The organism is Nostoc sp. (genome assembly GCF_036917815.1).
Classification (GTDB): Bacteria; Cyanobacteriota; Cyanobacteriia; order Cyanobacteriales; family Nostocaceae; genus Nostoc.
This window is the reverse complement of sequence record NZ_JBALEK010000025.1, coordinates 1-54,822: the sequence shown is the minus strand read 5'-3', so window position 1 is coordinate 54,822 and position 54,822 is coordinate 1. Positions and strand designations below refer to the sequence as shown.

The following is a 54,822-nucleotide window of genomic DNA, read 5'->3' as shown; positions in this document are numbered from 1 at the left end:
AAATCCTTTGAGTAAGATACTGGCATTTATTCATACAATATTATCTCTTCATTCTAACTTAGTTTGTGGTTCAATTACCTGAAAATTGCTGTAAACAAAATCCAGCAGGATACTTTAAACTTGTTTAATTTCTGTGACAAACTCAAACACAACTTTATACACCGATATTATACATCTCAAACCTTACACAAGACTTAATATCAAGCAGATATCAAGTCATTGGTCATTGGTCATTGGTCATTGGAACTGCCGAGGTTCTGTTGTTTGATGGATTGTAATAAGTTTTTGGTGGACTTTTCCACATAACGTGAAAAGTCAGTTCAGATGGAAAGATAGCAATCAGAAACTTCATAATTTCTCCCTATTTCTAAACCGTCACACCCTCCAACTCTTCATCTGTCAACTCATACAACTGACGCAACTTATCTAACTTATCACCATCAGCTTCCCAGAAACCCCGCCCATGTGCCTCCAACATTCTGCCTAAAATATTGCGAAAAGCTTCAGGATTTGCCTTGCGTAATTTATCCGCCATCTCTGCATCTAAGGCATAAGTATCAGCCGCTTGATCGTAAACCCAATCATCGGTAAAATCGGCAGTACCACCCCAACCAATCAACGCCGTCATCCGTTGGGAAATTTCAAAAGCACCACCAGAACCTTGATTCGCCATTGCTTGCGCCCATTTAGGATTTACCAACTTAGTGCGGTACTCCATCCGCAGCAAATCATCTAAATTGCGGGGTGTAGTATCCTTCGAGAAACTTTCCACAAAGCTAGTTGTCACCTTCTTCCCGCCTTGTTTTTCTGCTGCCCTTTTCAAACCGCCAGTATTAGCGTAGTATTCTTGAATATCAGTTAAACCATATTCTACCGAATCGATTTCTTGAACAATGCGATCGCTAGTTTTTAACAAAGTATTTAAAACTTCCGGTCTAGCTTGACCTTTATCTTCTCTCCCATAGCTGAATACATTGCGGCTTTGCCAAGTATTCCCCAACTCCTCACCAGATTCCCAATTACCATCAACCACCCTATCGTTCACCAAAGAACCAAAATCACCCGCCGGATTAGAAAACAATCTCGCCGATACATTCTCTACACCTTGGGCTTTCAAAGCCAAAGCATGTCTTCTAATAAAATTCTGATCTTCTGATTCATCAGCATCAGCCGCCCGTTGAAATAAATCATCCAACAATTCGATGATATTGACAAAACTATCTCGGAAAATCCCAGATAAATTAGCCAAAACATCAATGCGGGGATGTCCAACCTCCGCCAACGGCTTCAATTCATAACGAACAACCCTACCAGTTCCTTCCTTAACAGGTTCAGCCCCCACCAATTCCAACAAAATCCCCAAAGATTCACCCTTAGTTTTAATCGCATCCAATCCCCATAACATCACCGCCACCGTCTCAGGATATTTCCCACATTCATCCAAATGCTGGGCGATAATTTTTTGAGCAATTTCTCGTCCTCGTTGGTATGCCGCAGGTGAAGGCATCCGATAAGGATCTAAAGCATGAATATTCCTCCCAGTCGGCAAAACCCCAGCCCCATCCCTTAACAAATCCCCCCCCGGCGCAGGCGGAATATACTCCCCATTCAACCCCCTTAACAAATTCGTCAACTCATCCGTAGATTGCATCAACAAATCTGTAATTTGCTTTTCTTCCTCTTGGCGTCCTTGGCGTCTTCTCTCCGAGACGCTGCGCGAAGGCGGTTCGTCTCCAAAATAAGCCTCCAAATACCCCTCCAACTCCTCCTCATTCGGTGCTTCCCCCAAAGTATGTAACCCAGAAGAAAACAACCGATTTTCTAAAACCTGTAAATATCCATACAACTCCACCAAATAATCATCAAAAGCATGATTACTAAACATCCGCACATTTTCAGGAGTAAAGGCAATCCCCAACTTCTTCGCCTCTGTAAACGGACAATCTGCATCCAACCCAGAATCCACAATTTTTTTACAAATCCCTTCCTTCAAAACATAATTCTTTTGGGGATCTTCCCGATACTCCGAAATCAAATCCCGCAACCCCACCAACTCCTTATACAAACCTGCACGACCATAAGGCGGGACATTATGAGAAATCAACACACCATAACCGCGACGTTTTGCCAACATGGATTCTGAAGGATTATTCGCCGCATATATATATAGATTAGGCAAATTTCCTAACAGAATATCCGACCAAGAATAACCCGTATTACCCAAAGGAGAACCAGGCAACCATTCCACCGTTCCATGCATGCCAAAATGAACTAAAGCATCAGCTTGAAACTCATTTTGTAACCATTTATAATAAGCAGCATATTGGGGATGGGGCGTTAAATCTCGTTCAAACATTAACCGCATCGGGTCGCCTTGTATGCCCAAAGGTGGCTGTACACCTATCCAGACATTGCCTAATTGCACACCACCAATTTGGAATTCATCGCCATAAGTTTTAATACCAGTCCCCGTGAGAGATTTCCATTGTTTTTCGATGCGGGATGTTTGCAGATATCCTAGCCATTTTTCTAGGGTACGGGCGTTGACAGTACTTATGTGCTGGGCAACATTATCTACGGGCAGGCGAGACGACTGCCCCACAAGAGGATTAGCTTCATCTGCTTCTTTCACCCAGCGAATCAATTCTTCTCCATCATCAGGCAAATCCCCGACAGTATAACCTTGTTCTTGAAGTGCGTGGAGAAACTTCAGCAAACTACGCGGGACATTTAATAATGCAGCTGTCCCCACAGCACCATAACCGGGAGGAAACCCATATAAAATAATCGCAATCTTGCGTTCCGATGCAGGTTTTTGCCGCAAAGCCACCCAACTTTTTACCCTACCAATTAATCGCTGCACTCGTTCGGGAACCAGATAAATATTTTCGCCCACCAAACCACCGAGAGGAACGGTATCAATAGCCCCATCCAACTCTGGTAAAGCGTACAATACTACACTTTGCAATCCGCCGATACCTTGGCGCGTCCACGAGGAAATATCTTGAATTAATAGTGGTGCGGCAATAATATAAGGTACATTCTTGGCAGTGAGAATGCGTTTTGCTACTTCCACCTGACGCCCAGCTTCCATTGAACCAGCCGGGCCACCCACCAGAGGAAAGCCAATTGTGGAAACGATCGCATCGACTTTAACTGCTTCACTAGATAGTGAGGGAGTCTCGATATTACCTAATTGTCGTTGCTGAATTTCATAGTCGGTTGTCATTAAATCTCGTACCGCTACGTGTCCTTCCACGCCGTTGATGAAAATGGGTAAAGGAGTTAACCCGGCTTTTTCAAAACTGCGAATTAGTTGGGGAATGTAGGGTTGTTTGGTGATGACGTGTTTTCGGTAGAGGAGAATTCCGACAACTGGGGAGACGCGATTTGGGGAGACGCGATTTGGGGAGACGCGATTAGGGAAGAAGACGCGATTAGGGAAGAAGACGCGATGAATCGCGTCTCTACAATGGGTTTTATGCCATTCTAAATATTCGCGGGGCGATTCAAAAAACCCTGGATAGTCGGGATGGAGTAATCCGATATTGGGGGTTTCGACTAGGGGGGGAATGTCGCCGACTTTTAAACCCAAGTATTTTTCTGCTAGTGTCCAGAATAATGAAGCGACGTTTTCTGAACCGCCAGCATTCCAGTAACCATAGATAATTAACCAGTTGCGTAAGTCTTGGACTTTCTGCACTGGGACATATTTCAGTAGTTTGGGGCCAATTTTTAAGAAGCTGATGTAACCAGCGAGTTTGTCTTCTTCTCGTCCGTTGCTAAATTTGTCGAGGATGAATTTAACTGGTTTGGGCATTCCTTTGGGATTGTCGCCAATGGCAAAAATACCTAGCTTGGTTAAACTCATCAATTCTAAGGCTGACTCAAACACCAAACGGATGGGAATTTGGGCAATGCGATCGCGCAGCCACACAACTTGGTCATAATCAAATAGTAGGCTACCGAAAAACACATCAGCGTCATCAAGTGCTGCTTCTACCTCGGTGCGTTTATTGGTAAGATCGCGATCGCTAAATACCCGAATATCCAACTCAGGACAGCGAGAGTTAGCCAAAAAAGCTGCTTTTCTATACAAGTCCGCGTTGAACGATTCAAACCCAGCAACTAAGACGATGCGTTTCATGCCTGTAAGCTACGAAATATTTCTTTACTTAAATTTTAAACGTGCTTCCAGGCTAATTGTTAAATATCTAAAAGCTTACATGGGCTTGGCTTCGTTAACTGACTTTTTACGGTATCTGGAAAACCTCTCTCCTACAAGGAGCTACGGTGTACACACATCTTTATGCTAAGTGCAAAATGTGGCTTGATCCCCCTAAATCCCCCGTTAAATAAATGAGTAATGAGTAATAAGTAATACCCATTACTCATTACTCATTACTTCCAAATTAAAGACAGTTGGAGTCCTGACTTTTCACGTTATGTGGAAAAGCCCACGAAAAACCTAACCCCCTAACCCCCTTCCCGCGACGGGAAGGGGGAAAATTCAAAGTCTCTCTCCTTTTAGGAGAGAGATTTAGAGAGAGGTTTTCCACATACCGTGAAAAGTCGGGTTGGAGTCGGGGATTTAAACCCCAACTCAACTGATACTACGTGTAATGGTTGGGGTCTTAAAACCTTGAATTTACGATAAATTGGGAGACTTTGATTCTTTTCCCCCCAATTTATCGGGGAGCCAGCGCGGTCTTCTCCCTTGGCGCTAGCCTCTCCCTTTGGGAGAAGGGGAGACGCTAAAAGCGATGGGGTCTCCCCAAGTAGAGCGACTGGCGTGGGTTAGGGGGGATCAAAACGTTGTGGGGCTAGGTTATAAGACTTGTGTGTACACCCTAGCCTACAAGGAGGAGCCACTGCGTTGGGCGGCGAGCCACTCTTGTTGCACGTGGCGTCAGAGACTTGGAATTTTCCCCTCTACGATTCTCTTCCCGATGCCCAGGTATCACGCCATTTAACGGTACCTTCTTTGGCAATCACCCAACGGCGAGTTACCAGATTTTCGCGCAGAGGCGATTGCCCTTCTCGCCACATTGCATACTTATAAGTAATCAGCTTACCAGCACTTTCATCAAAAGGAATCTCGGCAGACCAGGTATTGGAGTTGATGTACTCTAAAGGATAGGCTTTGCTGATATCCCAGTTACCCAACTCTGGGCAATCTCCTGTCACCACAATGATTTCACCGGGTTGGGTATCCACGCCATTTAGTTGGACGCGGACAATTGTCTGTCCTTTGATTCGTTCCCCAACGTGGCTGAAAACCAGCACTCCCCGTTCTTCTAATACCAGATTATAAATTTTGCCGTCTTTGACTTCATATTTATTGCGAGTCACCACGCAAGTATGTTCGCCATCGGGTAATTCTGTTTCTACTTCTGGGAGAGTAACTTCTCCTCCCCGGTTTAAAGCGACAAAACACAAAGAGTCACGATAGCGGCGGACATAGCAGTAAATATCGGATGTTAAGTATTTTTGCCAGTGGCTACCCATTGAGACAGCTGGATTCAGTCGCCGTAAGCCAGACAGCAGCCGGATGCAGCGATAAATCTCACTCTCACTATCCCAATTTTCCATCATTGGGCGGTTGTATGGGTCGTTACCGCCGTCGGTATCGTTGTGCAGATATTGTTCTGTGCCGTAATAGATGCAGGGAATGCCGCGAGATGTCATAATTAGAGCGATCGCTACTTTCAACATCGCTGGATCGGGGTTCAGCGATTGGAAGCGGCACATATCGTGGTTATCGATGAAGGTAACTAGCTCTGTTGAGCCGTTATAGCGATAATCCTGATCAAAAATGTATTGAATTGTTTGGAATCCCATTTCTGAACCTTGCGCTAGTGCGGCTCGAATTGCCACGCACAACCCAAAGTCTAGAAGTGTCATGCCTGAGTGATTGGCAAATTCTACCGAGCGATCGTCACTAGGATTACTGTAAATCCATTCACCAAAAATAAACACATCTGGTTTGTGATTCGTCATCTCGCCAGTGAATTCTTGCCAAAACCAGATGGGCATGTGCTTGACAGTATCCACCCGCAGTGCATCCACACCCCGATCTAGCCATTGTTTAATTGCTGACTTAATATATTCTCGATATTCGGTGTTGTTTTCATTGAAGGTTGCTAAACCGGCTAGTTCACAATTCTGTACTTGCCAATCGTCTTCCCAATTTTGCACTTCGCCATAATGGTGATACCAATTATTCACATCATCATTGAAGTCAGCAATTTTCACCCCATCATCAAACAATTCGCCTTTGCTACCACTGGTATCAGGGCTGCTATGGTTGCAGACAATATCCAGCACCAGTTTCATATTCCGCTTGTGCAGTTCTGTAATTAACCGATCAAAGGTCGTATTTTTTTCTTCTTGAGTAGCATTTAAAGAAGGATTTTCTCCGTCAGCAATGTAGCGAGGATTAATCCGCTTAAAGTCTTTTGTCCAATAGCCATGCATCGCCGCATTGCTAATAAATAACTCTTCTACCTGCTCGAATAGTGGAGTTAGCCAAAGGGCAGTAACTCCCATGTTTTTAAGATAGTCTAACTTATCGATGACACCTTGCAAGTCGCCACCCCAGTACTTACCCCACTCTTGTCTAGTTGGATCGTATAATTCTGAGTTTGCACCTTCACTGTTATCTGGATCGCCATCATAAAAGCGATCGACTACCAGAAAATAAATGGTTTCTTGACGAAATTCAATATCTCTGGTGTAAAGAAACTCTAAGTCAATCTCAGTTTCCGATGGTGGGGTTTCTATGATAGCGTCTACTTTTTCTTGTGCAGAATCAACTTTGTATTGATCTGGTGAAAACTGGGATGGAGGGGTTGTTACCATAAAAAAACTCAAAATTTCATGTAATGTCACATTTGTAGAACTAACAGTACAACATTTCGACTATTGCGTGTCGCTACAAACTTCGGTATTGTGACATCCGGCCCACGGCGTAAGTATCTATCGCTAGCTAGTTTATAATTCTATCCATAGATATAATTCATCTGCTAGAGGGTAAAAACAACGGAATATACCAGTTATTAACGATAATTGCTCCATCACCAAAATTTACCAAAGCGAAAACTGGAAACAGCTACCCCACCCCTAAATGCATCCTCATGATAAACGCGATCGCCCGGCTCTGTTTCTGCCGCACCAACAGCCACTAAGAGCGGGATTAAATGATCCTCCCTGGGATGGGCTAGGCGAGCTGAGGGCGCGTTGCTCCAGTTGAGTAATTTCAGGTTTCTTTCCTCCGAATTCAATCCGCAAACAGCATCAGTCAGCCACTCGTCAAACTCATGGGAGGGGACACTTGCCTGTGGTCCCATCTGTCTCAAGTTGTGATAGCTAAGTCCACTGCCGACGATCAGCACTCCCTCCTTTCTTAGAGGAGCAAGTGCCCTACCAGCTGCCAGATGAGCTGCTGGATCATAGTCTCTGCGAAGCGATAGCTGAAGCACTGGGACATTTGCTTCTGGGTAAGCTACTACCAGAGGGGCAAAGACACCATGATCAAACCCACGGGAGTTGTCGGAACGCGTCTGAAATCCCGCTTTCTCTAACAATTCTTGCACTTGGTGGGCTATTTGCGGCGACCCTGGTGCAGAATATTTGATGTGATATGTGTGTTCGGGGAATCCAGAGTAGTCGTAGAGCATCCCAGGGGCAGCACTCGTCATCACTGTGAAGTCACGTTCTGACCAATGACCAGAGATCATGAGGATTGCCTTGGGGGTTATGCCGATCTCCCTCGACATTTCTTGCAAAGACGCTTCCAGTTGCTCAAATCCCGGCATCTCCGGCTTTAACCACGGCCAGGGACCGCCCCCGTGGGAAATAAAGTAAGTTGGGAGGGAAATTTCATGGTGAGTTTTGTTTGTCGTCATGAGTACTTGTCTTTAACTTCTTGAGTTCTCAATTTCTTTTTGATTGTATGACTTTAGGACTTACGCATTGACAGAAAAACCGAAATAGCAGATATGCTTTTCAAGGTTTTTAACCAGATTTTTCAACTATCTTTTTGCGATCGCTGTGTGCAGTCATTGAGCATGGCGGTTTAACCCGTGCAGCTCAACTACTTGGGGAGTCTAAAGGATCGGTGAGCCGTCGCATTACTCGCTTAGAACAGCAGTTAGGGGTGAAACTGCTTAACCGTTCGTCGCGGGCTGTTTCACCTACCCAAGAAGGGATGGCGTTCTATCGGCGGAGTGTTCAAGCTTTGGCTTTATTGGATGAAGGGGCTACAGAACTGCGGGATGCGCGGCTAGAACTATCAGGGCTGTTACGAGTGACGATGCCTGTGGATTTAGGGTTATCTGTATTTCCGCCCTTGATCGCGGAATTTTCAGAGCGATACCCTAACATCAGTGTGGAAATTTTGCTGACTGAGACGTTACTTGATTTAACAACGCATCAAATTGATATCGCTTTTCGAGCCACAAAAACACTTTCAGACTCAACATATATCCTGCATCGATTAATCAACAATGTATCAGTGCAATTATTTGCCAGTCCTCAGTATCTCAAGCAACGAGAAACTATTGACACAGTGACGGATCTGATTCATCACCGCATACTCTTGCATCAGCGATTGTTTGGTGCTAAACCCATCAGGTTTCATCAGGGCAATACCAGTCGTCAAGTTAATTTGAGTGCCAACATCATGGCGAACGACTTTGCTTTTCTCAAACAAATGGCTCTCTTCGGGGCTGGTATTGCGATTCTTCCCACTCTCTTATGTGAATCAGACTGTAAATCAGGACAATTGGTGAAAGTTTTGCCCCAATGGTCTATCGGGGAGCAAGCTTCTGTTTATCTTCTCCATGAGGGACGGCGACTATTGCCAGCCAAGGTGACGTGCTTTCGTGATTTTATGTGCGATCGCTTTGCTACAATCAGTTCCGAAGTTTGATCGCAACATTGCTTCTCAATTTTTAACGTATTAACCAACTTTTTCTCTAGAAGATTCGCTCCATTGGTAAACTGACCATTGTCACCTTCAATCTGTTATTAGTATCAAGGAATTAAATTTAGGTAGCAATTATGACTAAATATGACAAGGTTTTTAACTCACCAAAGACATCAGAAGAATCACTAAGTCCAGAAGAAGCGGTGGCGGCGATCGCAACTGTCACTGCGATCGCTGATTCATTGATTGAAGATGTAGATGCAGAAAGTTTGGCGGGTATCCTCTGGGAATTCGAGGTTTTCGAGGAATACTCAGAAGATGAAATCACCGAAATAGTTGATCGACTGATCTTGATTGCAGAACAAGAGGGAATTGGGCCTCTGTTTAATGTCGCTAAAGTATCTCTCTCAGATGAGTTAGTACTGGATGGTTTTGCTGCTGGGGTAATAGTGCTTTTAGACGATGATCTTGCCATCCCCAAATCAAAACAAATCTACCTTAAAAAACTACAAGCAGCTTTAGAACTGGAGGATGAAGAAGCAGAGGAAATTATTAAGGAGGTAATTGCAGCCTTTAAAGAAGCAGAGAATGAAGAATATACAGACGACGAAGATGAAGATGAAACCGTAATCATAGAAGATTTTACAGAACAGACATATCAATCTCCCTTAAATAATTTTTCAGTGCCGATTCCGGTTGATCCGCAGCAGGGCGGTAGAATTCAGAGTCAGGAAGGAGTAGTTGGCTTTTCTGATGACATCGGTACTTTGCTGAGAATCGATTATTATCCTTTCCCCTTAGAACAGTTAGAAGAATTAGAATCTATTGGACAGGAAGAATATTTACAAACAATCTTAGTAGACAAGTATATACCCCAAGCGATTTTTGCCAATGTCCCAGAGGCTTCTGTAGAGTATACCGAATATCTGGAAAATACTTTGCGAGGCGCTTACTACGTGTTAATCGATATGCCCAAAGGTTCCACGATTTCTAAACAAGAAAATAATGGAACTGCAATCAGATTAGATGCCTATCGGGGGCTGCTCACCTTTATAAGTGGTGAATTTTTGTATATAGTTAGTAGTCAGCACAGCTTTCTTGACGGCGAAACTCCCGATTCTGTTGCAGAAGAAGCCGAAGATATCAAGGAGAGTATTTTAGAGTTTGTTGAGACTATAGAGTTCACTTAAGTAAGTTAAGTAATGTAAAAAATCTTGAGATTAGTTCGTAGTGTACCCCTTCGGGGATCTTGCTACACGTAGCGTCTCGTAGAGAGGATTTTAGTCCTCAAGCAAAGACTGGAGCCACTCACTACAAACCTTTAATTATTTACTATCGGAATCCGGTTTGATTTCTGAAAAAAATTAAGTATTTGTAGGGTGCGTTATGACTTTAGTCTAACGCACCAAACCCTTGAAAATGGTGCCGTACTCTCGGCGATAACACACCCTACGTGTTGTTCAAAAATCAAATAGTAATCCTATAGGACTAGCCCTTTCAAGGTGACTACTAAAATCTGTTTTTTCTCTCTGTGTTGCGCCAGTTGCTTCAAGTCGGGGAACCCGCCCAACGCACTGGCTTCTCTGTGCCTCTGCGGTTAAAAAGTAATTTATTTAACCTTATTAGGTGCAGAGAACACAGAGTAAAGAGATTAAAGAGGAATTTTGTGACCAAAATTTTTACCCACCTTGAAAGGGCTAGTCCTATTTATGCCGCTCTACTTAGTACAACTTTGCATTAATCTCGTAGCGAATTAAATTTGGCAAGTCAATGCATCGTTAATGCTACCCTTTTACGCAAATGTCACCGCAAAAAAAGGATCGGAAATAAAAAACACCTGAGTTCACATTATCTTGTTATAAAAAACATTACTTCTTCATATTAAGTAAACCTAAAAAGCTATATATCTAGATTTGGAAAAAAATTACTGAAAGAAAGAACAAAAAAATAAAATTCACGTAGGAATTATTGTAGATAAAGTGACTCAAACTAACACAACGAACCTTCAAGAGGAAACAGATTTAGGGACTTTTATCGCTCAGGCTACTACCACAGACAAATGGGAAGTATTGCCGTACCAAGCCCCAATCCTACCTATACATGCTGCTCTATTTCATACTGGTAAAATACTATTTTTCTGCGGCTCAGGTAATGATCCCAGTCGCTTAAATACTCCCTATGACAGTGTGGTTTGGGATGTAAACAAGGGAACCTTTTCCCATCAAGCGCCTCCATTGGATAGTAATAATCAACCTATTGACCTTTTTTGCGCTGGTCACTCCTTCACCCCTGATGGGATGTTAATGGTTGCGGGTGGAACTCTGCGCTACGATCCATTCTATGGTACACCCTTTGCTCTAATGTTTGATCCCATTAACGAGAAATGGATCAACAAGCCATCAATGAATAATGGCCGCTGGTATCCGACTGTATTAACACTAAGCAATGGTCGGATATTAGCAGTGTCTGGGTATGATATACATGGCAAGCTCAACATACAACCAGAAATTTATTCTTCTACATTTGCAAATGGTTGGAATGCTTTTCCAGCAACTAGTGCCTTACTGTCATACCCACAATTGTTTCTACTAAGTAATGGAAACATCTTTTATTCAGGTGCCCAAATGGGCAGTGGACTGAGTGCGCCGAGGATATTAACCCTGCCAGGGACATTTACACAATCCATTACAGAAAAAATGGTACCAGGGTTGCAAAACCCAGATTTCGGTAATCAAGGTGCCAGTGTGCTTTTACCACCTGCACAAGACCAAGTAGTAATGATTATGGGTGGGGGTAATGCTACTACGGCAACAAACAGGGTGAATCTTGTAAATCTAAAAGCTACTAACCCAACTTACGTACCATCAAGGTATCTCAAATATTCTCGGATGCATCTGAGTGCAGTTTTGTTACCCGATCGCACAGTGTTTGTTTGCAATGGTAGCAAAATGAATGAGGACATAACACAATCAATGCTGCCAGCAGAAATCTTCAATCCACCCACATATACTTGGACACCAGTAGCTAAACAAAGTGTCCCCCGTGTATATCACTCCATAGCTTTACTTCTGCCAGATGGTAGGGTAGTTACAGCTGGGGGTAATCCTCAACGGACTGTCGATGAACTGCGATTAGAAATCTACAGTCCCGCCTATATGTCGCGGTCACGGCCAATTATTCAGAGCGCTCCTCAAACATTGAGCTACGGGCTGCAATTTACGATTCAGACACCCCAAGCTGGAAATATTAAATGGGTTAGTCTGATTAAACCAATGGCAACCACCCACTCCTGCGATACAGAACAAAGGTTAGTGGATGTACCAATTAATTTTAGGAACGCTACTTCTCTCAATGTCACGGTAACAACCAATCGAAACATCGCACCACCAGGCTGGTACATGCTTTTTATTAGTGACAACAATGGGACACCCTCAGTAGCAACCTGGACACAAATATCTTAGCCTTATCCGTTTATGTTCAATACACTGCTACTTAATAAAAGTCATTAATTCTAGGAGTAGAAATATGAGTTACAATCTCTCACGTCGGAAATTTGGCCAGTTGGTACTTGCTGGAAGTGTAGTATCTGGGCTTAGTTATGTAACCAACAAAGCTTTAGGGCAAACACCAAGTTTAAATATTGTCGGTATCGGTTCTAGCCCTATCATCACCACTGACGAAAAGGTTATTCCAGAGGGAAACACCACTGAGTTTAATAGCACAGCCTCAAAGAGTGTACCCAGAGATATTAAGCCTCTAGGACTTGTTTTGCAATCCTTAATGACAGGAAAGGCTCAGGTACTTATGGATAAAAGTACACCTTTAGTAGAGCCTAATGAGATATTGAGTGGCTTTACTTCTTTAAGCGATGGCACACTTGTTGTAGCCATTACTCCTGTTAGTATTAGCAGCAGAGAAGTGACACCTACTCGCATTACATTTTTGGGTACGCCTGTAAAAACTTTGATAGTCTCAGGACTTAAAGATAATCAACAGCTTGGGAGCTTGCTAGGCACTAATGATGGGCGACTTATCGCTCTAGTAGGTAACAAGAACGGTACACCACCGATCAGATTGGTAGATATTAACCTTCAAACAGGAGAGATAAGTTCTATTAGTAAGGTTAAATTCCCGAACGATGAGCGGGTTAGCAATCTAGCTGAGTGCCCAGATGGAAAACTCTATACCTCTTTACTTGGATTCAATGGTGATACAACTCTGGTGCAGCTAGATTCAAATCAAAAAAAGCCAATCAGACTGGCACAATTGAAATTTGATGGTAAAGCATGGAATAATGGCTTACAAAGCTTAGTTTGCTCTGCAACAGGTCAACTCCTCGCCTTTGGAGCGATGAGATATGAGACACCTAATGCTGTGTATAGCGTAGATAAGAACAGTGGAAACATGACTCGGCTACAAGACTTTGACACTGCTCAGATTACCGTTGTTCGTGGCTAGAAGGAATTGACTTACATGGCGAAATCTGGGACAAAGCCTACTTCAAATGCGGAGTAGGCTTTGTCCCAGAACAAATGCAGGTATGGTTTTGGGACGAGAGTGATTTCAGTTTACAAGCTAGCCGGTAAGCGTAGAGCTTCAGTGTCTTTAATTCATCAACTAACTGATCTGATGTACATTTGAAAAGGGCGATGTCTGACGACAAGCCCAGAGAAGAGAGGAAATTTCCGGCTCCACACTGGGTCGTTTATAATTTGTCATGACAATAACCCTACTGAACAATCGCTATCAAGTTATCCAGGTAATTGGCGCTGGTGGGTTTGGCGAAACCTTTCTCGCAGAAGATGTCCATCTGCCTTCTCGCCGTCGCTGTGTGATCAAGCAACTCAAACCGATAACCAGTAATGCTCCGCAAACTTACCAACTTATCCAACAGCGCTTTGAACGAGAAGCAGCAACCTTAGAGTATTTGGGTGAAAGTTGTAACCAAATTCCTAAACTTTACGCCTACTTTTCTGAGAATGGGCAATTTTACCTCGTCCAAGAATGGATTCACGGCCAAACCCTGACCAAAATTGTTGAAGCCAAAGGATTTGAGAGTGAAACTGCTGTTCGGCAAATTCTCTTGAGTTTGCTTTCAGTCTTAGATTATGTTCACAGCAAAGGGATTATTCACCGCGATATCAAGGCAGATAACATCATTCTCCGTTCTGCTGATGGTAAGCCTGTTTTGATTGATTTTGGTGCAGTCAAAGAAACAATCCGTTCGGTGGTGAGTTCTCCAGGATACCCGACGCGATCGCTCGTTATTGGTACGCCTGGATATATGCCTAGCGAACAAGCTGTTGGCCGCCCAGTTTACGCCACTGATATCTACAGCTTAGGTTTAACAGCGATTTATCTGTTAACTGGCAAACACCCCCAAGAATTGCAAACTGATCTGAAAACTGGGGAAATACTTTGGCAAGATCACGCGCCTCATGTCTCTTCCCAATTAGCTTTGGTACTTAATCAGGCAATTAAGCCTCACGCTGGCGATCGCTACAGCACTGCTAGTAAAATGCTGTATGCCTTGCAGTCTGCTAATCATATACCTCCTGAGTCAACTGCAAATACTTCTACAGTCAGCTTTTCTCCCACCGTTACACCGACTCGACAAACCCAGCCATTATATTCACCGCAAAAAAACTCTGTAATTCCAGGGTATTCCTCTGGTGGAAATTGGCAAAAACCTGCTGTGATTGTTGGTAGTTTGCTTATAGGCGGCTTGATTGGTGCAGTAGCACTTTCTAGCATGACTCGTCAGCAACAACCAGAAACAACTATTGCCACAAGTCCCGCCCCATCGCCCGAATCTTTGCCTTCCACTCCTCCATCTCCCGAACCGCCTGTTTCTTCCCAAACTTCTCCAGTTTCAGTTATACCGATATCGCCACCACAACAGCCAGTAATTGCCGATCCTTTGCCCACCTATAAGCCCCCAGTTATATCGATCCCACAGCCAAAAAAAGAGCCTGTAATTTTAGATACTCCATCGCCAGAAGCAGTTCCTACACCACAGCCAGAACCAAAGAATGAGGCAAGGGCAGTTCCTACACCACAGCCAGAACCAAAGAATGAGGCAAGGGCAGTTCCCACACCAGAAGCGCGTTCCACACCACAAAACAAGCCCCGCAGTAAATTGGCTGCCACTACTAGCAGAGAAAGCGTTCCCGCATTTCCTACAGGTACAGGAAGAAACATCGTAGAAGCTACTCTCGGCAAACCAAATCAAGATTTGCGAGGCGCATGGGGTAAGACTCGGGCTGTGGTTTACAAACTTGTGCCAAACAAAATTGACCTTGGCTATTTATTTGATCGTAACTCCAAAGTGCTGCGTCAAACTGAGGTATCTTTTGCCCAATCGGTAGACCCGCAGGTAATGGAGACTACCTTAGATGGAATGTTAAATGGGCAAGCCACTGAAGAAATTAAGCAGGGACTTAAACAGGTGCAACAGCGTCAGTCTGATAATTTTAGTTTTGAGAATGGCTCAGTCAAGGGTCAGATTATCCGCCAACAATGTGATTTTATTTACATCAGCATTTGGGATGTAGATTTACATGATTTTGTGAGTCCATCTACAGCCAAGCAGTGTTAATTTCCTGGAAAACATTGTTTTCAAAAGTTAAATTTTTGTATCCTATAAGACAGATTCGGTATCCGATATAGTGATTAAAAAACTGTTTTGATTGGGCTACAATCAAGATAATTTCAGTCTTCCCAAACACAAAAACCCAGTTTTTAGAATTAGTGCATTTGTTTTCTAGGTTTTGTAACTAAACCCATGAAAACCTGTCTTTCCCATTCCCCATTCCCATTCCCCAATCCCCTAATTCAATTCTTAATCTTCATAAAGTTATAAATAGCATTATTAAGTTTTTAATAATACTTGTCTCAGCTTCTACATTTATGTCGTAAATTGCGATCGCAATTGTGTAATCTAAAGACAGCAAAGCTAAATTATTCAATTGAGGTCTAATGACTCCTACAATCATGCGTCAGCTTTGGTCAGTGGTTGAAACCGCTCAAGCCAAGCTCCTCTTACAACTGGATGATGCTAGTTTAGTGCAGTGGTTAGTGAAACAAACCGAAACGCAAGTCTTGTTAGATTCTAACGAAACTGATTATCTCTGCCACTACATTCAATCTCGGCTAGCCCTTATACGCGATCTTGCCCATGAACGTCAGTGTTCATGATCGCTAAATTCAGAATTCAGAATCCTTCTCGTTATTGACTATTGGCTTTTTGGGGAAAATAACCTTCCACTAAGCAGTCAGAGCCGACTAAACGCCAACGAACACGTTCTAAAGACAACGCCTCAGTCATGGTAGTCAAACCTAAATCGCCCACTGGTGTGGGAGCAATGCTACCACCAATGATTTTCGGGGCAATAAATGCTAGAATTTTTTGTACTGCTCCTTGAGCGATCGCACTAGCAGCTAAGGTACCACCACATTCCCATAACACGCTGCAAAACCCCCGTTCATATAAGTACGCCATCGCCTTATCTGGTGTCAGTGATGTTAATTCCACCACCTCCACACCAAGTTTTCGCAACAGTTCTTGAAAATCGGGGTTAGCACCTTTCTGTGTCAACACCAAAGTTGGAGCATCGGCAGTTTGCCACAGATGGGCACTTTCCGGTAAGTTGAGATGGCGACTCATCACCACCCGCAGGGGATTATGTGCCCCCACTTGATGGCTAGTTAAGTAAGGATTATCTTGTCGGACTGTATTACCGCCGACAATTATGGCATCACAAGCCGCCCGCAGTTGATGTACTTCCTTGCGGGCATCTTGGCTTGTTACCCAAGCGCTATTACCAGAGGTAGTAGCGATTTTGCCATCTAAAGTCATGGCATATTTTAAAATTCCCAAAGGTCGTTTGTAGAGAATGCGATGCACAAAAGCTTCATTTAGCTGATAACAAGCTGCTTCTTCTACTCCAACTAGCACTTCGATCCCCGCCGCCCGTAAACGAGCAATACCATTTCCAGCTACCAATGGATTGGGATCAACCATACCCACTACGACTTTTGCCACCCCTGCTTCAATCAATCCTTCCGAACAAGGGGGAGTACGCCCGTAGTGATTGCAAGGTTCAAGTGACACATAGATTGTTGCACCACGAGAATGATCCCCTGCTGCTTTCAAAGCAAACACTTCTGCATGAGGCTCACCTGCACGAGGATGAAACCCAACGCCTACAATTTCGCCATCCTTGACAATCACCGCTCCCACTAGGGGATTTGGCGAAGTCCGTCCTAAAGCGCGGCGAGCAAGTTCTAAACACCGTAACATCATGCGAGAGTCAAAGTCAGTTCCTACCTTTTCCTTTGGTAGTGAATTCGAGCCAACTAAGGATGCGTCTGCTTGAGCGAACACTGGGGAATTATCCATAATTTTAGGCAATGTAAATATTCTGCACGCGATCGCGCCGCCTCTCCACAAGAGAATCGCGCTTTCATCCTGATAATTAAACAGTAATATTTACATTACAGTTCAGGGTAACTGAAACTTTAGCAGATTTCAAAATTGATAATTGATCTAAATAGAATTCAGGAGTCAGTTGTCAGAGGTTTTTTGAAAAGTGGTTGGCTGTAATTTTAGGCACTTACTGATCCCCCCTAATATCATGTCCGCATAAATAGTTATGATTCCCACAGTCATTACACCCCACCCCCAACCCCTCCCCGCAAGCGGCTATCCATTACCCGGATCTTTCTTAACATGGCTGAAAAGCAGACAAGATAAAGGTTATAGAAAATGATCTGGTGGTGTGGCTTGACAAAATAAAATAATTATGCAGATGGGGATAAATTCCGAGAAGTGCGATCGCGTAGCGTGCCGGAGGCAATCGTTAACTGTAGACAATTGTGGATTCCGGTTCGTGGAACACTTGGTCTAGTTTTGACTGCAAAGCAACGTGGCAAAATAACAGCAGCACGACCGATTTTAGAGAATTTGCGCTCTTTGGGGAATGTATCTCTCTGACCGTGTAATCAATCAAGCACTGGCGTTGGTGGGGGAATGATGTGCGATCGCTTTTACTGGTGTTACTGTAAATTGGTTCTCATAGCGATCGGCTAACATCATCAAATCTACTAGCGAACCCCAACGAAACCAGCTTGCTCAATTGCTCTTTGCCCTTGGTCAGTTAATAAAAGATTGGCATAAGCATTTCCAATCTGCTGTTCTCGACCTTTATTCTGCTTAATAATCACAAACAAATTCGCAATCATGGGATAGCTGCCATTTTTGATTGCCTGAGTATTTAGCTGGTTGCGCTGACGTGGACACTGCTCAGGTGATACCATTGGTTCGCGGTAGGGGGGAATTAGTTGACCAGAAGTGTTACCCAATAGCAAAGCCTTCACACTACATTGAAAGACTACTGAACGGGCAGAAGCATAATACACACCACCAGGGGTTTTACTGAGTTGGCGCACTGCGTCTGTAGTAGAGTAGACATACTGCACATTAGAGCCAAGTGCTTGCCCCTTGAAGTTGCTGTTCCTCGTGAATATGACGGTATCTGCGTCCTCCGGTCGTTGGGAAAAAGCTGTGATGGGTAGGTTTGGACCACCGACTTGATTCCAGTTAGTAATTTGTCCCAAATAAATTTGCTGCAATTGTTCAACACTTAAACCCGACACCTTGAGTGATGGATTGACTACCACTGCTACCCCATCCATACCTACCTGACGTTGCTCAAGGGTGAAGCCTCGCTCTTTTGCCATAGCTTGTTCTTCATCTGTGAGAGGGTGGGAGGACTGAGCAAAGTCTAGTTTCCCATCAAGTAACATCCGAATACCTGAGCTAGAACCAGGGCTACCAGTAATCGGGTCTAGGTAGCGTAATTGTAGTTCCGGGCGAGCGCTCTGGATCTGAGAATCTACTAATTGTCGGATAGAGGCCCAAGCTGTACTACCTCCGTAGTTGAATGAGGCAGGGGGGACATCAGCAACGGTCTGAAAATTTGATGTATTATTAGAGACAGCGTTAGCATTTTGATTAGAGGAATCAGCACTGTTGCGGGACAATAAATTCGGCTTCAGTAACCACCAAAGCAACCCGCCAATAACCATAAGTGTCAGCACTTTACCAATAATCAAACCTCTGAGAAAGAGGGCGATTTCGCTGTTAATTAAAGCTTTTCTTTGATTTGTATTGTCCATATCTTTAAATATTGTTTATTGTATTTATCTTACAGGAATACCTAAGTATTTATTCCACAGTAATCTTTAAATATTTAGATTCAAAGTAAATCTTTCATAGCTAGTTAATAGCCAGTTTTAAAAGTGCTTGGCTGTAGTTTTAGGCACTTGTTGATCCCCCCTTCAAAACCGGGAAGAATCAAAGTCCCCCCTTTTGAAGGGGATTTAGCGGGGAGATAAAACGTTTTGCTAACGATCAGAGGACTTTTAAAACATCCTCTAATAGCTAGTTTTATGATTGCTACTAGATGATTAACTTTTTCTAATGTACTGAAATCAAATTTGCTCTTTGGTAGTCTTTGTAATGGTGCAATTGCTTTGACAGACTCCCATGTTAGCTGCTGATTTGGCTACTAGGCTATTGGTATTAGTTAACCGTGACTCAACAAACTTCTCTAGAAACCTCTTTAGTTGAGTAGGTTGGTTCGGAAGCGATGTTCCCGTATTAATAAATGTATATATTAAAACTATTACTATCAAACTAGTGGTGGCACCAAGACCTATGCCCAGCAGCAAAATAAAATTTCTATAAGTTAGCAAATAAGTATCATCAGCGTTTTGATTGATATCAGCAGATTGTGAGGACTGTGACAACGCCAGATATGAATTAAGGGCTTGCAAAGCTTCTGTGGCAGAATAATAACGCTGGTTGTAGCGATCGCTAACCATTGTATCTAAAATATTTGCCAGAGCGTCACTTACCTGTACCCGATCGCGCCAGATGACTTCTCCAGTATTGGGATCTTCTGGTAGTTGCTCAGGTATTAAACCTGTCAAGGCTTGAATGCAAATCATCCCTACTGCATAGATATCACTGCAAAGTTTTGGCTTTCCCTTAGCCTGTTCGCTTGGCATATAGCCAGGAGTCCCAACAGTAATTGTTAAACCTGCTCCCAAAACACCAATCCTCTTAATACTCCCAAAGTCAATTAGCACAATCTTCTGATCGGAGTACCGCCGCATTAAATTTTGAGGCTTAATATCTCGGTGAATAATTTTGTTTTCGTGGACGAAGGCCAGTACTTCGAGGATCTCTTTTAATAAATTTAAGACTGCATTCTCGCTTAGATGCTGACCTGGTATAATTTCTTGAGTTAAGGAATGACCGTCAATAAATTCCTGGACTAAATAAAAATCTCCATCTTCATCAAAATGGGCAAACAGTCTCGGAATTTGATCGTGGTCGTTGCCTAGCTGGTATAAAACTTCCGCTTCTCGGCCAAATAGGTTTTTAGCGATCGCTACAACTTCAGGATTGGGATCTTTCGGGTGGAAATGTTTGACCACACAATGGGGTTGTCCGGGTAAATCCAAGTCTCTGGCTAAGTAGGTATCACCAGATCCTCCGCTTCCTAAGTGTTTGACAATCTCAAAGCGATTGCGAAGTGTTTTTCTGGGGATAGAGGATTGATGGTTGTTATCTATAGCACCTTCTAACAAGTAAGTATTATCAGCTCCCTCGCTTTTTGGCAGTTTGACAGTCCCAAAGCGACTTCGGAGTGTTTTTCGCACTAGAGGGTTCTGGCTCATCCGGCGTATACTACTTCTTAATTTACTGACCATTCCGAGCTTAGGTGAGGTTATGAATCCCTGCCGCTAGATTTGTTGGTATCTGAGCTAGTCAGCTTCTCAGGCTTCATGGGCGTGTTGTTGTTATGAAGTTGTTGTAATAATTCTAGCAATATAACCATATATTAAGTAAATTTTACACTAGTTCACACGATCATCTAGCTTCATGGATAGGGCTAAAAAACAGATATTGGATTCATTAGGGACTTCTAAAAAAAATACTCAACTACTTCTTGTGGGGTGGGCGACACGAGAGCCCGTATACAAAGGCGCTCATGTTTCCCACCCCACAAGATTGGAGAATTTATTTGTTGTCAGTCCCTTATGCATATAGTCACGAAAAAAGCCCCCTACTGGGGGCTGATTAAGTTGTTCGCGTGGAATGAACAACTAAATAATTAATACTCAGAGTAAATACAGTAATCCGAACAAAATAATCCAAATCACGTCAACGAAGTGCCAGTAGATTTCGGCTGCTTCAATACCAAAGTGCTTTTCGTTACTGTAGTGACCCGGAACGCGCGATCGCCACAACACAGAAACAATTGCCAAAACGCCGATAGTTACGTGCAATCCGTGGAAACCAGTCAAAACGTAAAATGAACTAGCAAATAAATTGGTAGTTAAACCAAATTCTAAATGGGTATATTCATATACTTGACCTACCAAAAAAGTAGCACCCATCAGAGCGGTAATTGCTAACCAGATTCGCGCACCCCGTGTATCGTTCTTTTTGATCGCAGTGTCAGCATTGTGGATGATAAAACTACTAGAAATTAGATTGATGGTGTTGACTCCAGGTAGCAATAGTTCTAATTCTGGGGTACCTGCTGGCGGCCACACGGGCAAGGTAGCACGGAAAGCTAAGTAGGCTCCGAACAGTCCCATAAAAATCATCCCTTCAGCAATCAGGAAGACATATAGCCCAAACAGGCGATGATCTGGATGTTCTTCATGATGACCAACTGCTGCTTCTGCCGCGTGGTGATGATTTAGTTCGGTTTTAGCTGGGTCAATAGTTTGACTTTGCATGAATTTTGATTAAGTGGGGAATTGGGAATTGGGCATTGGGCATGGGGCATTGGGCATTGGGGGCATTGGGGAGAGAATTAATTAACCAGTCCCTAGTCCCTAGTCCCCAGTCCCCTGTTTATTTTCGGTCTTCGGGATTGGCAGCAACTGCTGGGTCTGGTTCTGCTCTTAATACTGAATTTGGCCCAGCAGATAAAAATGGATTGGGATCAGATAAAGGTACACCTTCATCAGCCTTTTCTAAACCATAGTCGTAGGGTCCCGTAGCCAGGACTGGGGTTTGATCAAAATTTTCGATCGCAGGTGGTGAGGTAGTCATCCACTCTAAGGTAAGCGCCCTCCAGGGATTATTACCAGCTTTCTCGCCGTACAACCAACTCCAAATGGCATTGATAATGAAGGGGAATGTCGAAATTGCCAGTATATAAGAGCCATAGGTGCAGATTTCGTTCAGTGTGGTGAATTTGGGGTCATATTGGGCGATCCGGCGATTCATGCCCATTAAACCCAGCTTATGCATGGGTAAAAAGGTCATGTTTAAACCGACAATTGTTAAGGCAAAGTGAACCTTACCCCAAAATTCGTTTACCATCCGTCCCGTCATTTTCGGGAACCAGTGGTAAATGGCAGCAAAAATCCCTAACACACTACCGCCAAATAAAACGTAGTGCAGGTGGGCAACTACAAAATAAGTGTCGTGAACGTGAATATCAAAGGGCACTGCTGCCAACATCACGCCACTAATCCCGCCAATGACGAAGGTGCCAACAAAGCCAATGGCAAATAGCATGGCACTGTTAAGCTGGATTTTTCCACCCCATAGAGTTGCTAACCAGCTAAATATTTTAATTCCTGTGGGTACGGCGATGATCATGGTGGTGATCATAAAAAACATCCGCAACCAACCGGGAACACCACTGGTAAACATGTGGTGCGCCCAAACAATTAGCCCCAAAAAGCTAATGGCAAGGGAGGAATAAGCGATCGCTTTATAGCCAAAAATCGGCTTGCGGGAATGAATGGGGATAATTTCTGAAATTGCGCCAAAGAAGGGCAAAATCATGATGTAAACTGCTGGGTGGGAGTAAAACCAGAACATGTGCTGGTATACTACTGGGTCGCCACCGCCAGTTGGGTTAAAAAATGTTGTCCCGGCAATTAAGTCAAAGGAAAGCAGAATCAAACCTGCTGCTAAGACTGGGGTTGATACCAAAACCAGTGAGGAAGTGGCGAACATCGCCCAGCAAAATAAGGGCATTTTGTGTATGTCCATGCTGGGGATACGCATCTTGATCAATGTCACCAGGAAATTTATCGACCCCAAAATTGAGGATGTACCCAGCAGCAAGACACTCATAATCCAAATGCCTTCACCCACTTGTCCTGTTACCAAACTCAGGGGAGGGTAGGAAGTCCAACCGGCATCTGGTGCATCGCCCACCACTAAACTGGCGATTAGCAACACACCCGCAGGGGGAATCATCCAAAAGGCAACAGCATTCAGCCGAGGAAATGCCATATCTTTTGCCCCAATCATCAGGGGAATTAGATAGTTAGCAAATCCTGCCCCGGCTGGCACGATCCACAAGAAAATCATGATCGTGGCGTGCAGCGTAAACAAACTATTGTAGACTTCCGGGGTAACAAAATCTACCTCTGGAGTTCGTAGTTCAGTACGAACCAAGTCAGCCATTACGCCGCCAATGCAGTAGAAAATAAACGACGTGACGAGGTATTGAATCCCAATCACCTTATGGTCGGTTTGAAAGCCAAAGAAGTCTTGCCATTTTCTGATCCCCGGTTCTTCAAGAAGGGCGGGGATATTGGCAGTTTCTTGCAACTGAGCTTGTGTCATAGTGATTAGTCATTGGTCACTTGTACTGAGCGGAGCCGAAGTATTAGTCATTAGTTATTAGTCATTGGATTTTGACTGAATAACATATTGACTAATGGTGAACTTGATGGAGGATTTCTGGCTGAATTCCCATGTCCTTGGTGTAAGGCGCGAGAAATTCATTTGGGGATAGATCGGCAGGGTTAACAGCGATCGCTTGATTTAGCGTTTCTTTGCTAGCAACTAGCTGTTCTTGTACCCATTTATCAAAGGCTTCTTGTGGCTCAACAACTACTGGCGCTCTCATCGCACCGTGGTAGGGGCCACAAAGTTCAGCACAGATGAGGACATAATCTCCTACTTTTTTGGGGGTGAAGCTAATCTCGCTTTGTCTACCGGGGATCGCATCTTGTTTGATGCGGAATTCTGGCACCCAGAAGGCGTGGATGACATCGTTGGCTGTCATATTGATTTGCACTTTTCGCCCAATGGGGACGTGCATTTCACCTGTAGTGATCCCAGTTTCAGGATAGGTGAAAATCCAGGCATATTGTAAACCAGTGACGTTTACCTGTAATTCTGCTGGTTTGCTTGCTTGATTGGGACTATCTCCAATTGTTGGGGCAACAATACCGACACCTGGGGCATTCCGCAGTTGGGGGATTTGGTCAGCATTGCGGACTTCTGCGGTAGCTGGGTCTTCCATTGCCTCATCAGATTTTTCTTGATTGAGGTTGGGTACGATGCCAGGAGGTGTATCGCTTAAAGTTGCGGCCATAGCACTTCCATGCACTGGCATTTTCATCGACTCCTGATTCATCGGTGCTTCATGGATGGAATGGGGATCAAAGCCACCCATTTCGTTGTAGACATCAAAGCTGTAAACAGAAATACCGATAACGATAATTGCTGGGATCGCCGTCCAAAGAATTTCTAGAGGTACATTGCCCTCAACTGGTGGGCCGTCTTCATTGTCACCTGCACGCCGACGATATCTAAATGCAGAGTAAATTAAAATACCTTCAACGAGCAAGAATATACCTGTAGAAACGATCATCATCGCGTTGAACAGACCATCCACCAAAACGGCTTCATCCGTGGCTGCTGCTGGCAACAGACCGTGATTTTGACCGTACCAAAGGCTGGCTAGCGTTAGCACGATGCCAATGAGTAATGTCCAGATTGAACTTGGAATCTTCACGGCTTACTTAAATTGAATTTACTACGTTATCTTAAAGCTGCCCACTTACTAAGGTAGTCTAGGCTGTAAGAGATGGAGTCCAAAGGTCTGAAATTTTTATTAATTTTTTTGACTATTTTACTAATCTTGAGTAAGAGTCTAATATCATCTAACGCCAAAAATAGATGTAAATCAATCTAAAAATTTAATAAAAAATTTAGAATGTTTAAATTAATTGCCATTAATCAATTGCTCACATCTTGAAAAATACCTAAAGCTTCAGGGAAAACTTTGCTGGAGTGATTCAAAGTATAAGTGAGTGCTAATCTATAAACCTTTAGCCTATACGCTAGGGTGAAGATGGGACGCTAAAAGAAAATTGAAAATTTTAACAGAGCCACCAAGAGCGGGCAGAAGGTATCATTCATGAGCGAATTTGTCCTACAACAACAAAATGAAGCGGCGCTTGGGCAGCAAAAGCCCAAGGAAATGATTCGGCGCTTGGTGTGGAAAATGTGCATAGCCACCTTAATTTTGATGGCCATAGGCAGTGCCACCCGCGTCATGAATGCTGGGCTTGCTTGCCCAGATTGGCCATTATGCTATGGCGAACTTGTGCCAGCCAAGCAAATGAATTTCCAAGTGTTTTTGGAGTGGTTTCACAGATTGGATGCAGCTTTAATTGGTTTAAGCGCGATCGCACTTTTCGGTTTATCCTGGTGGCGTCGTCCTTTCTTACCCTCTTGGCTACCTTGGGCATCCACATTCGCCCTCTTTCTAATCGTCTTCCAAGGCATCTTGGGGGGACTCACCGTTACCGAACTGTTGCGGTTTGATATCGTTACCGCCCACTTAGGAACGGCGCTATTGTTTTTTAGCACTCTCCTGATTATCGGCATGGCACTGACACCCTATCAGGGGAATGGAACCGTTGGTAAGTTGCCTTGGGTCGGTTTAACTGCTGCTGTTCTGGTTTACCTGCAAAGTCTGCTAGGTGCTTTGGTAGGCTCTCGCTGGGCGCTACACCAATGCCTGGGCGGTTCTCAACTTTGTACTGTGATGTACAGCCATATTGCTGGTTTGGTGCCGCCAACAGTGGCAATTTTGGCAATGGTATTTATCTGTTGGCGGACACCAGCACTACATCCAGCCTTGCGGCGACTGGGAAATATGGCTGGTGCGTTGTTGACCTTACAAATCTTGTTGGGATTTGCCACCTTCAAATTACACCTCCAAGTGGAGCCTCTCACCGTCTCTCACCAAGCTATAGGAGCTGCTTTGCTGGGTACTTTGGTGGCTTTCACAGTTCTTGCACTACGTGACTCAGTTAGTGCTGATTCACAAGTGCTGAGTAGATAGTGGGGCATTGGGCACTTGTACTGAGCGAAGCCGAAGCATTGGGCATTGAAAAGAGGCAGAGGGGCGGGGTGCTGCTCTTGCAGAGGGAAAAACTCTTCTCCCTGCTCCCTGTTCCCTGCTCCCTGCTCCCTGCTCCCTCACTCCCCACTCCCCACTCCCCAGTCAGAGGCGCAACGGCGAGTATTGCGACCTACGCAAGTGCAGAAAATCTGTGTTTTCGTTTGCTTGAAAAAGCCAACTTAAGTGGGGGCTGTATATAAGTTGTTGAAAAATAAGGAACCAGAGCCAAAATGATTGAGACTAATGTCTCTCGCCACCACGAAACATTTTTACAGGTAATTCAAAGTTACTACCAGCTAACTAAGCCTCGGATTATTCCGTTGCTTTTGATTACCACGGCTGGGAGTATGTGGATTGCTGCCAAGGGAGAAGTAGACCCATTGCTGTTGCTAGTAACTCTCACTGGTGGCACTTTGGCTGCTGCAAGCGCCCAGACGATTAACTGTGTCTATGACCGGGATATTGATTATGACATGGAGCGGACGCGCCATCGTCCCATACCTTCGGGTAAGGTACAGCCGCGCGATGCTCTAATTTTTGCGATCGCACTGGCGACAATTTCCTTTACACTTCTAGCAGTATTTGCCAATCTGTTAGCCGCGCTGCTAGCTTTCTCTGGCATCGTCTTTTATATTTTGGTATATACCCACTGGCTAAAACGCCACACTACCCAAAATATCGTTGTTGGTGGGGCGGCTGGGGCAATTCCGGCGTTAGTGGGTTGGGCTGCTGTCACAGGCACTTTAAGCTGGTCAGCATGGTTAATTTTTGGCATCGTCTTCTTGTGGACACCACCCCATTTCTGGGCTTTAGCTCTGATGATTCGGGATGATTACGCAAAAGTTGGGATACCAATGCTACCTGTAATTGAAGGTGATACGGCAACCGTAAAGCAGATTTGGTATTATACGCTGCTTACCGTAGTTGCAACCGTGTTATTAGTTTATCCCTTGGGCGCGAGTGGAATTCTTTATGCTGCGATCGCCGTAAGTCTGGGAGGATTATTTATCCACAAATCTTGGCGGTTGTTGCAAAATCCAGAGGATCGCGCTGTCGCTAAAGAGTTGTTTCTCTTTTCCATCTCCTACATGATGCTGTTGTGTCTGGGGATGGTAGTTGATAGTCTTCCCGTTACCCATAATCTAATTAGTGCGGTGAGCAATCATCTGCATTTTATTGGATAGGGGATGGAAAATTTAGCGATCGCGTTTGGTAAAGGGGCGCGATCGCATTTTTGGAAGTTAAAAAATATACATAATAATTAGTCATAGGCAAATTGATCAAAAAGCTAAATGTTGACAAATTACATTCGTACAGCATTGCACAAAGCAACCTACGAGTTGCTTGAGGATGGAACTTTTTTTGACATCTCCTCCGGCTTCTAGCCGGAGGATTCTAAATGATGTTGCTACGGGGTCTAAAAGACCCACTACGCAACGTTTTACTAATTGATTTTTAAACAAATCAACTAGCTTTGGCACTGTCAAAATGCCCTACCCGCCTCGACCAATGAACTTGGCTGTGCGGCTACTTTTGGATCTTCCAACCATGAAAATTTTACGCACCAATGGCTCTTTGAAAAAAGACTTTTTGATGCAACCCTATATCTTCAATTGTCATGGTTCAAACAGGCGCACGGTCGTTTTGAACTATTGTTCAGTTGTGCTACCATCACATCAATATAACATATATTCGATGTCATGAGTAGATTTAGTGCAAGGTTTTCTAAAGAAGAATACGAAGAGTTGGTGCAATTAAGCAAGAAAAAAGAACGGTCGATAAATGATTTGATTAGGGAGGCTGTCAGACAATATGTTGAGCAATCAAATAAAACGAGCAAGCCTGATAAATCAGGCGGATAGCTTTCATCCCCCGGCTAGAAGCACAGATGTAACTTGTAGCGGTGCGGAAAGTTACATCTTCGGGGGTTCTCAGCATCTTTCCGATAGCGAAATTCCAGAATGTCAAGGAGTTTGGGCAAACGCTGCAACACTAGAAGCTTGTCGAGAAGATTTGCAAGATGCTCTTGAAGGATGGATTATTTTAGGATTGCGTTTGGGTCATACTCTACCGATACTCGATGGTGTTGACTTGAATTTCACCAAAGAGGTCGCCTAATGCCAGCCTTTGGATCGATTAATCGGCGGGATCTGATTCGTTATCTGAAAGATGCAGGTTTTGATGGGCCTTACCCAGGTGGTAAGCATCAATACATGGTGAAAGGTGAATTAAAGCTGACAATTCCCAATCCACATCAGGGAGACATCAGCCCAAGCTTACTAATAGCGTCTACAGTCTCAAATTACTTTTGCTAGCGTAGTGATATAGAGTTTATCGCTCCCCAGTAAGCAGCTGAAAGCAAAAGGATTAATATGGCTCATTTAAATCAGCGTCGTCCCCAAAATGTCAACGGCGATTTTTATGTAGATACTACCTGTATTGATTGTGATACCTGTCGCTGGATGACTCCTGAAGTGTTTTCTCGTGTTGATGAACAGTCGGTGGTTTATCATCAACCAACCAATGAGGCCCAAAGATTAGCAGCACTGGAAGCACTTTTAGCTTGTCCTACTAGTTCTATTGGCACAACTGAGAAACCAAAAGATATCAAAGTTGCTCAAGAAAAGTTTCCCATATTAGTAGCGGAAAATGTTTACCACTGTGGCTATCATTCTGAAAAATCCTATGGAGCTGCTAGCTATTTAATTAAACTTCCAGAAGGTAATATTTTGGTGGATTCTCCCCGGTTTACGCCGCCTTTAGTCAAGCGTTTAGAAGAACTGGGGCCAATTCGTTATATGTACCTAACTCATAAGGATGATGTGGCAGATCATCAAAAATTTGCCGAGCATTTTCAGTGCGATCGCATCCTCCACACTGATGATATTACTGCGGATACTCGCAATGTAGAAATACAACTAACTGGTTCTGAACCATTTAGTTTGACACCAGATTTATTAATTATCCCAGTTCCCGGTCACACCAAAGGACAAACCGCCCTACTTTATAAAAATAAGTTCCTCTTCACTGGCGATCATCTGGCTTGGTCAGAAAGCTTGCAGCAACTGACTGCATTTCACGGTGCGTGCTGGTATTCTTGGTCAGAACAGACTAAATCAATGCGTAACTTGGCTAATTATTCTTTTGAGTGGGTGTTACCAGGTCATGGGCGAAAGTTTCATGCTGATAGAGAAACCATGCGCCAACAGATGCACAAATGCATTGAGTTGATGGAATCTTTGAATTGACTGAATAATTATGAATTATTTGGTAATCTGGAAAAGGCTACGAAAAACCTAACCCTCTTGCCGATGCTCTCAGGGGGGAAATTCAAACAACCTCTTATATAAAGATTGGTGGATAAATCCCGCACTGTGGTTTTTAACCTATTTCAAAGTTCAGTCAAAATCAAGTCTTCTCGTTTCAATATGCTCGTGGTGTTGCGGCACTGACAGCATGGCTTCAATATGAGGATTTGCCCATTCTGCGGCTATTTTCAGAAAATCAGGATCGTCGTTGACACAATCAAGCCGTGTGTAAGTCACTGTTGGATACTGACGCTGCAAAGATTGAATCGCATCTTCGACATCAAGAATGGTTTCATAATTCTCAGTTACCCAGCCGAGGGGTTTAAATAGAATGGTTTGGGCACCTGCTGTAATCAAGCTTTTCGCGGCTTGTTTCAGATCGGGTTGTGACCAATTAATGAAAGGTGTGTCATGATTCACCCAACCGATAGAGACTAGGGGATATTGATGCTGCAACTGTGCTTGGACGCGATCGTAAAGGGCTTGTCCATCAATTACCCCAGTTAACAGTCCTTGCGTTTTTTCTGGGCCACCGTGAACCGTTAATACAATGCCAATCTGAGACTCAAAAAAGCGACCAACAAATAGCTGATTCAGAGTTTCCTTAATCCGACGCACCATCAAATCAATGTAGGCAGGCTCAGTCGCAAAGGCTGGAATATATCGAATTGCTTTAAATGGCGAATGTTTAGGCTCATTTACAGATGCAGTTGCAGCAATAACTTCATTGACTTGCTCTACAGCTATTTTGCCCGTGAATGCAGAATCGACCACAAGCATTGGATAAATCAGCAAATTCTGAAACCCTTGCTTAATGATATCTGCTGCAACTTCTTGCACAAAGGGTTGACAGAAATAAAATCCTTTGAACACTTGCACCCGATTTCCCCATTGGTGTTGTAACTGTTCTTCGATACCAAGACGTTGTTTTTCAAAAATCTCATTTTCGGGTGACATGAAATGATCGTGCTTGACTCCAAAATTGTACAAATCTTGAAGTGCGAGAAACCAACCAGCAAGAGGGTATAGCCATTCTGGAATCGGCACAAACTGAGATGCAATATACTTAGTTGCAGCTTGGTTGTAAACACTCAGAGCGCGGTAAGATTGCACTTCACCATACCCTGCAAGCAAAACTGCCACGCGATCTGGCAAATCACTATTTTGGGTTCCGACGGGTTGCGTCCCTTGAGATTGATGACTAATAATCATTGTTTTAAGCCTGAGTAGGTTGTTTTTTAGAAGAACGTCGTAGATGAAGCCACATAGAAATTCCCGTAAAAATTAATATCAGCAAGCCGAGAGCATTCAGGAAGGGATAAATTACTTCTAGATTAAGTGCCCCAAAGTGTCCCTTGTGCAAATTTAATAACCAGTCAAACGCATCTCCTTTGCCTGCCAAATCAACAATCTGATAAACCGATCCTGTAATGGCTGTCAGCAATAGAGGCAACAACATAATGGGAGCAAGTATGCGATGAAAACGGCGAATAGCTTGAAAATATTGGCTGTTCTTTTTGGAGGTTGTCATCAAATAATTCCTTATTTGTTGCTTCAAAGCTTTAGAGGATGTTTGAAAAGTCGTTGGCTGTGATTTTAGGCACTTTTCGATCCCCCCTAACCCCCCTTAAAAAGGGGGGAACCGGAATCAAAGTCCTCCTTTTTAAGGGGAGCCACTGCGGTCTTCTCCCTTGGCGCTAGCCTCTCCCTTTGGGAGAAGGGGAGACGCTAAGAGCGGTAGCGAGTCCGCGTACTCTTACAGAGAAGCAAGCTACGCGCAGCGTCTCGTAGAGAGCGTCTGGGGGTTTCCCCCATGAGCAAGTGGCGTGGATTTAGGGGGATCTCCAAGGGTTACGCGTATACAAAAAAACCTTTCAAACAACCTCTTAGACAGCTATCGACAGAATAATTTTGTCTAAGTAGAGCGGCGTGAATAATTCAAGGTTTGTAGTGTACCCCTTCGGGGATCTTGCTACGCAAAGCATCTCGGAGAGAGGACTTTAGTCCTCTGCTTTTCTACGGATTTACCACCACGAGAATTCCAGATAGGAAATACAACAGACCTAGAATCAGCTTCCCGATAACTCTACCTGTACCTCTTGATTGAAAGGCATAAACAATTTGAGTAATTCCAGCAAAGATGAATATCCAGCCAAATAGTAGGGTTGAAGCAACACTAGCAAAGAAAGGAAATGCAATCGCAATGATGCCCAACACGATCACGAGAATAGCGATCGCGGTTGTCCATCCAGAACTAACAACTTGCTCATCAGTTTCAAACTCAATAACTCTCATGTTCATCTCCTTTTCAATTTATATAAAACATTTGATGGATCAATGTTGTACAAATTGTGGTACCGATTTAGGATTTGTGATATCAATCGAGCCTTGGCTTAACCCAACCAGTTGAGCGACTCGAAAGGCAGAAGTTATAGCTCCTTCATGCAACCCATCACCAAGATAGGCTCCTGCATGGTAGGTGTTGTTCTCGCCATTAGTGGCAACTACTTCATCTCGGTATTGAAAAGATTCAGTGGTATATAATGGGGTGTGATGTTTTTGAATGTGAATGAGCCTATCCCTAGCAATTAACTCTTCTAGTTGGAACGAGAGAAAATAATTTGGTGGCGATGAGATGTCACAAATCTGATTCAGGCAACTGTTATAACCCCATCGGCTTTTTGCCTGAAAAAAATCGAATTCTGATGGTTGTTTAATGCTATAGGGGTTGTATATGGAACTATCTGTATGGAGTAAGGTAGTCGCATAATTGGCTTTCCAAGCAGAAAATCGTTTGATTTCGGCATCGGTTGGATCTGCTAATAGCGCCATCACTTGGTCGGGTGGTGTAGCAAACACGACTTTATCAAACTGCTGAATTTCACCCGTCCTTCGCACAATTTTCACAGCATCCGAGGTTCTGAAAATCCGGTCAATATCTGCATTCAGCAAAACCTCACCCTGGAATCGCGCCAGAATTTTTTCAATGTAAGAATACACACCGCCTTTAATCCTGACCCAGTTGACTGCAACATCGTTGAGTAAAACAGGCATTGCCAATTCTGCCGGAAAATCATCAATCAGTTCCAACGGCATTGAATAGCTATACATAACTAGCAATTTTAGCCAAGTATTGCGAGTACAGGCGCGTTTCAAGTATTGCGACAAAGGCCGATTGTAGAAATCTTGCTGGTGAGCAAATTGTATTCTTAGCCATAATCCAGCAGAACGGGCATAGAGGGTATCGAGACGTAAATATTCGATCAGGCGGCGAATACCTGTGAAGTTCTTCTGGATTGTGACTCCCGATAGAAAGTGGCTGCCATTTTTGAAAAACAGCGCTGAACCCATATTCACAGGTTCTAATTCCACCCCTAACTCTTCCATAAGGGCGATGAAGTTGTGAAACACAGTCGGAAATTCCAAGACTCCATTTTCCAAAATTTCCTGACAATCGGATTGATTTGGCTGAACGTTCTTGTTTAGTGTCCGAATATGTCCACCTAAAGTAGGTTGCCGTTCAAACACAGTCACATGATGCCCCTGTTTATCAAGCAGGTAAGCTGTCACCATGCCACTGGCTCCTCCCCCAAGGATCGCGATTCTCATGATTTACCTCTTAATTAATAGATAATTTGCGTAGGCGTAGCCCGTCGTAGATATCGCCTGTTTAGCCTTATATTCTGTGTGAAGATGCGCCAAACTATATGGGAAACGAACCGCATTCGCGCAGCGTCTCGTAAGAGTTGGACACAAAAAAAGAAAGAAAATTTGGTGCAGCTTCACAAAGAATTGGTATTAGCCTAAAATCACGTCACCTGATAACCGTTGATACAGCAGTGCGCCTGTCCAAAATGTGGCAGCAAAGCCCGGATAGCCAGATGAGGCATTGCAGAAATAGAAATGGTTGAGTGAGGTTTCGTGATTCAGCCGCCCCATACCCATATTGCGCGGTGTCAGACTGGAGCCGTAGGAATTTCCATTGGGACACCAGCAAAAACGCTCATTGGTAGTAGGGCTACCCGTGATATGGAAGACCATGTATTTTCTAAAGTTCGGTACATAGTTTTTTTCCACAACATCAAGGATGGAGTCTAATATTTCTTGCTTTTTCTGGTTGTAAGCTTTGCGATCGCTCTCCCGTAATTCCTGGAAGTAGTTGTAATTAGCAACGGTGAGGAATTCCACAATCTGGCAGTCTTCTGGACAATCTCGACTTGCTGTAGTCAATAAAGTGGGCGTTGTGATGGCAAAACTAGGATTAGAAAAGTCATTGCGATCGTACATCTGCGCGAAAGCTTCATTTAGATCGTGATGCCCTGTATGAAAAAGATTCCACTTGCCAAATCCATACTCTCGGAGGTCGATATCTTTGACGACGCAATAAGCCATGTAGTTAGATGCCGAATATTCATAGTTGAGTTTTCGGCGTACACTTTTAGAAAACTGCGATTCCCCGATCATCTTGGCGGCTTTTTTGGGGTCAATATTGCAAATTACAGTGTCGCTTGTAAATTCATGGGTTTGATGGGTGGTGAGATCCATCGCTTGAACTCCCGTAACCGTTCTGTCTGTAACTCTAAAATTCGTAACTTCATGGTTGAGAAGCACCTGTCCTCCCAATGATTCGATGACATTAACCAACGAATTAATCACATGCTCAAAATGCTGGGTTGGGTAAAATGCACCTGCTTGATAGCCTCGGAACAATATCACCCAAGCATAGAAGGAGAGTTGATTTGGAGGCAGCAAAAAATCAGGCCATTGCAGGGCTAATAGAGTTTGAGCATCTTGGGGTAGTTGGAACTTGTCAAAGACATCCTGAAGTGTGCTGTTGAGATACTGGACGGCAGAAAATGCCTCATTTAGATGTTTGAGCAGTTCAATTGGCTTGAGCGGTGGAGAGAGTTTTTTCAAACCTTCACCAGTCTTTTCCACTTCGTTGACAAATTGGCAAATGCGATCGCCATGAGCAGGAAACAGATCAGACAATCGCTGGATTAGTTCCTCTGGCTCCGAGGGAATATCCAAACTATGCTCTGGCATTCGCATGCGATCAAAGCCTTCCGAGTCATAACGTTCAAAAGTTACTTCTTGCTCTAACCCTAGTTTTTTGAGTACCCGATTGACGGTTTGCCCTTCACCGCAGTCCCAGACGTAGTGAAATTGAGCGTTAAACGTATACTTTTTAGCCATTGTAAACGTATGCCCAAAGCCTCCGGGATGCTCATGGGCTTCGAGAATTTGCACAGTCTTGCCAGACTTTGCCATCAAAGCGCCAAAGACTAATGCTGATAAACCACTACCGACAATCAGGTAATCCGGTTTCATAAGAGAGTTCCTCGAACAATAATAGGACTTACGCAAAATATCTCTCAAACTCTGATTTCTCTGTGTCGCGCCATAACGGATGTCTGGTTGCACCTTCCAATACCCGTTAAAAGATTCAACTTTTCTTACAAGCTTGCCGCATCAAGATCCGGTTGTTTTTATACACCTCTAAAGTTCCAGACTGCGGGTTATCCAAGGTGCCATCCCACACCCAATATTCATAATTTCTATTCCGAAACTTATACACTCGAACACCTTCTGTCGCTTGCTTAGTTCCTTTGCCCAAACTTAAATTCCCGTTGGGATTGTTCCCCCGATAGAGCAGTTCACCAGAAGTATAATTCTGCCAAATATTGATGTTGTAGCCACCCTGACATTTCGTACTCAGGATGATGCCAGCAGTAGAATCAGCAGAAGCAGGTAAGGAAAAATTAGCTAAGACACTGATTGGCAGAGCAAGGAGTAACGCGGATATTTTCAGTAATGTTTTCATAGGTGTTGTAAAATTAATTTTTTGGTAACATTTGCCTGTGCTGCGATCGCCTGATCATTTCTTTAAATATCTTCAGAAATTAAATATGCGTTATCCAGAATCCTTATAGAGACGTAGCAATGCTACGTCAAAACAATTCTTTTTCACTTCTATGTCTAATCTTGGTAGTCTAGGCTAAAATAGTGCATTAGACGTAGACTTTTGTTGGGTGGAGCGGAGCGCAACCCAACTGATTATCAGGATGTTGGCTTTGGCAAAGCCTCCAACGCCACTTGCTACAACGCGGGAAACCCGCGCAACGCAGTAGCTCCCCAACCGACAATTTTTTTTGCAATCATTTTAGCCTAGAGAGTCCACTACAAGACTACCGAGATTTTTTCAGAAATCAAATATGATTCCTATATGTCTAATCTTGGTAGATTAATAGTTCAAAGCCTTAGACAGGAATCGAAATGCTCATTCCATGACTAATTCTGTCTAGCATCTGCCTCGCCTGAGTGACATCCTCGTTGCTACCTGTCACCAGGATGATGAACTCGCCTGCTTGGATTTGAGTCTCGTACTTCAGTACCTCGTGCTTCGGGATTCCTAACCCTCCTAACGCACCCGCCAGTCCTCCTATAGCAGCAGCACCAGCAGCACCAACAAGCGTTCCTTCTAACCAACCCGCCAACACTCCTGCAATAGGACCAGCAATGATGATCGGGGCTACTCCGGGAATAAACAACACTCCAGCCCCAGCTAAAATGCCAAATAAACCTCCGACGAAGCTACCCCAATAACCACCTCCTGCGGCTCCAGCTTTGGCCGTATCTTTCCAGGTGAGAAATCCGCGCACATGTTCAGTGGTTTGGTAGTCTTTGCCAATAATCGAGAGCTTTTGCATATCGAAGCCTGATTTTTGCAGCTCCAATACAACCCTTTCTGCTTCTGCATGGGAGGGGAAATGAGCAACAACCGTATGTGTGTATGTCATGAATTTGTCTCCTTTATATATGTCAAGCTAATTCAATAATTCGTAATTCCTAATTAAAAAGAGTTTCTACCTAGTGCTTATACAAGCAGTCGGAGTTTTATTTGGAGGCTGAAATAGTCTTTAATTACGAATTACAAACTTGTACTGTCCTTCGACTACGCTTAGGAACCGCGTAGCCGTTGGCGCAGCCTCTCGTAGAGAAGTATTACGAATTATTTTAATCGTGTCTTACTTCTTTGTAGTTACTGCTGCGAATTCGGCATCTAGTCTAGCAGCGATCGCTTCTAAGGTTGCTTTTTCAGCCTCTTCGAGCGTTGCGATCGCTAGGAAAGTTGCCGTAGCTGCATGATCTTCAGCTTTATCTGCCCGATGTTCGAGTTTCTTTGCTTTGCGACCCGTTTTCCATTCCTCGACATGGGACTTCACTTCAGATTCTTTTTCCTCGAATTGAGCTTTGAACTTTGCCCGGTACTCATCGAATTCTTGTTTCTTAGCGTCTAGCTTTGTTTTCGCTTCATCAAGTTGAGATTCAATCTCAATTTGAGTTTTTTTCGGCGCAGATTGAATACTTTCCCTCAGCGATTTTACCCGATCTTCAACCGCTTCTAAATTGTCATGAAGATTTTTGGTGAACTTATCAATTGCAGTAGTCATGATAATTGCTCTACTATGTTCAATTTCTAAAATATGGCTATATTATGTTTCAAGTTGAGATTTAATCTCAGATTGAGTTTTTTGACCACACACTTAATAGTTACAAATTTTGACAAATATAACCTCTACCTTTTGAACGTTTTAGTAGAAGTTATACAATTCATACACAATTTAAAGCATTTTTGATGAAGCTGCATAGAATTCGATCCCCCCTAACCCACGCCAGTCGCTCATGGGGGAAACCCCCTTGGCGTTAGCCTCTCCCTTTGGGAGAAGACCGCGCCCGCTCCCCTTAATAAGCAGGGCTGATTCATTCCCCAAAAGACCTTAATTTACAAGCGTATCAGTCAAAAAAATCAGGTTTTTAAACACTCTAATTGGGTCAAAAACCAGGCGATCGCACTTAAATTTACCGATTGAAACAGTAATTTTTCGATTACCAACTCACTAAATTTTCTGGTTGATACTCTTGACAAAATTCTGATCTGAACGAATGAAACAGCCCTGCCTTAATAAGGGGGGAACCGGAAAAACATCTATCAAAGTCCCCCAATTTATCGGGGGATTTAGGGGGATCAAGATATGTGCAACTTCACATTAAATTGGTATAATAAGTATTAATATTATTTTGTAGTTAGCGGCTATAGCTCTGATTTTAGGACTAGAGTCCTCTCTACAAGATGCTACACCTAGCAAGATCCCTAAAGGGGTAAATTTTAGTATAATGCTAAATAGACAACGCTGTAGAAGTGCATCAATACTATACTTCTACAGCGTGATTTAAATAGATTCGGCTTTTATTTAATACCAATTGTCCAAAAGATAATCTTTACTATAGAAGCAAATGCTTTTCATTCTCAAAATAAATTCACTACAAATAAGCTGATAGTGTCAAAATGTTATGTGTATAGTTTATTTAGAAAGTCATTTATGCCGAAAGCAATTTGGAATGGTGCTGTTTTAGCCGAGAGTGATAATACTGTAGTTGTGGAAGGCAACCATTATTTTCCTGTTGACACCATTGACAAACAGTACTTCACAGAAACTAACACCCACACTACTTGTCCTTGGAAAGGTGTTGCCAGTTACTACAGTATCGAAGTTGATGGGCAAATCAATAAAGATGCTGCTTGGTATTATCCCAGCGCCAAGGAGAAAGCTAAGAATATTGAGGGTTATGTGGCATTTTGGAAAGGTGTAAAAGTTGAGGCTTGATACAGGTTCCTGGAAGTATTTTAGTTTCAGGGAATTGATATTATGTCCAACTAATTGCCCATAAAATAATTAGCCCGCTCAGGCTTATGTCTGCGCGGGCTAATTACTTAAACTATTTGCGGATTTATTTTAATACGTAATTATATCTTCGCCTTGCGAAACGCTGCAAGATTTCTCTTCGCTAGCCAACCCAGACTACCAGCAAGTATACTACCAGCGATGCCTACGGCGAGCTTTGCTAACGCACTTGGTTCGGGTACTGTTGTCAGTAAAATAACGTCACTGGCTATAACAATTATGTTGCCTCCATTATTGCTACCACCGCTAATTTGCTCAGAATTGCCGTTGGTGGTGCTGACGGGAATCGTTACGTTAGTACTCAAGACAATATTACCACTAGAGATACTGATATTGCCGCCGTTGGTGGTGCTATCAAGAATCGTTGCATTACTATCATTAATTATCCTTAGTTCACTAACATTGATATCAATACTGTTTTGGTCACTATCATTGAGGTACCTAAATACGATATTGGAGTACCTAAATACGATATTGGAGTACCCAATTATAATTAATGCTTAATTTGTTAGCTTACAGCAGTTTTCATGTATTTGAACCACATCTGTCGTAGGGGCACAGCAATGCTGTGCCCCTACCGCGTGGTCTATTTACCTGAAAATAGTTGTAAATTTCAAGCATTAGCTATGGATAAGACAGCGATCGCACCAAATGAGTATCCATTTATAATAAATGCTTAAGCTGTTGTTGCTAACAGACAAACATTCGTAAAGTCCGCGTCTGTCTTTGTAACGAGTGGACAAGCTGTTGTTATCATGGGAACTTCATTTGTAACATTGCTGCTGCAAAAGTACTCAAATTATTCTTGTGAAGAGGATTTTCTTTAAGCTTTCCATTGCACGAGTAGCAACATTATGCTGATGCCAAGCTTGATAGAAATCGGGGTAAGGCATATTCTGGGCGCACTTCCAAGCTAAATCGTAGTAATCACCATCCAATCGCCAATAACCACTTAAAGCTTCCACAACAGCTTGAGCAATTTCTGGGTCTTGGTCTGCTGCTGCTTTTAGTTCCAGCACTGCTTGACCATAATCTAATCGCTGCGGTTCATTTCCCTCAACAGCAGTGGTGAGTAATGGCGATTTATTCTTCTGGCGGAGTAATCCGATTAACTTACCAGGAGCCGTCCATAAAGCACCACCAATGTTTTCGCCGATTTTCTCTTGAGCTTTAGTCCAAAGTGTAGTTGCGATGTCTACGACGGGCTACGCCTACGCAGTAGCAACAGCTGTCAGTGTTACAGTTACCATAAATTCACTACAAATTGAGTTGATGTAGAAATTGCTTCAATTGACACAAATAGTATCACGAAAAAGCTAGGCGATTATTAGTAATATAAATTAATCGAGTTTAGATAAGACAAAACAATTGTAGAGACGGCGATTTATCGCGTCTCAAAAACCCAAGCGTATTGTGATATAAATCAGTCTTTTAACCCGCCTGCGCGGATTTTGTCTGTGTAGCCGCGATTTCTAATCGCCAGGGTACTAATACCAATTCAATTAATGATTGCAACACATCCTTGGGTAAAGACCTGACTTTTCATGGTATCTGAAAAACCTCTCTCTAAATCTCTCTCCTTTTAGGAGAGAGACTTTGAATTTTCCCCCTTCCCTATGAGGGAAGGGGGTTAGGGGGTTAGGTTTTTCCTGGTTTTTCCACATAACGTGAAAATTCAGGGGTAAAGACGCGATGAATCGCGTCTCTACAAATGGTCTGTTTGTCGCATTCTTGTTTAAAATTGCTATAAAATTGTGCGTTAGCCTTTGGCCAACGCACCATCAAAAAATATATTAAACCTAATTATCAATTAGAAGCTGCCTTTTCTGCCACAGAATGAATTATTTCTTCTAGGGTTTGGAGTAATTCTTGCTCGTTATAAGGTTTAGAAAAATAAGCCCGCGCCCCCAGTTGCATCGCTAGTTGTCGATGTTTATTGCTGCTACGAGAAGTCAGCATCGCAACTGGAATATTTTTTGTATCAACGTCTGAATTTACCTTACCTAAAAAGCCATAACCATCAAGGCGAGGCATTTCAATATCACAAATTACTGCCTCAACTCTCAATCCACTATGGAGTTTTTCTAAGGCATCTTGACCATCTTTAGCTTGCTCTACTTGATACCCTCCTTTTTCCAGGGTTAAGGCTAAAAAGCGGCGAACATTAATCGAGTCATCTACGATTAAAATTGTGCCTTTCTGTTTAACGGATGCTGCTGATATTTTATTTTCATCAAATATCAGGAATGGTGTTTTTAACCTTGCCGATGGTAATTGAGTGCCTTTGGGAGTCTGACGATTTGTAGCAATCCAATACAGCAACTCATTGACATTAACTAGTGGCACTACTCGACCATCACCGAGAATTGTGCAGTTACTAAAGCCTTCAGGTAAAGGTATATTTCCCTCAACTTGACGGATAGCAACTTCTTGTTCACCCCAACAACGATCTATTTGAATCGCTACTGGCTGATTATTACCTTTGACTACTAACACGCTATTAGTATTAATTGCTGCCGGAGTCTCCAACTCTGGGCTATCATAACGCAGGCAATTAAACTCTAAATAACGAGTCAGGCGAATCAGTGGTAACATGGTTCCTTGCCAATTTAGAACCTCACTACCTGCCATTTGGAAAACTCGCTCATCCTGGAGTAAAGATATTTCTGAAATGACATCTGTGGGAAATGCCAATAGGATCTTGTTGATTTCTACTAGCAGAACTCGCGCAACGGAAAGTGTAAAGGGTACTGATAGGGTGAAAGTAGTACCCACTCCTGGCTCAGTATCAACCTTGACATCTCCTCGAATTAGTTTCAGGTTGTTACGAACCACATCCATCCCGACACCGCGACCTGATAATGCTGTAACTTGTTCGGAGGTGCTAAAACCTGCTTCAAAAATCAGTGATAACAGTTCTTCGTCACTAGCATTAGCCAGTAGAGAAGCATCTAATCCCATAGCTAGGGCGCGGGTGCGAATTTTCTCCAGAGAAATGCCCCAACCATCATCACGGATAGTAATGAGGGTGCGATTACTGCGGTGACTCGCTGTAATTTCAATTAATCCTTGTTCTGGTTTACCCAGAAGGTGGCGGGTGGTAGAGTCTTCGATACCATGATCGAAGGCATTCCTTAACAGGTGCATTAAAGGTTCGTTTAATGCTTCTAAAATGCTGCGTTCAATTAAAGTGTTACCACCTTCAATTTTTAACTGGACATTTTTCCCATACTCGACATTTAAATCGCGTAAAGCTCTAGGAAAACGTTCGACTAAATCGGACAGAGGCCGCATTCTGATGTGATTGAGCTTGGTCTGTAACTGTTTGGATGTTTTATTTAGTTTCCGAGCAATATGGTCTGTATCATCTACACTAAGTTGCACATCTGTTGTGACTTCCTGTACCTGAACAATAGTGTCCATAACTTCCTGCGATCGCAAGTTTAAATCGTTATAGCGATCCATTTCTAAGGCATCAAATTCCGTGTTTATACCTTGTATTTGGTGGCCATTTTCAGCTTGCAGTTGCACCCCAGCAGCTTGAGTAGAAATTTTTTCATAAGCTACACGTAAGTCCTGGTTTTCTCGGTCGAGAACTTGGACTCGTTGGTTGAGGTTACGAACGAGTTTGCGTAATCTTTCTAGTTGCGAGTTTAACCCATTTCGCTGAACAATCAGTTCACCACATAAATCATTAATTTGCTCTAGTTGTTTGCTAGGAACTCGGACGCTATTATCATGATTTTCCCGCTCTTTAGCAACGGTAACTGGCTCTCCTTTGCCTTCGCTAAATTTGGCATCGGTCGAATTATCTTCTCTAGCAAATATTGTATTATGTTCGGTGACATTGACAGCATTTACATCATCAGCAAATTCTGCATCCACAAAGGTAAAATTCGCGGCGATACCTGCGCCCAGATGTGCCAATGCTTGATCGTTAGTCCAATTTTCTCTAGTATTTTCTGGTTGCCAAACAGATGTATCGAGGATATCTGTATCAGTTGGATTTGTAGGGAGAAGCTGTGGTATTACTTCTGCTGATAATAGTAGCGGAGATTGCGTATAACTACTCAAGTCAATTGCTGTAGGCAAGTTATCTAGTTGATTTGTCAACACCAAAGCTTGCGATCGCCGCCATGCTTGCAATGCTAACTGAGCAATTTGGGGAATGCGATCGCTACTAACAGTTTCCAAATGCTGCGTTACTGACTCACAAAGCTTGCTAAAAGCTGGTAATTGAAGCATTTCCCCTAAACCGCCCAATTCAGCTGCCATGATTACAACTTCTTCATGCAAACCGGGCTGTTCGCTATCTGCCAATATCGATTCTAGACGCTGCAAACACTCTTCTACTTCGGTTGCAAATAGCAAGGGGATAACATCTTGGCCATCTTCTGGGGATAGCATGGTTGAGGCATCCTCCGGTCCGGGGTCGCCCAAGCGATCGTGCAACTCATCAAAAATTGGGTAACAAAAAGTTGCTAACCATGCATCTTCAACAACATTTCCTTCTGCAAGCAATTCTACAATTTGACGCAGCCAGTCAACTCCAGATAGCAATAAACTTTGCAACTGAGTATCAATTTCTAAAGAATTTTTTTTAGTTTTTAAAACTTTAAAGGAATCTTCCAGACGATGAGCTAAATCACTTAACGATCTAAATCCCATCATCCCCGCGCCACCTTTAATAGAATGAGTGGCGCGGAGTGCAGCATTGATTTTATCCAAATCGATGCGGTTACTAGTATCGATTTCCAGCAATACCCCTTCTAAGGTATTCAAGTAATCAGTTGCTTCTTCCAGAAATTGCATCTGGATTTCTAATTCTTTGTCTTGTTGCATGGTTTTTGTTAATAATCGTTGGGCATTGGGCATCCCTTCTCTACGAGACGCTACGCATAGCTTGCTTCCACGAAGTGGTACGGCTCCGCTCAGGGCAAGTGGGCATTGAGCATTGGACATTGGGCATTAGTTTTAGACAAATGACAAACTTAACTAACTTTGAAAGTCTCCACAGTTTGTTGCAACTGCTGAGAAATCTCCACAGTTTGTTGCAGAGATTCGGAAACTTGGCGAGAAGAATCGCTGGTGCGTTGTGATACAGCAGCAATATCTTTCATCAATTGGCTGACACTTTGGGATGTTTCTACCTGAGATGCAGTTGCAGTAGAAATTGACTGCACTAAGGAGTCAATTTGACGCGATACATCCAAAATTTCACTCAGACTTTGTTTAGCCTCCTCGACAATGCGAGTACCTTCCAGCACTTGGGTAGTGCCGATTTCCATTGCTTGGACTACTTCACTGGTTTCTCGTTGAATATTTTCAACAATCTCTTCAATTTCTTGGGTGGCTGCGGCACTTCTAACTGCTAATTCGCCTACTTCTTCAGCAACGACGGCAAAACCTTGGCCTTCTTCACCTGCACGCGCTGCTTCAATGCCGGCGTTAATGGCAAGTAAGTTGGTTTGAATAGCGATTTGGTTAATCAAGGACACGACGCGGGAAATTTGTTGCGAAGATTCTCCCAAACGTTTCACTTTTTTAGCAGTTTCACCAACGGTTTCCCGCAAAGACAGGATATTTTGTACCGTTAAATCCATCGCGTGTCCACTCTTGGTGGCGGTGTGGGCGGCGTGGTTGGCAACAAATGCAGCTTTTTTGGCGCTTTCGGCTACGGCTTGCATGGATTGGGTCATTTGGTCAACAGCATCAAGGGTGCGGTTGATTTCAGCAGCTTGTGTAAGTGCTTCCTCAGCTAGGTGGCGGATGGCTCCTTCGTTAGAGCCGATGGCAGTATTCACCTGGGTAGCAGTTTGTTTAACTTGGGTAACAATATCCCGCAGGCTTTCGACAATGGAGTTGAAAAAGTCAGCAACAGTACCGATTTCCCCAGCAGTCACGTCTGCACGCACTGTTAAGTCACCTCTGGCTGCACCTTCGACATCGTTGAGCAGTTCTAAAAGTTGCTGTTGCAATGTTTCTTTATCTTGCCGTTCTTCGTCTGAACCGGCAACATTTCTGATTTGTTCGATCTCTTCTAATAACTTGGCTTGTTCTAAGGCATAACCGACTTGAGTTGCTATCTGTTGAAACAAGTCAATTTCCGGCTGTTGCCAAACACGAGGTGTTTCGCAATGATGAGCAATTAATAAGCCTAAAAGTTGCTCTTGGGCAAAAACCGGTACGAGCAAATTACCTTTGACAGCAAATTTTTCCAAAAATTGGATGTAACCACCGGCATTTTTCAAGTTTTGGTCTTGATGAATATTGGCGATGCCTTCGGCAATGACTCCGCCGATGGCTTGCACCTGTCCATCGTGATAAGTTTCTATATAACGTTCCCGAAAATAGCGATCGCTAATTTGCACACCGAGCATTTTCGGCCAATTATCAGTTACCGATTCCGCAACGACTACGCCATCCCAAGTATCTGGATTCAGACTATAAATAATTACCCGGTCTGTTTTGAGCGCTCGGTGAACTTCTTTGACTGCTGCGTGATAAATATCTTCAGTTTTGAGAATTTTCCGAATCCGTAGGGTAATATCTGCTAATAATTTTGCCCCTTCAACGTCGAGTTCTTGTTCCTTAACTAAAACCTGCAATTGTTCGGCCATCTGGTTGATATTTGCACTCAATACCCCTAATTCGTCTTCTCTTTCGATTTCCACACGGGTATTGAATTTACCTTGACCTAGTTTCGCTAATGCCGCAGTTGCATTCAGAATTGGCTGTGTAGTCAGTTTAGCTAACCGAGATGCGATCGCACCGACAATCAATGCTGTCAGTCCTGTACCAATGGCGATAATCCACAATAATTGTCTTTGCGGCTCAAATACAGTTGCGGTATCTGTAGATAAAAGTACTTGCCAGTTTAAATCAGGTAAACCATCTAGGGTACTAGCTGGTACGTAGCTAACTAGTTCTTGTTTTTTCTGAGTTTTGGGAACTTCTATAAAACTATCTAGCTTTTTCGCTACAAGCAGTTTCGGTAAACTAGAATACTCTCCCTTTGCCTCTTTCCCCAACAATTCCTTTTGAGGACTCAAGAAAACTGTTCCCGAAGCATCAAGCAACTGGTATTGTTGTCCATTAGCTACGTAGTTTTTGATTACTTCCTCTAAAGATTTTACGGGCATACGTGCTTGTACCACGCCAATAGTTTGACCCGTCCTTGTCTCTTTCAGAGGTGCAGCTAGATAAATACTCACTACACCAGTATTTTTTGCTGCTTCCGGTTTACTAATTACAGGAGTATCTTTTTGTAAAGCGTCTTGAAAATAGGGACGGTCTTTTTGATTATCTAAGGGTTCGCCTGTGGATTGGACAATTAAGTTACCTTGGCGATCAAAAACAGCAACACTGTCATAAGCTTTGTAGGCTTCAACAAAGCGATCTAGGGCTGCTTGCTTTTGCTGAGTAGTGATACCAGCTTGGGGACTTGTCAAAAATGGCAAGCTTGATATTACCTGAATATCTCCGTAACGCCCCAGCATGAAGCGGTTAACTTTATCACTTAAGCCCGTGGCTACGGCTTGTTGAGACTGGGTAATTTGCTTAGTAATGGACTTGTTGGCAAAACCAAAAGCGATCGCGCCGATGCCCAATACTGGTATTGTCCCGATTGCGATCGCTAAAATAGTCGCTTTCTTAACCAATCCTAGCCTTGTAAAATGGGCAACAGCCTGATTCAAAGAAGAATTATTCGCAGTTTCAGTAGTCAGCTTAGTTGGTAGCTTTACTACATTCCCAATACCTTTTTGAGATGAAATCAATGATGCTCGATTTTGAGCGCCACTACCTTGATTCGTGTTGGTTTTATTAAACATAAAATTAGTTCTCCTAAGTATGTGAATAAGAACACTAAAAATCTTTTTTAGTAATACACTCTAATCACTGTGGAGAATAGAAGATTGCACAATCGCCTGTGCATCTAATACCAGTAATATTTCTTCCTGTTGCACAACGCACCCACATAAATAAGGAACTAAACTGGATGCCACTTGTCCTATAGGAGAATGAATTTCATCAACTATGAACTTGGTTGTACCTTTTATTTCTTGCACAACTAAGCCCAACACCAATGATTCTACTTGGATAACGATTACATTATACTGTCGCGGTCGATAATCGAGGGATTCTAAATTGAGCATTCTTGGCAAATCAACTACCCAAATTATCCGACTCCGCCAATTCATCAATCCTAATATGCAGGGCGGCATATTAGGCATTGAGGTGATAGATTCAACAGGTGCAAGAATTGCTTCTTGCGTATGCCTCATTGATAAAACAGCAGTAGTTTGTTGATTTAGCTGAAACTTCAGATAACCATCTGCTAAATTATTTTGGGTTGGTTTTGAAGAAAGAATAATGTTTGTACTAGTCATTGATTCAAATTACCACTGATTTAATAGTACGTAGGAGAAGTTCACGGGTGTAAGGTTTAGTTATATAGGCATCTGCACCTTGTCGCATCGCCCATAAACGGTCAATTTCTTGATTTTTGGAACTACAAACCACAATTGGCACTTTTGCAGTAATCGGATTTCTCCTCAGAGAACGACACAATTCAAATCCACTCATTTCTGGCATGACTACATCAGTAACGATTGCATCTGGTTTTTCTAACAGAGCTTTTTCTAAACCCTCTTTTGCACCACTTGCTTTAATTACGTTGTAACCACTCTCTTTCAGATAATGGCTCATCAATTCCAATTCGCTGGGAGAATCTTCTACAATCAGAATTGTGCCAAGCAAAGTCAGGCTCACTATTAAATCTCCTAAAAAAATAAATTAAATATATTTTGTTATTAGAATTCAGGAGTCAGGAATCAGAATGGGCTAAACGCCCCGCTACCGCTAACAGAATGGAATTAGCATAGCTTGTTAGTAGCTTACTAACTTCCTCAAGTTGAAGTTTTAATCCCGAAGTATCGCCATATTCCAAATCATTTGAAACAATTAGATAATAACGACATTCTTCCAAAGAACCTTGTGCAATGTTTAAAAAACGTCCTTTATCTGCTAATCCTTTTTTCTTAAACCCTTCCCTACGGGACGCTCCGCGAACTGCTATATTTGCTAGTACAGAAATTGCTGCCCGTCTAAATTGAGAGGTAAGCCCATATATTTCTGATTTAGGAAAGTGAGCAGTAAATGGGTAAAATAATAAAATAAATTGATGTGCTTTCTGCCAAACTATCAACTTTTGAAATATCTTCGCCGCCTGTCTCATTTATTCTAACTCCTGACTCCTAAATTCTGACTCCTGACTCCTAAATCAACCAAGATGCTTAAAAACCATTTTTAGCAATTCTGATTGTGTAAAAGGCTTAGTCAAATATCCTGACGATCTGACGATCTTAGCCTTTGCTCTGTCGATAAATCCAGTTCTCCCAGTCACCATAATGATCGGTGTATTTTTGAAAGCTGAATGTTTTCGTAACAAGGAACATAGCTCATAGCCATCTAAACTTGGCATTTCAACATCTAGCAAAATTAGATCGGGCTTACTCCGCAGAATTTGCATTAAGGCTTTTACTGGATCATTGATCATCACCACTGAAAATGTGTTTTCATCCAAAAAGTGTTTGATGGAATTCAAAACTGTTTGGCTATCATCAATGCAGGCAATTGTATATAGTTTTTTGCCTACAGGTAGCTGAGTAGTTTTATTCTTATCAGGAAGATCAAAATTGATTGGTATCGGCAATTTTTGCCCAAGTTTTATTTGCAGTTGTGGCTGAACTTGAGACGATTGTGTTGTAGACAAAACTTGGGAACCCCCACCAGCCGGAATTGATGACTGGATATTTTGCCGATTCCGTAACTGCTTTTGACAATGTTCAACAAGTAACCGCAAGTCTAGGCGACAGAACTTTGGTAATTCATCCAAAGAGCTTTCTGCACTAAATTCATAGCTACCTTCTTTTAAACACAGAAATGATTCCATTACTTCTTTTGCCAATTCGTCTATCAGGCTTCCTGCTTGCACAGAGGTAATATAGTCCTGATTTACTAACCAACAAATAGCTTGGTAATCCGCATTTGGTATTGATTGATGTTCATTCTTCGTCTCAAACATCAGCCGCATTTGTACGCGAGTGGCGCTGTTGAGAGCAGGAATTTGCTGGCTTAAGCGTCGCAAGTGACTGTCAAGCCGTTCAAACAGTTTATCTGAATAGGAGGCATAAGTAAGTTTACCGTCCTCTAGATAAATTGACCAAGAAACTATTCCAGTAAATATGCTCAAGCACCCTGTAGCACGCCGACTGGTTAATTGTGCCAACAGAGATAGCGGATGTAGTTTCTGGAACAACCTGTAGCTACCTATAGGAGTTGTGCTCATTTTGCTTTTACTTCAGCTAAATTCGATATATGTAAGCTAAATTCGTGTAGAGTTATTCCACAATTGAAATTAAGTAAATTTTATTAAACCTTTGTACTTAAAAATACATCAGCCTTTTCTAGGTTTGTGGTGAAACTCAACGACAGTAGCGTTATTTTCAGATGAGCAAATCTTAGTAAATTCGTAAATTGTGATTAATTTACTTAGTGTTACTGAGATTTATCAACATCTTTCGAGAAATAAGACATAAAAATGTCAAGACTAGATGAAGCCACTTTCCATTGAGTAACCCCAATCTGACCACAGGAATAATACTGATTTTCTTAAAATAATATCTTTGGACTTCTGTATTTATACGTAAGTAAAATCTAATCTTTCACCAAATAAGAACTATATGAAGCCACTTTTCATTAAATATCCCGTTATGACTACAGGGATAATACTGATTTATTTGACAAAAATATACCAAAATTCAGAAGGGATTGTAGGCATACCAGAAAAGGGCGTCAAATTAACCGATGTCTCCAGGTGAATTTTTCTGGTTGTCTAAAATGCGCGAAGCTTAAAAGCTTCGCTTCTCTCTTAAACGTTGATGAGTGCGTTGGCGTAGCCCACCACAGGCACCGCTGAGTGACAGCTTAAGGAAATAGGTGGATGCGATCCTTATATCTTGCACCAGGAGAAGTCGCGGCTACACGAGACTTTACCCGCCTCCGCAGGTTGAAAAGCCTTGATTTGCGTTAGTCCGCGTAGGCGGACGAGAGTTTGTATAGCCGCGATTTCTAATCGCTAGGGCTAGGTGCAAGATGTGAGGATCGCGTCGCACTCGCTTAATTGTTGATGAATGCGTTGGCGTAACCCAACCCAGACACCACTTGCACATCTTTGAAGGTTACTGCCAAACTAACCCTAAGTTAAAATACGAATTAAAGCGAATATTCTGTATTATCTACCATTAACCAGCCTAATTCTTCCTTGAGTATAGTTAACTACTATGGCAAAAGATAGATTTCATAATATTGTCAGAAACGCTTTAGAAAAAGACGGCTGGAAGATTACGGCTAACCCTTATGAAGTCAATGTGGATGATGTAGATTTTGAGATTTATTTAGCAGCAGAGCAACTTTTAGGAGCAGAGAGAGAGGGACAAAAAATAGCGGTGGAAATTAAAAAACTCAGACAACAACCTTTTTACCTAGCAAAGTCTAGCTATACTTGACTTTCCTGCTTATAATTGAGGATGAATTAATTTACAGCTTTTGCGTATGAGCCTCTTGGCTCATACAATCTTCGTAAACCTAAAGTGCGGATGAAAGGACTTGAACCTTCACTCCTTTCGGAACTAGAACCTAAATCTAGCGCGTCTGCCAATTTCGCCACATCCGCATCAGTTAACTATATTAGCATAAGAAATTATTTTTAGCAATAGGCAATGGGGAATGAGGGAGCAGAGCAAAAGTTGCAGTAAGTCTTCTTGCAATGCCCAATGCCCACTTGCCCTGAGCGGAGCCGTACCACTTCGTGGAAGCAAGCTACGCGTCTCGTAGAGAAGGGATGCCCAATGCCCAATTACATGACTGCAACACGAGGCAGACGATGCTTGAACCCGCAGAGAATTTCCCAAGAAATAGTGTTTAATTGTTCTGCCCAATCGTCTGCGGAAATTTGTTCTTTTCCCTGTTCACCTAGCAAGGTGACTACTTCTCCTTCTTGGATATTGGGTATGGCACTCACATCTAGCATCAGCTGATCCATTGTAATTGTCCCAATTTGCGACACTCGCTGACCGCGAATTAACACCTGCATTTTGTTGGAAAGACTGCGAGGTACACCGTCAGCATAGCCAATTCCCACGACGGCGAGGCGAAGTTCACGCGGGGCAATAAATTGATGGCCGTAGCTAACAGCTGTTCCTGCGGCAATTGTTTTAACTTGGGTGACTCGTGCTTTAAGTTGCAAAACCGGCTTGAGATCGATCGCCTTTTGTAAATGGGTTGCTGGGTAAAGTCCATAAACGGCTAAACCGACTCGCACAATGTCATAGTGTAATGCTGGATCTGTGAGTGCAGCTGCTGAGTTTGCCAAGTGCAAGCAGGGTGGCTCGATTCCCATTGCTTTGATTTGAGCGATCGCTTCCTCAAATCGTCTATGCTGTTCTTCCATTGCCGTAGTATCAGGATCATCTGCTGTTGCCAAATGAGAATAAATGCTGGCAATCTCAAGATGTGGTAAACGCTGTACTAATTGCACAAACTCACCAGCTTGCTGCCAATTAGTTCCCAATCTAGACATTCCCGTATCTAATTTGATGTGTACGGGCACTGGAGAACCATAATCCATCGATTCTAGAGTGTCGGAAAATACTAGAGCTTGTTTAGGGCTACAGAGTGTGGGCTGAAGTTTCCAATGTGCGATCGCCTGAATCTGTTCTGGTGTATGAGTTGCCCCTAAAATCAAGATGGGCGCTTCAATTCCGCCTTCTCGCAATTGAATAGCTTCGGGAACTGTAGCCACTCCTAGCCAACTAGCTCCCGATTGGATGACGGTTTGAGCGACTGTTACGGCTCCATGTCCATAAGCATCAGCTTTGACTACTGCCATCAACTGGGTACGCGGCGATAAAAACTCCACCAATTGCTGTACATTGTACGACAATGCCCCTAAATCAATTTCTACCCAGGCTCGTTGCGAAAACCACGCGTAGGGATCGCACTGCTGATTAGGAACTATACCAGGGATTTCTTTGCGACTTAACATTTGTACTGACTCCTATCCCACGTAAAGCTAAACTTTCAAGTTATCTATCTATACACGCTCCTCAAAGCGAGATCAGATTAAATAGTTAAATAGGAAGTTTAACCTTCATATTGGAATTGATACAATATCTTGCGGCGCGAAAGTAAAAGTTAAGAATTATGAGTTAGGAGTAAATCTGACTTTTCACGTTATCTGGAAAAGCTAACGCGAAACCTAACCCCCCAGCCCCCTTCCCTACTAGCGTTGGGGGAGAATTCAAAGTCTCTCTCCTTAAAGGAAGAGAGAAATAGAAGTGAGGTTTTCCAGATCCCGTGAAAAGTCAGAGGAGTAAATCTTAGGGACTTCCAAAGAAAAAAATATTCCAAAACTGACGCAAAAACCTCTGTATTTCTCCTCTCTCTGTGTTCTCTGCGCCTCTGTGGTTCGTTTATTTGCATAATTTATTTCTTGGAAATCCCTTATGGCTCGACTTTTCGCTACGTTCTTTTCTACCAGACGCTGCACGATTGCCTTAGTCTATGTAAGACTCTTTGCACTAGGTTAGGAATTTTACTTCCAAACTCCAAACCCCTGTAGAGACGCGATTAATCGCGTCTCTACTCCTAACTTAATTTCCGAATTCTCCCAAAAGTATAATTTCTGATCATTTTCCTAGCAGGGTGTATTTGTGTTAATATTTATGTAAAGCTAATACCCTGAGCGCAGATAAATGGGGAAGGTTTTAGTCTTAAACGCCTCTTACGAACCTCTCAATATAACGAGTTGGCGTCGTGCTGTAGTTCTTTTAATCAAGGGCAAAGCAGAACACGTGGAACACAACGGTAAATTCCTGTACTCGGATTTCCCGTTGCCGACCGTGATCCGGTTGCGTCACTACGTGCGTGTTCCTTATAAAGAAATTCCTCTGACTCGCCGAAATATATTGCACCGTGATGGTCATGCCTGTCAATACTGTGGTTACACAGGGGATGAGTTGACACTAGACCATGTAATACCGCGATCGCGCGGCGGAGGCGATAGCTGGGAGAACATTGTTACCGCTTGTGTCCGTTGCAACGTCAAAAAAGGCAGTCGGACTCCCCACGAAGCTCACATGCCATTGCGTCATCCCCCGCGCCAACCTTATAGCAGCCTCTATTTCGAGGTCAGCAAACATCTTAAGAGTGGACTGCATACAGAGTGGCAAAAGTATGTTATTGGTCTTTGAGCAAAAAAGTGGAGGAGAAAGAAGAGATACCCTATTTCTTTGGGACAAGCCAATAACTTTAAACATCGTCCATTTTAAAACCTGGAGTAGTGCGGGCATCTAGCCCGCAGCTACCAGTAGGCAGCAAGATGCTCACACTACTTTTAAAACCTATGGTTCTCGAATATAGATGTGGTTGAGTTATGGGTGTTGAAAAATTGGCGGGTGGCTTGCAACGAAGGCGAGGGCGTCAACGCTTAAGCCTCTACATTTGTGCATGGGATTTCCCCCTTTGCTCCTGATCTTCCCTGCCTTTTGGCTTCTTCCATTAGGCTTCGCTCTAAATAATCAGAATTTTCAAAGGGGATAGGAAACACCCATTGGTCATCAAAAATAATTGTTAATTGCTCAATAGTCATAATAATGAGAATATTAAGTATAAGAAGAATATTTTAAATATCAAGGACTAATCCCAAAGTATAAGATAGAAAGTATGCCCTAAGTCAGATAAAAACCCCCCTGAGTCGATTTCCAGAAGATAAAAAAGCTCCTAAAAGAGGTTGATTCTGCCAGATACAGCCCGATACCTAAACTTCGTTGCTGTAGCCCTCTAGTAGAATTTAGTTGATGTTAAGCGCCCTTACTGACAAAAAATATACTTAGATGTATAGTGCAAAGTCTTGAGATTTTTGCGAAGATCACTATAATGTGGCTAAATTCAGTGAATTGCTGCTCGTAGTATTTCTGAATTAAAGGAGCCTTACACTTTAAAAAAGTTCCCTATGTACTTGAATTCTTCCGTTACTCAGTTTGAGAGTTTGTCATTGACCACAGAGCCAAACCCAGAGGAACCTGAAATCGAGAAAGCGCCAGTAGAAGTTACATTTAAGAGTCCTTCATTACCGCCATCGGTAGGTGACGGACCGATATATCTCAGTCACCGTGGTAATTCTCTGTCACAACAAAAGTCAGAAGAACTGCAAAAAACCCTTCTGGCACACCGGCACGATCGCCAACTGGTAATTCTGCAAGATTTTCCTGACCCTGATGCCCTTTCCTGTGCCTGGGCTTACCAGTTAATTGCCCAGCAATATGATATCAAATGTGAAATCATTTATGCTGGTGCATTGAGCCATCAAGAGAATATTGCCTTGGTAAGGCTGACTAACTTACCTATCCAACGCTGGACGCCGCAAACCTTAAAAACCAAAGATTTGTCATGTTATCAAGGTTTTGTATTAATTGATAACCAGGGAACCACTTCGCAGCTACTGTCATCGGTGCAGCAGGCGAGAATTCCCCTAGTGGTACTCATCGACCATCACAGTATCCAAGGTGATCTTCACTCAGAGTTTGAGGATATCCGTCCTTATGTCAGAGCGACGGCAACAATTTTTACTCAATACCTGCAAACAGGATTATTGGCATTAGATAGCAGCATAAATCAACACGTCAAATGTGCTACTGCCTTGATGCACGGCTTGCGATCGGATACAAATCGGTTAATGCAAGCGCAAGAAGAAGACTTTATGGCAGCTGCGTACTTAAGCCGATTTTATGACGCCCAATTGCTGAATGCCATTTTACAGGCGAACCGTTCTAAGCGGGTAATGGATGTGATCGAGCGATCGCTAAAAAATCGCATCGTCCAAAATAACTTTTCCATTGCTGGTGTTGGTTATTTACGCTACGAAGACCGTGACGCCATCCCCCAAGCGGCTGATTTTCTCGTTACTGAAGAAAACGTCCACACTGCCGTAGTTTACGGTATCGTTCACGATGAAGACGAAGAACTAGAAATAGTCATTGGTTCCCTGAGAACCAGTAAACTTACCCTTGACCCCGATGAATTCATCAAAGAAGCCTTTGGACAAGATAGTGCAGGGCGCTTTTTCGGCGGTGGAAGAACAAGCGCAGGTGGCTTTGAAATTCCGATGGGCTTCTTATCAGGCAGCAACGAAAATTCCGCTTATGCGAAAATGAAATGGGAAGTATTCGACGCTCAAATTAAGCAAAAACTGTTGAGGTTAGTTAACCCTAGAGATAACCCGATTCAGTCGGAGTAGAGGGGACTCAAGGAGACGCGGAGAACTCGTAACTAATCCAGCAGTCAAAGTGTTTGGTCATATAGCATCCTTTACCGATTTTTGATAAAAGTCGGTAATTTGGGTTTTCTGACGAATGCTGAACTAAATCAAAGTTACAGCAATTTTCAGGTAAATAGACCACAGTGATTGAACCAACCGAGGGCATCATCTTCGGTAATGTAATTGACAGCAACCGCCATTGCTT

Annotated in this window: 45 protein-coding genes, 1 tRNA gene and 1 pseudogene; 17 read left to right on the top strand and 30 right to left on the bottom strand. The window is 43.0% G+C overall.

Going from position 1 to position 54,822, the window contains the following annotated elements; translation table 11 throughout:
* Positions 1–367 precede the first annotated feature (367 nt).
* The 3 genes from bchH to V7K97_RS07440 all read right to left on the bottom strand — a co-directional run bounded on the left by bchH (position 368) and on the right by V7K97_RS07440 (position 7,907).
* Positions 368–4,147, bottom strand: coding sequence for a magnesium chelatase subunit H (gene bchH / locus V7K97_RS07450; RefSeq protein ID WP_334800183.1), 3,780 nt, complete (start codon positions 4,145–4,147; stop codon positions 368–370).
* Positions 4,148–4,932: 785 nt separating this feature from the next.
* Positions 4,933–6,861, bottom strand: coding sequence for an alpha-amylase family glycosyl hydrolase (locus V7K97_RS07445; RefSeq protein ID WP_334800182.1), 1,929 nt, complete (start codon positions 6,859–6,861; stop codon positions 4,933–4,935).
* Positions 6,862–7,076: 215 nt separating this feature from the next.
* Positions 7,077–7,907 (bottom strand): DODA-type extradiol aromatic ring-opening family dioxygenase, encoded by an 831-nt coding sequence (locus V7K97_RS07440; RefSeq protein ID WP_334800181.1) that lies wholly within the window; start codon positions 7,905–7,907, stop codon positions 7,077–7,079.
* A gap of 134 nt (positions 7,908–8,041) precedes the next feature.
* On the opposite strand from V7K97_RS07440, the gene V7K97_RS07435 reads away from it, so the two are divergent.
* From V7K97_RS07435 to V7K97_RS07410, 6 genes are all read left to right on the top strand, one after another.
* Complete coding sequence (locus V7K97_RS07435) at positions 8,042–8,932, top strand: LysR family transcriptional regulator (RefSeq protein WP_334800179.1); 891 nt, start codon at positions 8,042–8,044, stop codon at positions 8,930–8,932.
* Positions 8,933–9,063: 131 nt separating this feature from the next.
* Positions 9,064–10,119, top strand: coding sequence for a hypothetical protein (locus V7K97_RS07430; RefSeq protein ID WP_334800178.1), 1,056 nt, complete (start codon positions 9,064–9,066; stop codon positions 10,117–10,119).
* A 789-nt stretch (positions 10,120–10,908) separates the two neighbouring features.
* Complete coding sequence (locus V7K97_RS07425; RefSeq protein WP_334800176.1) at positions 10,909–12,390, top strand: galactose oxidase-like domain-containing protein; 1,482 nt, start codon at positions 10,909–10,911, stop codon at positions 12,388–12,390.
* A 64-nt stretch (positions 12,391–12,454) separates the two neighbouring features.
* Positions 12,455–13,387, top strand: coding sequence for a hypothetical protein (locus V7K97_RS07420; RefSeq protein WP_334800174.1), 933 nt, complete (start codon positions 12,455–12,457; stop codon positions 13,385–13,387).
* A 259-nt stretch (positions 13,388–13,646) separates the two neighbouring features.
* Entirely contained in the window at positions 13,647–15,527 is a 1,881-nt protein-coding gene (locus V7K97_RS07415) for a protein kinase domain-containing protein (protein ID WP_334800173.1), read from the top strand.
* Positions 15,528–15,907: 380 nt separating this feature from the next.
* Entirely contained in the window at positions 15,908–16,126 is a 219-nt protein-coding gene (locus tag V7K97_RS07410; RefSeq protein WP_322677946.1) for a hypothetical protein, read from the top strand.
* A gap of 31 nt (positions 16,127–16,157) precedes the next feature.
* Here V7K97_RS07410 and ribD read toward each other — a convergent pair whose 3' ends face one another.
* Positions 16,158–17,330, bottom strand: a complete 1,173-nt coding sequence (ribD, locus tag V7K97_RS07405; RefSeq protein ID WP_334800171.1) for a bifunctional diaminohydroxyphosphoribosylaminopyrimidine deaminase/5-amino-6-(5-phosphoribosylamino)uracil reductase RibD — start codon at positions 17,328–17,330, stop codon at positions 16,158–16,160.
* Positions 17,331–17,759: 429 nt separating this feature from the next.
* Here ribD and V7K97_RS07400 point away from each other — a divergent pair, with 429 nt between their 5' ends.
* A complete protein-coding gene (locus tag V7K97_RS07400; RefSeq protein WP_334800170.1) occupies positions 17,760–17,924 on the top strand; it encodes a DUF3368 domain-containing protein in 165 nt (54 codons plus the stop codon).
* A gap of 110 nt (positions 17,925–18,034) precedes the next feature.
* Here the strand turns inward: V7K97_RS07400 and V7K97_RS07395 are convergent, their stop codons facing one another.
* The 5 genes from V7K97_RS07395 to V7K97_RS07375 all read right to left on the bottom strand — a co-directional run bounded on the left by V7K97_RS07395 (position 18,035) and on the right by V7K97_RS07375 (position 24,783).
* Positions 18,035–19,108, bottom strand: coding sequence for a PstS family phosphate ABC transporter substrate-binding protein (locus V7K97_RS07395; protein ID WP_334800168.1), 1,074 nt, complete (start codon positions 19,106–19,108; stop codon positions 18,035–18,037).
* A gap of 315 nt (positions 19,109–19,423) precedes the next feature.
* Positions 19,424–20,677 (bottom strand): serine/threonine-protein kinase, encoded by a 1,254-nt coding sequence (locus V7K97_RS07390; protein WP_334800166.1) that lies wholly within the window; start codon positions 20,675–20,677, stop codon positions 19,424–19,426.
* A gap of 444 nt (positions 20,678–21,121) precedes the next feature.
* Complete coding sequence (locus V7K97_RS07385; protein ID WP_334800164.1) at positions 21,122–21,748, bottom strand: cytochrome c oxidase subunit 3; 627 nt, start codon at positions 21,746–21,748, stop codon at positions 21,122–21,124.
* Between the two features lie 118 nt (positions 21,749–21,866).
* On the bottom strand, positions 21,867–23,603 hold the full coding sequence (ctaD, locus tag V7K97_RS07380) for a cytochrome c oxidase subunit I (protein ID WP_334800163.1): 1,737 nt from the start codon (positions 23,601–23,603) through the stop codon (positions 21,867–21,869).
* A 91-nt stretch (positions 23,604–23,694) separates the two neighbouring features.
* Complete coding sequence (locus tag V7K97_RS07375; RefSeq protein WP_334800162.1) at positions 23,695–24,783, bottom strand: cytochrome c oxidase subunit II; 1,089 nt, start codon at positions 24,781–24,783, stop codon at positions 23,695–23,697.
* A gap of 405 nt (positions 24,784–25,188) precedes the next feature.
* Between V7K97_RS07375 and V7K97_RS07370 the strand changes: the two genes are divergently transcribed.
* Both V7K97_RS07370 and V7K97_RS07365 read left to right on the top strand, forming a co-directional pair.
* Complete coding sequence (locus tag V7K97_RS07370; protein WP_334800161.1) at positions 25,189–26,121, top strand: COX15/CtaA family protein; 933 nt, start codon at positions 25,189–25,191, stop codon at positions 26,119–26,121.
* 290 nt (positions 26,122–26,411) lie between these two features.
* Positions 26,412–27,365 (top strand): heme o synthase, encoded by a 954-nt coding sequence (locus tag V7K97_RS07365; protein ID WP_334800159.1) that lies wholly within the window; start codon positions 26,412–26,414, stop codon positions 27,363–27,365.
* 96 nt (positions 27,366–27,461) lie between these two features.
* Here the strand turns inward: V7K97_RS07365 and V7K97_RS07360 are convergent, their stop codons facing one another.
* On the bottom strand, positions 27,462–27,662 hold the full coding sequence (locus V7K97_RS07360) for a hypothetical protein (RefSeq protein ID WP_334800158.1): 201 nt from the start codon (positions 27,660–27,662) through the stop codon (positions 27,462–27,464).
* Positions 27,663–27,881: 219 nt separating this feature from the next.
* Here V7K97_RS07360 and V7K97_RS31945 point away from each other — a divergent pair, with 219 nt between their 5' ends.
* Genes V7K97_RS31945 through V7K97_RS07345 form a run of 4 tightly spaced genes read left to right on the top strand, consistent with a single transcriptional unit; the run spans position 27,882 to position 29,429 of the window.
* Entirely contained in the window at positions 27,882–28,043 is a 162-nt protein-coding gene (locus tag V7K97_RS31945) for a ribbon-helix-helix protein, CopG family (protein ID WP_442936849.1), read from the top strand.
* Positions 27,994–28,299: a type II toxin-antitoxin system HicB family antitoxin gene (locus V7K97_RS07355; RefSeq protein ID WP_334800156.1), complete on the top strand. Its 306-nt coding sequence runs from the start codon at positions 27,994–27,996 to the stop codon at positions 28,297–28,299. The genes V7K97_RS31945 and V7K97_RS07355 overlap by 50 nt, the downstream gene beginning before the upstream one ends.
* On the top strand, positions 28,299–28,496 hold the full coding sequence (locus tag V7K97_RS07350) for a type II toxin-antitoxin system HicA family toxin (protein WP_334800154.1): 198 nt from the start codon (positions 28,299–28,301) through the stop codon (positions 28,494–28,496). Before V7K97_RS07355 ends, V7K97_RS07350 begins: the two co-directional genes overlap by 1 nt.
* Before the next feature lie 57 nt (positions 28,497–28,553).
* Positions 28,554–29,429 carry an MBL fold metallo-hydrolase gene (locus V7K97_RS07345; RefSeq protein WP_334800152.1) on the top strand — a complete coding sequence of 292 codons (876 nt, stop codon included), beginning with the start codon at positions 28,554–28,556 and terminating at the stop codon, positions 29,427–29,429.
* Positions 29,430–29,579: 150 nt separating this feature from the next.
* On the opposite strand, the gene V7K97_RS07340 is transcribed toward V7K97_RS07345, so the two are convergent.
* The 8 genes from V7K97_RS07340 to V7K97_RS07305 form a co-directional block, all read right to left on the bottom strand.
* On the bottom strand, positions 29,580–30,701 hold the full coding sequence (locus V7K97_RS07340) for a ferrochelatase (protein WP_334800150.1): 1,122 nt from the start codon (positions 30,699–30,701) through the stop codon (positions 29,580–29,582).
* A 4-nt stretch (positions 30,702–30,705) separates the two neighbouring features.
* Entirely contained in the window at positions 30,706–31,020 is a 315-nt protein-coding gene (locus tag V7K97_RS07335) for a hypothetical protein (RefSeq protein WP_334800149.1), read from the bottom strand.
* A 485-nt stretch (positions 31,021–31,505) separates the two neighbouring features.
* Positions 31,506–31,784: an HdeD family acid-resistance protein gene (locus V7K97_RS07330; RefSeq protein ID WP_334800147.1), complete on the bottom strand. Its 279-nt coding sequence runs from the start codon at positions 31,782–31,784 to the stop codon at positions 31,506–31,508.
* A 39-nt stretch (positions 31,785–31,823) separates the two neighbouring features.
* Positions 31,824–33,098: an FAD-dependent oxidoreductase gene (locus tag V7K97_RS07325; RefSeq protein WP_334800145.1), complete on the bottom strand. Its 1,275-nt coding sequence runs from the start codon at positions 33,096–33,098 to the stop codon at positions 31,824–31,826.
* Positions 33,099–33,287: 189 nt separating this feature from the next.
* Positions 33,288–34,820, bottom strand: a complete 1,533-nt coding sequence (locus V7K97_RS07320; protein ID WP_334800143.1) for a phytoene desaturase family protein — start codon at positions 34,818–34,820, stop codon at positions 33,288–33,290.
* Between the two features lie 115 nt (positions 34,821–34,935).
* A complete protein-coding gene (locus tag V7K97_RS07315; protein WP_334800142.1) occupies positions 34,936–35,313 on the bottom strand; it encodes a hypothetical protein in 378 nt (125 codons plus the stop codon).
* A 436-nt stretch (positions 35,314–35,749) separates the two neighbouring features.
* The gene (locus V7K97_RS07310) at positions 35,750–36,289 is read right to left on the bottom strand and encodes a general stress protein (protein WP_334800141.1); all 540 of its coding nucleotides are present in this window, start codon (positions 36,287–36,289) and stop codon (positions 35,750–35,752) included.
* 228 nt (positions 36,290–36,517) lie between these two features.
* A complete protein-coding gene (locus tag V7K97_RS07305) occupies positions 36,518–36,943 on the bottom strand; it encodes a hypothetical protein (RefSeq protein ID WP_334800139.1) in 426 nt (141 codons plus the stop codon).
* A 930-nt stretch (positions 36,944–37,873) separates the two neighbouring features.
* On the opposite strand from V7K97_RS07305, the gene V7K97_RS07300 reads away from it, so the two are divergent.
* Positions 37,874–38,158, top strand: a complete 285-nt coding sequence (locus tag V7K97_RS07300) for a DUF427 domain-containing protein (RefSeq protein WP_334800137.1) — start codon at positions 37,874–37,876, stop codon at positions 38,156–38,158.
* A 140-nt stretch (positions 38,159–38,298) separates the two neighbouring features.
* Here the strand turns inward: V7K97_RS07300 and V7K97_RS07295 are convergent, their stop codons facing one another.
* The 8 genes from V7K97_RS07295 to V7K97_RS07260 all read right to left on the bottom strand — a co-directional run bounded on the left by V7K97_RS07295 (position 38,299) and on the right by V7K97_RS07260 (position 48,587).
* A complete protein-coding gene (locus tag V7K97_RS07295) occupies positions 38,299–38,541 on the bottom strand; it encodes a hypothetical protein (protein WP_334800136.1) in 243 nt (80 codons plus the stop codon).
* A 489-nt stretch (positions 38,542–39,030) separates the two neighbouring features.
* Positions 39,031–39,255 (bottom strand): hypothetical protein, encoded by a 225-nt coding sequence (locus tag V7K97_RS31940; RefSeq protein ID WP_442936850.1) that lies wholly within the window; start codon positions 39,253–39,255, stop codon positions 39,031–39,033.
* 787 nt (positions 39,256–40,042) lie between these two features.
* Positions 40,043–43,078, bottom strand: a complete 3,036-nt coding sequence (locus tag V7K97_RS07285) for a hybrid sensor histidine kinase/response regulator (RefSeq protein WP_334800184.1) — start codon at positions 43,076–43,078, stop codon at positions 40,043–40,045.
* 149 nt (positions 43,079–43,227) lie between these two features.
* Positions 43,228–46,068, bottom strand: coding sequence for a methyl-accepting chemotaxis protein (locus tag V7K97_RS07280; RefSeq protein WP_334800133.1), 2,841 nt, complete (start codon positions 46,066–46,068; stop codon positions 43,228–43,230).
* 60 nt (positions 46,069–46,128) lie between these two features.
* Entirely contained in the window at positions 46,129–46,626 is a 498-nt protein-coding gene (locus V7K97_RS07275) for a chemotaxis protein CheW (RefSeq protein WP_334800132.1), read from the bottom strand.
* Positions 46,627–46,630: 4 nt separating this feature from the next.
* A complete protein-coding gene (locus V7K97_RS07270) occupies positions 46,631–47,008 on the bottom strand; it encodes a response regulator transcription factor (protein ID WP_334800130.1) in 378 nt (125 codons plus the stop codon).
* A gap of 55 nt (positions 47,009–47,063) precedes the next feature.
* Positions 47,064–47,474, bottom strand: a complete 411-nt coding sequence (locus V7K97_RS07265) for a four helix bundle protein (RefSeq protein WP_334800129.1) — start codon at positions 47,472–47,474, stop codon at positions 47,064–47,066.
* Positions 47,475–47,519: 45 nt separating this feature from the next.
* The gene (locus tag V7K97_RS07260; RefSeq protein WP_334800128.1) at positions 47,520–48,587 is read right to left on the bottom strand and encodes a response regulator; all 1,068 of its coding nucleotides are present in this window, start codon (positions 48,585–48,587) and stop codon (positions 47,520–47,522) included.
* 994 nt (positions 48,588–49,581) lie between these two features.
* On the opposite strand from V7K97_RS07260, the pseudogene V7K97_RS07255 reads away from it, so the two are divergent.
* Positions 49,582–49,773 (top strand): annotated as a pseudogene (locus V7K97_RS07255) (element excision factor XisH family protein); the annotation flags it as partial.
* Positions 49,774–49,891: 118 nt separating this feature from the next.
* Here V7K97_RS07255 and V7K97_RS07250 read toward each other — a convergent pair.
* Both V7K97_RS07250 and alr read right to left on the bottom strand, forming a co-directional pair.
* Positions 49,892–49,973 (bottom strand) — tRNA-Leu (locus V7K97_RS07250).
* A 183-nt stretch (positions 49,974–50,156) separates the two neighbouring features.
* Entirely contained in the window at positions 50,157–51,344 is a 1,188-nt protein-coding gene (gene alr, locus V7K97_RS07245; protein ID WP_334800125.1) for an alanine racemase, read from the bottom strand.
* A gap of 709 nt (positions 51,345–52,053) precedes the next feature.
* Here alr and V7K97_RS07240 point away from each other — a divergent pair.
* The gene (locus tag V7K97_RS07240) at positions 52,054–52,551 is read left to right on the top strand and encodes an HNH endonuclease (RefSeq protein ID WP_190890185.1); all 498 of its coding nucleotides are present in this window, start codon (positions 52,054–52,056) and stop codon (positions 52,549–52,551) included.
* 236 nt (positions 52,552–52,787) lie between these two features.
* Here V7K97_RS07240 and V7K97_RS07235 read toward each other — a convergent pair whose 3' ends face one another.
* Positions 52,788–52,949: a hypothetical protein gene (locus tag V7K97_RS07235; protein ID WP_334800123.1), complete on the bottom strand. Its 162-nt coding sequence runs from the start codon at positions 52,947–52,949 to the stop codon at positions 52,788–52,790.
* A 363-nt stretch (positions 52,950–53,312) separates the two neighbouring features.
* Between V7K97_RS07235 and V7K97_RS07230 the strand changes: the two genes are divergently transcribed.
* Positions 53,313–54,596, top strand: coding sequence for a DHH family phosphoesterase (locus tag V7K97_RS07230; protein ID WP_334800122.1), 1,284 nt, complete (start codon positions 53,313–53,315; stop codon positions 54,594–54,596).
* A gap of 7 nt (positions 54,597–54,603) precedes the next feature.
* Here the strand turns inward: V7K97_RS07230 and V7K97_RS07225 are convergent.
* The coding region (locus V7K97_RS07225) for a hypothetical protein (RefSeq protein WP_334800121.1) at positions 54,604–54,822 on the bottom strand (219 nt) is incomplete at its 5' end.

Coding starts and splice junctions, on each gene's coding strand:
- V7K97_RS07280 (WP_334800133.1), bottom strand. CDS start 46,068: ATGTTTAATAAAACCAACACGAATCAAGGTAGTGGCGCTCAAAATCGA.
- V7K97_RS07230 (WP_334800122.1), top strand. CDS start 53,313: ATGTACTTGAATTCTTCCGTTACTCAGTTTGAGAGTTTGTCATTGACC.
- V7K97_RS07410 (WP_322677946.1), top strand. CDS start 15,908: ATGACTCCTACAATCATGCGTCAGCTTTGGTCAGTGGTTGAAACCGCT.
- V7K97_RS07235 (WP_334800123.1), bottom strand. CDS start 52,949: ATGACTATTGAGCAATTAACAATTATTTTTGATGACCAATGGGTGTTT.
- V7K97_RS07320 (WP_334800143.1), bottom strand. CDS start 34,820: ATGAAACCGGATTACCTGATTGTCGGTAGTGGTTTATCAGCATTAGTC.
- V7K97_RS07275 (WP_334800132.1), bottom strand. CDS start 46,626: ATGACTAGTACAAACATTATTCTTTCTTCAAAACCAACCCAAAATAAT.
- V7K97_RS07440 (WP_334800181.1), bottom strand. CDS start 7,907: ATGACGACAAACAAAACTCACCATGAAATTTCCCTCCCAACTTACTTT.
- V7K97_RS07445 (WP_334800182.1), bottom strand. CDS start 6,861: ATGGTAACAACCCCTCCATCCCAGTTTTCACCAGATCAATACAAAGTT.
- ctaD (WP_334800163.1), bottom strand. CDS start 23,603: ATGACACAAGCTCAGTTGCAAGAAACTGCCAATATCCCCGCCCTTCTT.
- V7K97_RS07325 (WP_334800145.1), bottom strand. CDS start 33,098: ATGAGAATCGCGATCCTTGGGGGAGGAGCCAGTGGCATGGTGACAGCT.
- V7K97_RS07340 (WP_334800150.1), bottom strand. CDS start 30,701: ATGATTATTAGTCATCAATCTCAAGGGACGCAACCCGTCGGAACCCAA.
- V7K97_RS07415 (WP_334800173.1), top strand. CDS start 13,647: ATGACAATAACCCTACTGAACAATCGCTATCAAGTTATCCAGGTAATT.
- V7K97_RS07265 (WP_334800129.1), bottom strand. CDS start 47,474: ATGAGACAGGCGGCGAAGATATTTCAAAAGTTGATAGTTTGGCAGAAA.
- V7K97_RS07240 (WP_190890185.1), top strand. CDS start 52,054: ATGGGGAAGGTTTTAGTCTTAAACGCCTCTTACGAACCTCTCAATATA.
- V7K97_RS07395 (WP_334800168.1), bottom strand. CDS start 19,108: ATGGACAATACAAATCAAAGAAAAGCTTTAATTAACAGCGAAATCGCC.
- V7K97_RS07390 (WP_334800166.1), bottom strand. CDS start 20,677: ATGAGCCAGAACCCTCTAGTGCGAAAAACACTCCGAAGTCGCTTTGGG.
- V7K97_RS07385 (WP_334800164.1), bottom strand. CDS start 21,748: ATGCAAAGTCAAACTATTGACCCAGCTAAAACCGAACTAAATCATCAC.
- V7K97_RS07305 (WP_334800139.1), bottom strand. CDS start 36,943: ATGACTACTGCAATTGATAAGTTCACCAAAAATCTTCATGACAATTTA.
- V7K97_RS07355 (WP_334800156.1), top strand. CDS start 27,994: ATGTTGAGCAATCAAATAAAACGAGCAAGCCTGATAAATCAGGCGGAT.
- bchH (WP_334800183.1), bottom strand. CDS start 4,147: ATGAAACGCATCGTCTTAGTTGCTGGGTTTGAATCGTTCAACGCGGAC.
- V7K97_RS07370 (WP_334800161.1), top strand. CDS start 25,189: ATGAGCGAATTTGTCCTACAACAACAAAATGAAGCGGCGCTTGGGCAG.
- V7K97_RS07285 (WP_334800184.1), bottom strand. CDS start 43,078: ATGCAACAAGACAAAGAATTAGAAATCCAGATGCAATTTCTGGAAGAA.
- V7K97_RS07335 (WP_334800149.1), bottom strand. CDS start 31,020: ATGACAACCTCCAAAAAGAACAGCCAATATTTTCAAGCTATTCGCCGT.
- V7K97_RS07430 (WP_334800178.1), top strand. CDS start 9,064: ATGACTAAATATGACAAGGTTTTTAACTCACCAAAGACATCAGAAGAA.
- ribD (WP_334800171.1), bottom strand. CDS start 17,330: ATGGATAATTCCCCAGTGTTCGCTCAAGCAGACGCATCCTTAGTTGGC.
- V7K97_RS07345 (WP_334800152.1), top strand. CDS start 28,554: ATGGCTCATTTAAATCAGCGTCGTCCCCAAAATGTCAACGGCGATTTT.
- alr (WP_334800125.1), bottom strand. CDS start 51,344: ATGTTAAGTCGCAAAGAAATCCCTGGTATAGTTCCTAATCAGCAGTGC.
- V7K97_RS07350 (WP_334800154.1), top strand. CDS start 28,299: ATGCCAGCCTTTGGATCGATTAATCGGCGGGATCTGATTCGTTATCTG.
- V7K97_RS31945 (WP_442936849.1), top strand. CDS start 27,882: ATGAGTAGATTTAGTGCAAGGTTTTCTAAAGAAGAATACGAAGAGTTG.
- V7K97_RS07260 (WP_334800128.1), bottom strand. CDS start 48,587: ATGAGCACAACTCCTATAGGTAGCTACAGGTTGTTCCAGAAACTACAT.
- V7K97_RS07365 (WP_334800159.1), top strand. CDS start 26,412: ATGATTGAGACTAATGTCTCTCGCCACCACGAAACATTTTTACAGGTA.
- V7K97_RS07330 (WP_334800147.1), bottom strand. CDS start 31,784: ATGAGAGTTATTGAGTTTGAAACTGATGAGCAAGTTGTTAGTTCTGGA.
- V7K97_RS07315 (WP_334800142.1), bottom strand. CDS start 35,313: ATGAAAACATTACTGAAAATATCCGCGTTACTCCTTGCTCTGCCAATC.
- V7K97_RS07310 (WP_334800141.1), bottom strand. CDS start 36,289: ATGACATACACACATACGGTTGTTGCTCATTTCCCCTCCCATGCAGAA.
- V7K97_RS07420 (WP_334800174.1), top strand. CDS start 12,455: ATGAGTTACAATCTCTCACGTCGGAAATTTGGCCAGTTGGTACTTGCT.
- V7K97_RS07300 (WP_334800137.1), top strand. CDS start 37,874: ATGCCGAAAGCAATTTGGAATGGTGCTGTTTTAGCCGAGAGTGATAAT.